Raw genomic sequence first — 55,194 nt, forward strand, 5'->3', positions numbered from 1 at the left:
CTTACCGTAGCGCGCGATGCCGGCTTCCTTGGGGAAATTGGCCGTCGCTTCCTCGACGCTCATCTTATGCAGCGGCGCCCAGTGCTCGAGATAGGATCGCCGTCGTCCCGTCATCACCGGACCTGGCAGTACGCTGTTGACCTGCACGCCGTCGGCGATGCCGCGGTCGGAGAAAGCCTTGGCGAGCGCCACGATCGCCGCGTTGATGGTTCCGACCGCCGCATAAGACGCCTTGGGAACCAGCGCCGAATTGCCCGACATCAGCACCACCGAGCCGCCGGCCGCCTTCAGCGCCGGCCATGCCGCGACGGTCAGCCGCCGGGCGCCATGCAGCTTCAGCGCCAGGCCGGCGTCCCATTGCTCATCGGTCATGTCGAAGAGGTCGACCTGCGGCACGGCGCCGGCGATGTTGAGCAGCGCGTCGATACGCCCGAAGGCGGCGAGCGTCCGGTCAACCACAGCCTGCGCGGCGTCCGGCCGGGCGAGGTCGGCATCGATGACCAGCACCTCGCCGCCGGCAGCTTTCGCGACTTCGGCTGTTTCCTCCAGCTTCGCCCGGTTGCGGGCGACCAGTACCAGCGCGGGAAAGTCCCGCGCCAGTCGGATGGCGGTCGCCTGGCCGATGCCCTGGCTGGCTCCGGTGACGACGGCGACGGATCTCGGCATGGCGAGTTTCTCCTTCCTGATCAGCCGAGGAAGTCGCGGATGGCGGCGGCGATGTCCCCGGCGTGGGTTTCGAGGGCGAAATGGCCGGTGTCGAGGAAGCGCACGACCGCGTCCGGTATGTCGCGTTTGAATGCCTCGGCACCCGGCGGCAGGAAGAAGGGGTCGTTCTTGCCCCACACCGCCAGGAGGGGCGGTCTGTGCGCGCGGAAATAGGCCTGGAAGGCCGGGTAGAGCGCGACGTTGCTCTTGTAGTCGCCGAAGAGGTCGAGCTGAACTTCCTCATTGCCGGGGCGGGCGAGATAGAAGCTGTCCAGCGAATGCCCGTCGGGCGCGACCATGTCCGCCGGGGCGCCATGCGTGTATTGCCAGGCAACCGCTTCCGGCTTGAGGAAGCCCCGCAACGCTTCGCGGTTGGCGGGCGAAGGATCCCGCCAATAGGTCTGGATAGGGTTCCAGCCGTCGCTCAGACCTTCCTCATAGGCGTTACCGTTCTGCGAAATGATCGCGGCGATGCGCTCGGGATGCTTTACCGCCAGCCGGAACCCGGTCGGTGCGCCATAGTCGAAGACATAGATGGCGTAGCGGTCGAAGCCGACAACTTCGGTGAAGCGGTCGATGATCGCGGCGATGCGGTCGAAGGTGTAGGTGAAGTCGCTGGCCTGCGGCATGTCGGAACGGCCGAAGCCCGGCAGATCGGGCGCGACGATATGGAAACGGTCGGCGAGCAGCGGAATGAGATCGCGGAACATATGGCCCGAGCTCGGAAAGCCATGCAGCAGAAGCAGTTTCGGCGCGTCGGGCTGGCCGGCTTCGCGATAGAAGATGTTGAAGCCGTCGACATTCGCTGTCCTGTAAGCGGTCATTTTTCTCTCCATAACTGAATTGATATATATTAGACGGTTACTCGAAGGCCGAACATCAGCCTCGGGCGGCCTCGACAATGATCTCGACGACGGCGTCGGGCGCGGTGACCATCGGTGTGTGGTCCAGCGGCTGCTGACGTGTTTGCGCCTTCATGCGTGCCGCCATGAAGCGCTGGGTTTCGGCGGCGATCATGCGGTCCGCCTCGGCGACCAGGAACCATGCCGGCCGATCGCGCCACAGCGGCCGCGCCACGGGAACCGTGATGCAGGCCGGCGAGATGGGCCGCTGGACCGCGCGCAGCACGGACAGATCCTGTGTCGAGGCGTTTTGCGCAAAGGCTGCCGCAAAGGCCTCATCGGGCAAATAGATCAATCCATGCGCGTCCGGCGTGAGTTTCGGAGCCTTTGCGTGCGGTTCGGCGCGGGTGAAAACGTCTGCCACCGTCTCGCCTTCGTCCGGCGCGAGCGCTGCGATATAGACCAGCGCCTTAACCTTCTCGCTTCGTGTGGCGCCGATCACGGCGCCGGCATAGGCGTGCCCAACCAGGATGATTGACCCCTCGATGCGCTCCAGCGCCCGGTCGAGCGCGGCAACGTCGTCCTGGAACGACGTCAGCGGCAGCGGCGCAGCCACGACATTGAAGCCTTGCGCGGCCAGCGCCGCGATGACCTTGGCCCAACTCGATCCGTCCGCCCAGGCGCCATGAACCAGCACGATATTCACTTGCTTCGCGGACATGTCGCTTCCTCTCGTCGGGTTAATAACCATATTGATTGATTTAGAACGGTTACGCCTGGAGGTATAACTTGTCAAGAAGGTCCGAACCGGTTATCACGGAGTCGTGTTCACGATTGGACGCCACGGCGGAAGCCGCTTGGCGTGGAAAGGAAGTTTCGATGGTTCGCTCACCCGCGCTTTTTGTCGGCGACGCGCCCGGCCTCGATTTTCTGAACTCGATCGCGACCCCGCTCGACACGCCAATCGATTGGATCGACGACGGCGAGGGCCTGCTGGACTGGCTGGGGCAGGCGCGGCTGGTGCCGGCGGAAGTGCTGGCGACGATTCGCGCCCAGGCGCTGCCCGGCGAACTCGACAAGGTCGCCGATCAAGCGCGGCAATTGCGCGAATGGTTCAGGGGCTTTGTGCACGGGCATAAGGGGCGGGCGCTGATGGGCGCCGATCTGGCGGAGCTCGACCCGCTCAACCGCCTGCTGGAACGCGACGAGAGCTTCAGCCGGATCGCGCCCGCCGGCGGCGGAGCGCTCGTACTTCAGACGGCTCGCAAGTGGCGCACGCCCGAGGCGCTCCTTCTGCCGATCGGAGAGGCGCTGGCCAGACTCGTCTGCACCGAGGATTTTTCACATGTAAAGGCTTGCGAGGGGCCGGCCTGTACGCTGCTTTTTGCTGACCATACCCGCGGGCACCGGCGCCGCTGGTGTAGCATGGCTGCCTGCGGCAACCGGGCAAAACAGGCAGCGCACCGGCACAGGCACAAGGATCACGACCATCACTAAATCGAGCGAGGCGCGGCGCGCCTCGCTCGATTGGCTGCTGGCGCGGCACGCACCCGGATCGCGCGCAAGCGCCCGGCGCATCAGCGCCATGTCGCCGGCTCCCGGCCTACAAAAGGTTCCTGAGTGGGTGCTCCGGCAGAGACTTGTCCGGTTGGAATCTTCCGCCGATCAGCTCGTTACTCGGCGGCAGCCGCCGCGGCCAGCCCACGCGCGATGTCGGCCTTGAGGTCCTCGACATCTTCCAGCCCGATCTGCAGGCGGATCAGCGAACCGGCATACGAACCCTTGGCAAGCGTGCGGTCGCCCAGGAAGACCGGAACGGCGAGACTCTCATAGCCGCCCCAGGAATAGCCAAGGCCGAAGATCTTGAGCGCGTCGAGGAAGGCGTGCTGGGCCTTCTGGCCGCCACCCTCGAGGACGATCGAGAAGACGCCGCTCGAGCCGCAGAAATCGCGCTTCCACAGCGCATGGTCGGGATGGCTTTCCAGAGCCGGGTGCAGCACCTGTGCGACGCCCGGCTGCTCTTCAAGCCAGCGCGCTATATCGAGCGCGGACTTGCGGTGATACTCGAGCCGCACCCCCATCGTGCGCAGGCCCCGCAGCACCTGATAGATGTCGTCGGGTCCCGAACAGCAACCCAGAGTGCAGAAGCCATCATAGAGCTGCTTCCAATATGTCTCGTTGGCCGAAACCAGGCCAAGCAGCACGTCGGAATGGCCGGCCGGATATTTCGTCGCCGCCTGGATCGAGATGTCGACGCCATGGTCGAGCGGCTTGAAATAGAGCGGCGTCGCCCAGGTGTTGTCCATCATCACGATGGCGCTGGCTTCATGCGCCGCCTTGGCGATCGCCGGTATGTCCTGGACCTCGTAGGTGTTCGATCCCGGCGATTCGGTGAACACCACCCTGGTGTTGGGCCTGATCAGCGAAGAAATGCCGGCGCCGATGCGCGGCTCGTAATACTCGACCTCCACCCCGAGTCGCTTCAGCATCGTGTCGGCGAAGTGGCGCGTCGGGTGGTAGACGCTGTCGACGATCAGCAGATGGTCGCCGGCGGCGAGGAAGGCGAGCAGCGGCACCGTCACCGCCGCCAGTCCCGAAGGCACCGCGATGGTGCCGGCCGAGCCTTCCAGCGCGTCGACGGCGAGCGTGAGCGCATCCATCGTCGGCGTGCCGCGCGTGCCGTAAGTGTATTTCTGGCTGCGTCCGGCCATCGAGGCAGCATCGGCGTAAAGCACCGTCGAGGCGTGCACGACCGGCGGGTTGACGAAGCCGAAATAGTCACGCGGGTTGTTGCCAGAATGGGCAAGCAGCGTGTTGGTGCCCATTTCGATGCCGTCTTTAGCCATGGTTCGTCGCCAGCAATTGATGTAAGGGGCCGAATGATTTCAGGGGACCAGCCATAAAGCGGCGACCGAGCCCGTGCAACCGCGTCAGGCCCGCCAAAAGCCGGTCTTCGGCTGGGCCAATCCTAGCCCGCCCGCGCCCAATAAAGCACCGCTATTGCCGAAGCGGATTCGGCCGCCGGCTCATAGATTCGCCCCGTTGCAACTTGACTGATTTGTTCGCATCGCCTGCCGATTTCATGGGCTCTTGTCCGCAATTCAGGCATTTGCGGCAATTGCTTTTCAAACCTTTGGGGTTTCGGTCATTTCCCTTGACCTCACGGGAATAATCGCCTTCGATGCGTTTCGTGAATGGGAGGCAGCGCATCGGCTACCGATGCGGGTCCGGGAGCGGGCCTTAAGTGGGAGCTGCATTCACAAACGAAAAAAGATCAAGGGTCGCCTGGCAGCAGGGGCGCCTGTAACAGAAAAGGGTATGTGGGTCATGAAACACATTGCAATCGGCATTCTTGGCGCCGCCTCGCTCGGGTTCATGGCGTCCGCCGCTTCGGCAGGCACGCTCGACACCGTGAAGCAGAAGGGCTTTCTTCAGTGCGGCGTCTCGACCGGTCTTGCCGGCTTTTCGGCCCCGGACGACAAGGGTGACTGGAAAGGCATCGACGCGGACTTCTGCCGCGCCGTTGCGGCCGCCGTTTTCGGTGACGCCTCCAAGGTCAAGTTCACGCCGCTCAGCGCCAAGGAGCGTTTCACCGCGCTGCAGTCGGGCGAGATCGACCTCCTGTCGCGCAACACCACCTGGACCAGCAACCGCGATAGCGCGCTCGGCCTCGATTTTGTCGGCGTCACCTACTATGACGGCCAGGGCTTCATGATCAACGCCAAGAAGCTGCCGGGCGTGAACTCCGCTCTGCAGCTTTCCGGGGCCGCCGTCTGCGTGCAGAGCGGCACCACGACCGAGCTGAACCTCGCTGACTACTTCAAGAAGAACAAGATGGAATACAATCCCGTCGTGTTCGAGAAGCTGGAAGAGGTCAACGCCGCTTACGATGCCGGCCGCTGCGATGCCTACACCACCGACCAGTCCGGCCTCTATGGCATCCGCCTGACGCTGTCCTCGCCGGCCGATCACGTCGTGCTGCCCGAGATCATCTCCAAGGAGCCGCTCGGCCCGGCCGTGCGCCAGGGCGACGATCAGTGGGCGCATATCGCGCGCTGGACCTATTTCGCGCTGCTCAACGCCGAGGAAGCCGGCATCACCCAGGCGAATGTCGAGGAGATGAAGACCTCGACCGATCCGAACATCCAGCGCCTTCTCGGCACCGAGCCGGACGGCAAGTACGGCGCCGATCTCGGCCTTTCCAACGACTGGGTCGTGAACATCGTCAAGGCTGTCGGCAACTACGGCGAAATGTTCGAGCGCAATGTCGGCTCCGGCAGCCCGCTCAAGATCGCGCGAGGGATCAACGCGCTGTGGACCAAGGGCGGCCTGCAATACGGCCCGCCGATCCGCTGATCGAAACGTGATCCGGGAGGCAGGTTGTCTGTCTCCCGGTTTCTCTTTCCAGGGGACGGTCCATGGCTTCGCAGGAAATCCTTCGCGAGGAGCCGAGCCGCGGCTCCTTTATCAATGACCCGAGAATACGCAGCCTGTTCTTTCAGACGCTGGTCGTGATCCTTCTGTTCAGCTCGATCTGGTGGATCGTTCACAACGTCATCGAAAACCTCCAGCGCCTGCACATTGCCTCGGGCTTCGGCTTCCTGAAGAGCAGGGCCGGCTTCGACATCTCCGACACGCCAATCGCCTACACGTCCGACTCGACCTATTTCCGCGCGCTGGTCGTCGGTTTGCTCAATACGATCATCATTGCCGTCGCCGGCATCGTGCTTGCCACTGTCGTCGGCTTCCTCATCGGCATAGGCCGCCTGTCGCAGAACTGGCTGATCCGCAAGATCTGCACGATCTATGTCGAGGTCTTCCGCAACATTCCGCCGCTGCTGGTCATCTTTTTCTGGTATTCCGGTGTGCTCGCCGTGCTGCCGCCGCCGCGCGAGAGCATCCATCTGCCCCTCGGCTCCTTCCTCAACCAGCGCGGTTTCTATCTGCCGCGCGCCGTCTGGGGAGATGGTTCCTGGCTGATCGGCGTCGCATTTCTGCTCGCCATCGCGATGGCCTGGTTCGTCGCCCACAGGGCGCGGCAGCGGCAGCGGGCAACCGGCCAGCAATTCCCGGTGTTCTGGACGTCGGTCGCTCTCATCATCGGCCTGCCGGTGCTTGCCTTCCTGCTCAGCGGCATGCCGCTCACCTTCGATTTTCCGAAGCAGTCGACCTTCAACCTGACCGGCGGCTTCTGGATCAAGCCTGAGTTTTTGTCGCTTCTGCTGGCGCTCTCCTTCTACACCGCGGCCTTCATCGCCGAGATCGTGCGCGCCGGCATCAGGGGCGTCAGCAAGGGCCAGACCGAGGCGGCAGCGGCACTCGGCCTGCGCTCCGGTCCGATCCTGCGGCTGGTGGTCATCCCGCAGGCGATGCGCATCGTCATCCCGCCGCTCACCAGCCAGTATCTCAACCTGACCAAGAACTCCTCGCTGGCCATTGCCATCGGCTATCCCGATCTGACAGCCACCGCCGGCACCGTGCTGAACCAGACCGGACAGGCAGTGGAGGGCGTGTTCATCATGATGATCGCCTATCTGGTGCTGAGTCTCGTGACGTCCTTTGTCATGAACATCGTCAACGCCAGAATGGCGCTGGTGGAGAGGTAAGGCCATGCAGGAACACGACATGTCCTGGGTGCGCACCGAGATGGCGCTCGCGCAGCCGGCGCCGCCTACCGAGCGAGGCGCCTATGCCTGGGTGCGCAAGAACCTGATCGGTTCGGTCGGCGACACCGTCCTCACGGTGCTGGGCATCGCCATTGTGCTTTGGGTCTTGCCGCAAATCATCAACTGGGCCTTCATCAACGCCGTTTGGACCGGCCCGGACCGCACGGTATGCACCACCGCCTCGCAAGGCGGCATCCAGCCCGACGGTTGGACCGGCGCCTGCTGGGCCTTCGTCAACGCCAAGTTCGGCCAGTTCATGTTCGGCACCTATCCGGTCGAGGAGCGCTGGCGGCCGATTCTGGTCGCCATCCTGTTTGTGGCGCTGCTGGTGCCGATGCTGATCCCGCGCGTGCCGCGCAAGGGGCTGAACGCCCTGCTGCTCTTCGTGGCGCTGCCGATCGTCGCCTTCTTCCTGCTGGTCGGCGGCGTGTTCGGCCTGCCGCATGTCGAGACCCCGCGCTGGGGCGGGCTCCTCGTCACGCTCAGCCTGTCTTTCGTCGGCATTGCCGTGTCGCTGCCGATGGGCATCGTGCTGGCGCTCGGCCGGCGTTCGAAGATGCCGATCATCAAATGGCTATGCGTCGTCTTCATCGAAACGGTGCGCGGCATTCCGCTGATCACGGTGCTGTTCTTCGCCAGCGTCATGCTGCCGCTGTTCCTGCCGGAAGGCGTCAGCTTCGACAAATATCTGCGGGCCCTGATCGGTGTTTCGCTGTTTGCCGCCGCCTATATGGCGGAAGTGGTGCGCGGCGGGCTGCAGGCGATCCCGAAGGGCCAGTATGAAGGCGCCGACTCGCTCGGCCTTGGCTACTGGCAGAAGATGGGCCTGATCGTGCTGCCGCAGGCGCTGAAGCTGGTCATCCCCGGCATCGTCAACACCTTCATCGGCATGCTCAAGGACACCAGCCTGGTCCTGATCATCTCGATGTTCGATCTGCTCGGTGTGGTGAAGCAGAACTTCGCCGACCCCAACTGGGCGACGCCGCAGACCCCGAAGTCCGGTCTGATCTTTGCCGCCTTCGTTTTCTGGCTGTTGTGCTTCGGCATGTCGCGCTATTCAATGTACACCGAACGCCGGCTCGACACCGGCTACAAACGCTGATGCCTGTCGCCCAAAACTGTGGCGCGGTTTGGAGTAACGACATGCATCAAGAAAAACGATAAGGGGAATTGGCCATGACCACCGAAAACGCCGTCAGCGCGGAAGACCTGAAGGTCGATGCCAAGAAGATGCACATCTCGACCACCGATGTCGCCATCGACATTGTCGGCATGCACAAATGGTATGGCGAGTTCCATGTGCTGAAGGACATCAACCTCAAGGTGATGCGTGGCGAGCGCATCGTCATCTGCGGTCCGTCCGGCTCCGGCAAGTCGACCATGATCCGCTGCATCAACCGGCTGGAGGAGCACCAGAAGGGCAAGATCATCGTCGACGGCAAGGAACTCACCAACGATCTGAAGAAGATCGACGAGGTGCGCCGCGAGGTCGGCATGGTGTTCCAGCATTTCAACCTGTTCCCGCATCTGACGATCCTGGAGAACTGCACGCTGGCGCCGATCTGGGTGCGCAAGATGCCGAAGAAGCAGGCCGAGGAAATCGCCATGCATTTCCTCAAGCGCGTCAAGATCCCGGAGCAGGCCAACAAATATCCGGGCCAGCTCTCCGGCGGTCAGCAGCAGCGCGTGGCGATCGCCCGTTCGCTGTGCATGAACCCGCGCATCATGCTGTTCGACGAGCCGACCTCGGCGCTCGATCCCGAGATGATCAAGGAAGTGCTGGAGACGATGGTTGGCCTGGCGGAAGAAGGCATGACGATGCTGTGCGTCACCCACGAGATGGGCTTTGCCCGCAAGGTCGCCAACCGCGTGATCTTCATGGATCAGGGCCAGATCGTCGAGCAGAACACGCCGGCCGAGTTCTTCGACCACCCCCGCCATGAGCGCACGAAGCTGTTCCTCAGCCAGATCCTGCACTAAAGCGCACGCCCACTCGGTCGGCATCCCAGGGCGAAGCAAGGAGCGAAGCGACGCGCGCAGAGCCTAGGATCCATGCTGTTACGCCAAGGCGTTGCAACGGCTCAGAATTCTACTCCGCCGCACCTGATGGCGGACGTCACGGCATGGATCCTCGGGTCAAGCCAGAGGATGACGAAATCCCGAGGCGGCCGACTTACTGCGCCCGATGAGAAGAGCGCTGCGATACCTTGCAATGCTGCTCGCAGCGGTGGTGCTTGCGGCCACACTCGGCACGCTGGTGCCGCGGCCGCTCTGGCCTGCCGCCGCGGCAGGCGAGGGCACGCGCCACATCCTGGTGCTCAAGAACCCTATCCACACCGATATCGCCGTGCCCCTTGACGATGGCGTGCGCCGGCGCTTCGCCTTCCTGGCCGGTGCCGGTCTGCCGATCGAGGCGCCGGAGGCGCGCTATATCGTCTTCGGCTGGGGCGGCCGCGCCTTCTATCTGGAGACCCCGACCTGGTCTGAGTTGAAGGCCATGCCGGTGCTGAAAGCGCTGACGCTTGACGCTTCGGTGATGCATGTCGATGTCGCCGGTGCGATCAAGGACCCGCATCCGGACGTTGCAGGCTTCGACGTGGATGAACAGCATTTTTCGGCGCTGCTCGACTACATAGCGGCGAGTTTTCAGCAGGGGTCGGATGGGCCGGTTGCCATCGAGAACGCCGGCTATTCAACCTATGACCGTTTCTACGAGGCCAATGGCCATTTCAACGCGCTGGTCGGCTGCAACACCTGGACGGCGGCGGGACTGAGGATTGCCGGCCTGCGGACGGGTTGGTGGAACCCGCTGCCGGTATCGCTTTGGTGGTCGATGTGGCTGTACAATTAGCAGTCGCTTCTTCCAGAATTTGCGAATCCCTTCGCGCCCTTCTTCCGCCAGCCTACCCAGCCCTCAGCCCTCCCACCGCCGCGCCACCTTCCGTTCCTCCCAGCCATAAAGCCAGTCCAGATCCGCCGCGAGCTTTTCCGCCGGCCGCGCCGCCAGCACCAGATTGCGGGCGACCGCGACCGGTCCCCAGGCGTGCCAGGTCAGCCGATTGAGCGTGCCGCGCTTGAGTACCCTTTCGACGCGCGGCCGCCTGAGATTTTCCCAGACGGCGAGGCTGTGGGCCGGATCGCCGGGAAAATCGGCAACCAGATTGGCGAGCATCGAGGCGTCCTCGATCCCCATGGCCGCGCCCTGCGCCGCGAACGGCGTCATGGCATGCGCGGCGTCGCCGATCAGCGCGATGCCTTGCGGGACCGCCCAGCGCTGTTGTTGCACAGTGTGCATTGGAAACGCCGTCCACGGCCCCGCCAGCGCGACGAGCCTTGCGAGCATCGCCGCGGTGCCGTGCATGGCATTGGACAGGATGGCCGGGTCGGCATGGCCCGACCAGCCTTCCGCGATACGTTCGCCTCTGGTGAAGGCGGCGAGGTTGACGGTGCGGCCCTTGCTCACCGGGTAGGCGACCAAATGGAAGCCGGGATGCAGGAAGGTTGTGACGCAGCCCGCCGCTCCGATCTCGGCAAAAGCCTGCCCGGCAGGGCTGTCGACAGCCACCGTGGCGCGCCAGGCCAGTCGGCCCGAGAAGCGGCTTTTCGCGAAAGCGGAGTCCCGGGCCGCAAGCTGTGCGCGAACCGTCGACCAGACGCCGTCGGCTCCGACCAGCAGACCGGCTGCAACCGACATGGTTTTGCCTTCGGTCTCGACCGTCGCGGTCACGCTTCGCGCGTCGGCGGCGATGCCTGTCACCCGTGCGCCGGTAACGAGCTCGATATCGGGCCGATCCGCCACTCCCTCCGTCAGGGCCGCCTGCAGGTCGGCGCGGTGCGCCACCAGATAGGGCGCGCCCCAGCGCTGCTCGGCCGCCTGTCCAAGCGGCACGCGCGCCAGCTCGCGCAGGCTTTTGGCATCCTTCAGCACCACCGCTTCGGGCCGGACCGCGTTGGGCAACAGGCGGTCCAGTGCGCCAAGCCGGCGCAGGATGCGGGTCGCGTTCGGAGACAGCTGGAGGCCGGAGCCGGCCGCCTGGAGCTGCTTGGCTTGCTCGAACAGTCTCACCGGCAAACCGCGCTCGGCGAAGGCAAGTGCCGCCATCAGCCCGGCTATACCTGCCCCGGCTATGACGATTTGCCGGGACCGTGTTTCAGTCATGGTCGGGGAAAGGGCTCAGGCAGCCTGATCGACATAGAGGCAGCCGGCCGGCTGCGTTTCCGTCGCCTTCAGCGACGGCGAATAGCGGTAAAGCGTCGAGCAGTAGGGGCAGACTTTTTCATTGTCGTCGCCCATGTCGAGGAACACATGCGGATGATCGAAGGGCGGGTTGGCGCCGGTGCACATGAATTCCTTGACGCCGATCTCGATGACCGGATGGCCCGCGTCGTTCTGGAAATGGGGAATGCTACCGCCTGCCATCGTCGTCTCCAATCGGGTTCGGCCAGTGGGTGTGACCCGCCTGCATCTGGAGCATAACATGCCAGTTTGCAAGATCGATGAAATCAAACTGTCGCAAAAGGCTGGCAGAGGATAAGTTGAGCCGGTTAAGCGCGTGAGGCCGGGCACGGAGCGATTCCGTGACGATCATGCGTCACAAAAAGATGTTAGGGCGTCGCCGGACGGCAATATGCGGCGCTCCCAGGGACGGTTGCAGGCAGAGCGGGAAACCATGAACGAACTGAAGCCGGTGCAGAGCGAGTTCATTACCGTCGAGGCGGCGAGCCCCGACGGCGGCAATCCCGACCGTTTCGTCAACCGCGAGTTTTCCTGGCTGCAATTCAACCGCCGCGTGCTGGAAGAGTCGCTCAACGAGCATCACCCGCTGCTCGAACGCGTCCGCTTCCTGTCGATCTCGGCCGCCAATCTCGACGAGTTCTTCATGGTCCGCGTTGCCGGCCTTGCCGGTCAGGTGCGAGAGGGTATCGCGCTGAAAAGCCCGGACGGCCGAACCCCCGAGCAGCAGCTCGAGCAATTGCTGCGCGAGGTCGAGCGCCTGCAGGAGGACCAGCAGAAGAGCCTCTCGGTGCTGATGACCCTGCTCAACAAGGAAGGCATCGAAAGCATCACCCGCGACGCGCTGACCAAGGATGAGAAGACCTGGCTGGAGGAGCATTTCCAGGAACAGGTCTTCCCGGTGCTGACGCCGCTGTCGATCGATCCGGCCCACCCGTTTCCCTTCATCCCCAATCTCGGCTTTTCCATCGCCCTGCAATTGCGCCATCGCAAGAACGGGGAGGAGATGAGCGCGCTCTTGCGCCTGCCGGTGGCGCTCAGGCGCTTCATCCGCCTGCCGGACCGCAAGCGCCATGTGCGCTTCATACCCCTGGAAGAAGCGGTCGGTATCTATATCGGCAAGCTTTTCCCCGGCTATGAGGTCAAGGGCTCGGGCACGTTCCGCATCATCCGCGACAGCGATATCGAGGTGGAGGAAGAATCGGAAGACCTCGTGCGCCTGTTCGAGACGGCGCTGAAGCGGCGCCGCCGCGGTTCGGTGATCCGCATCGAGTTCGACACGCTGATGCCGGCGGAGCTGCGCGATTTCGTCGCCGGCGAGCTCGGCGTCTCGTCGAGCCGCATCAGCGTGCTCACCGGTCCGCTGGCGCTCAACCAGATTTCCGAGATCGTCGCCATTCCACGCGACGACCTGAAGTTCACGCCCTACAATCCGCGTTTTCCCGAGCGTATCCGCGAGCATGGCGGCGACTGCCTGGCCGCCATCCGCGAGAAGGACATCATCGTCCACCACCCGTACGAATCCTTCGACGTGGTGGTGCAGTTCCTGCGCCAGGCCGCCGCCGACCCGGAAGTGGTGGCGATCAAGCAGACACTCTACCGCACCTCGAACGACAGCCCGATCGTGCGCGCGCTGATCGACGCCGCCGAGGCCGGCAAGTCGGTGACAGCGCTGGTCGAGCTCAAGGCGCGCTTCGACGAGGAGGCCAACATCCGCTGGGCGCGCGACCTCGAACGCGCCGGCGTCCAGGTCGTGTTCGGCTTCCTGGAGCTGAAGACCCACGCCAAGATGTCGCTCGTGGTGCGTCGCGAGGACGGCCGGCTGCGCAATTACGTCCATCTCGGCACCGGCAACTACCACCCGGTCACTGCCCGCATCTACACCGATCTGTCCTTCTTCACCACCGATCCGGCGATCGCGCGCGATGTCGCGCAGATCTTCAACTTCATCACCGGCTATGCCGAACCGGCCGAGGAGATGCGCCTTGCCGTGTCGCCCTTCACGCTGCGCAACCGCATCCTGAAGCATATCGCCGAGGAAGTCGTCCATGCCCGCGAAGGACGGCCGGCGCGCATCTGGATGAAGATGAACGCGCTGGTCGACCCGACCGTCATCGACGCGCTCTACGACGCCAGCCGGGCCGGGGTCGAGATCGACCTCGTCGTGCGCGGCATCTGCTGCCTGAGGCCGCAGGTGCCGGGTCTCTCGGAGAACATCAGGGTGAAATCGATCGTCGGCCGCTTCCTCGAGCACAGCCGCATTTACTGTTTCGGCAATGGCTACGGCCTGCCCTCGGACGAGGCGATCATCTACATCTCGTCCGCCGACATGATGCCGCGCAATCTCGACCGCCGCGTCGAGACCCTGGTGCCGATCACCAACCCAACTGTGCATGAACAGGTGCTTGGCCAGATCATGCTGGGCAACATCATGGACAACCAGCAAAGTTTCGACGTATTGGCTGACGGCACCTCCCGGCGCGTCGTGCTGGAGGAGGGCGAGGAGCCGTTCAACGCGCAGGAATATTTCATGACCAATCCGAGCCTCTCCGGACGGGGTGACGCGCTGAAATCGCATGCGCCCAAGCGCATCGCCCAGTTCAAACGCCGCAAGAAGAACAGCGCCGCGTGATTGCAGTTTCCCAGGGCCGGCTTCAGGACCGGCGACCGCTGTCGATCATCGACATAGGGTCGAACTCGATCCGCCTTGTCGTCTATGAAGGGCTGGCCCGCTCGCCCTCGCTGCTGTTCAACGAAAAGATGCTGGCCGGCCTTGGCCGCGGCATTGTTTCGACGGGCAAGCTCGACCCCGAAGCCGTGACGCGCTCGATGGAGGAGTTCCGCCGCTTCCGCGCGCTGTCGGATCAGGCGGGCGCCGAGCACATGTATGTGCTGGCCACCGCCGCCGCGCGCGAGGCGGGCAACGGTCCCGATTTCATCCACCGCGCCGAAGAGGTGCTGAAGACCGAGATCCGCGTGCTCACCGGCCGCGAGGAAGCCTATTATTCGGCGCTCGGCGTCATTTCCGGCTTCCATCCGGCCAATGGCATCGCCGGTGACCTTGGCGGCGGCAGCCTTGAGCTGATCGATATCAATCGCGAGTCGATCGGCGAAGGCATCACGCTGCCGCTCGGCGGCCTGCGCCTGCAGGATATGGCCAAGAACTCGCTCGTCCAGGCGCAGAAGATCGCGCGCCAGGAACTGGCGCGGGCAAAGCTGCTCAAGGGCGGGCAGGGCAGGGCCTTCTACGCCGTCGGCGGCACCTGGCGAAACCTCGCCAGGCTGCACATGGAGATGACCAATTACCCGCTCGGCATCATGCATCACTACGAGATTTCGGCCGACAGCGCGCAGACCTTCCTCAGGCAGGTGGCCAAGGGCGAGGTCGAGAAGGTGAGGGGCATCGAGGGCGTTTCCAAGAACCGCCGCTCGCTGCTGCCTTACGGCGCCGTCGTGCTGCAGGAGATCATGACGGCGATGCAACCCTCGAAGATCGTCGTCTCGGCGCAGGGCGTGCGCGAAGGCTTTCTCTATTCGCTGCTCGACGCCGAGGAGCAGAAGGCCGACCCGCTGATCTCGGCAGCCGAGGAATTGGCGCTGTTGCGCTCGCGCTCGGTGCACCATGCGCATGACCTGGTCGAATGGACAGGCAAGGCATTCAAGGCCTTCGACATCGACGAGACGGAAGACGAAACGCGCTACCGCCATGCCGCTTGCCTGCTCGCCGATATCGGCTGGCGCGCACATCCCGAATATCGCGGCAGGCAATCGCTCAACATCATCGCGCATGCCTCCTTCATCGGCGTCGACCATCCCGGCCGCGCCTATCTGGCCCTGGCCAACGCCTATCGCCATGACGGCATCTTCAATGACGGCGTCGCGCCCGAGATCAAGGCCCTGGCGCCGCCGCGCCTGCTCGAGCGCGCCCGCGTTCTGGCGGCCATGATGCGCGTGGTCTACCTGCTCACCGCGGCGATGCCGGGCGTGATGCCGCGGCTGAAATGGGAAAGCCGAGGCAACGGCGCGCTGGCGCTGGTGCTGCCAGCCTCGCTCTCCGATCTCTACGGCGAGCGCCCTGCCGGACGGCTGGCGCAACTGGCGCGCATCACCAACCGCCGCCTGGTGCTGGCGGTCGAGGGGGGGCCAAGTGTCTCGGTAAAATAGAGCGTTTCGGTCAAATAGGCCGCTCTCGACTCAGGTCACCTCAGCGCTGATCCCAAAGCCGCGCCCGTCGGCCGACCATGCGCCGGCGCCCGCCATGGCGAGCGCCAGGAAGCCGCCGGCAATGGCGATGTCCTTCATCAGCATCTGCCGGTGCAGGAAGCCCAGTGTCGCATCGTCACCGCCCTGGCCGTAATGGCCGATGAAGCCTGCGACGATACAGAAGGCGGCAAGCAGCAGCGCCACGATCCGAGTCTGGAAACCGACGAGGATCAAGAGCCCAGCAATCAATTCGAACAGGCCGGTACCCCAAGCCGCTAAGGTCGGCAGAGGCAGGCCGAGCCCGGCGAAATAATTGATCGTACCGCCGATATTGGTCAGCGCCTGGAACCCCGACGGTATGAACAGCGCTGCGAGAAGCAGCCGCGAGACCAGAAGCAACGCATTGCGAGACATTGGCCACCTCCCTTGCCGGCCCGGTCCGGCTGATGCCGGCTGCGGCGCAGTCTACGCCTGCAACGAAAAAGCGGCGCGAAAAATTCCGCGCCGCTTTTGAGTTTGGGCTTGGGAGGAAAGAAGGATCAGCCGCGCTTGGCGTCGATCGAATAAGCGCCGGCGCCCGAGGAGGCGAGCAGGATGAAGCCGCCGGTGATCGCGAGGTTCTTGAGGAACTGGATCATCTGCATCTGATCGGCCCAGCCGGTGTGCGCGACGAGCCCGGTGGCGATCGTGAAGATAGCGAGCGCCCAGGCGGCGATTCGGGTCTGGAAGCCGAGGAGGATGGCAAGGCCGCCGAGCAGTTCGATCAGACCGACGACAACGGCGGTCACGGTCGGCACCGGCAGGCCAAGCGCGCCGAAATAGGCGGCGGTGCCGGAAATGGCGGTAAGCTTGCCGAAGCCGGAAAGCAGGAAGATGACCGCAAGCAGGATGCGGCCGAGCAGGATCGTGGTGGAGCTGTTGGATGCGGTGCCGTTGCCGGCGACGGAAGAGTTGATGGACATGGCGGTTCTCCGAATGGGTTGAATGCCCAGTCAGATAGACGATGGATACTGTTCACCAAAAGCCGCCTATGTGGCGACACATTGTTCACAGGATATATGTTTTCGGGATTGGCGGTCGCGCGCGAAAATCGTGTCGCGGGATTGGGCTGGAAAAGCAAATTTTGTTACCGCAAAATGCTCGGCAAGTAGCCGAAACGCTAGTCACTTCGTCACCCACGGGCGAAGCAAGGAGCGAAGCGACGCGGCGCAGACCCGAGGATCCATGCCGCGACGTCAACACAGCCGCTGCGGTGCAGGTTTTGCTCCGCTGTGCTCCACGCCCGAAGTAACGGCATGGATTCCAGGGTCTCCGCGACGGAGCTTCGCTCCTGCTTCGCCCTGGATGACGACCTCGCGATAGTCGGGCCCTTTACCCCGGATGCGTCATGTCCTCCGGCCGCACCAGCCGATCATAGTCAGCTTCGCTGACCAGCCCGGTGGCCAAGGCCTCCTCGCGCAAGGTCGTGCCGTTCTTATGCGCCGTCTTGGCGATCTTGGCGGCGTTGTCGTAGCCGATGGTCGGCGCCAGCGCCGTCACCAGCATCAGCGAACGCTCCAGCGCGGCCTTGATGTTGTCTTCGCGCGCCTCGATGCCGACCACGCAATTGTCGGTGAAGGAGACGGAGGCGTCTGCCAGCAACTGCACCGACTGCAGGAAGTTATAGGCCATCAGCGGATTGTAGACATTGAGCTCGAAATGGCCCTGGCTGCCGGCGAAGGTGAGCGCCGCATTGTTGCCGAACACCTGCACGCAGACCTGCGTCAGCGCCTCGCACTGGGTCGGATTGACCTTGCCCGGCATGATCGAGGAGCCCGGCTCGTTTTCCGGCAGCGACAGCTCGCCAAGGCCCGAACGCGGGCCGGAGCCGAGCAGGCGGATGTCGTTGGCGATCTTGAACAGCGCCGCGGCGGCCGCGTTGATCGCCCCATGCGAGAACACCATGGAATCATGCGCCGCCAGCGCCTCGAACTTGTTCGGCGCGGTGACGAAGGCAATGCCGGTGATCGAAGCGATGCGGTCCGCGACTTTCTCTGCGAAGCCGACCGGCGCGTTGAGGCCTGTGCCGACGGCGGTGCCGCCCTGCGCCAGCTCCTGCAGGCCGGGCAGCGTCTGCTGGATGCGCTTGATCGACGAGACGACCTGCGCGGCATAGCCGGAGAATTCCTGGCCAAGCGTCAGCGGCGTGGCGTCCTGCGTGTGCGTGCGGCCGATCTTGATGATGTGGTTGAAGGCCCGCGCCTTGGCGTCGAGCGCCTTGTGCAGATGGTGCAGGGCGGGGATGAGATGATGCACGACCCGCTCGGCGCAGGCGATGTGCATTGCCGTAGGATAGGTGTCGTTGGACGACTGGCTCATGTTGACATGGTCATTGGGATGAACCGGCTTCTTCGAACCCATGACGCCGCCGAGCATCTCGATCGCCCGGTTGGAGATCACCTCGTTGGCGTTCATGTTGGACTGCGTGCCGGAGCCGGTCTGCCACACCACCAGCGGGAAATGCTCGTTGAGCTTGCCGTCGATGACTTCCTGCGCGGCCTCGACGATCGCCTTGCCGATTGCCGGATCGAGCCGCTTCATCTCCATGTTCACTTCGGCCGCGGCGCGCTTGACGATGCCGAGCGCGCGCACGATCGAAGCCGGCTGCTTTTCCCAACCGATCTTGAAATTGCCCAGAGAGCGCTGCGCCTGCGCGCCCCAATAGCGGTCGGCCGCCACCTCGATAGGACCGAACGTATCGGTTTCGGTTCTGGTCTTTTCAGCGCTCACGGCAAGTCTCCGGTCTGTCGATTTGGGCAAGGGCGTATCGCGTTGCACAAACGGCATCAAGCGGAGATTGCGGGCGAGGAAGATGCAAATCGGTTGAAGGGAAGGCTCACCCCAGCGGCGGCCCGACAATGTCGATACCGTTCTCCGCGCACAGCCTGGTCAGCATCTCGATCATCTGCGGCGTCGGCGCCGCCAACGGCGGCAGGTCCGGCCGTTCGGCGGGGCGGCTGGCCTTGCGCACCATCGTCTCGAAATCAGAGCCGCAGGTGACCGTGAGCGTATGCGCGCCTTCTGGAGACTCGACCCTGTAGGTGTGCGGCAGGCCTTTCGGCGCGAGCACCGTCTCGCCCGCGCCGGCGATCCGCTCGCGGCCGTCGACGACGAAACGTATCCGCCCTTCAAGAATATGAAACACCTCGTCCTCATTACGGTGCACGTGCAGCGGCGCGGAATCACCGTAGGGCTGGCGGTGTTCGATGACACAGATGCCATCCTCGCCGTCGGCCGACGAAACCTGGATGGCGACAAGCGTGTTGTTGAACCAGAGGAGTTCCTTGCCTGCGATGGTGGTGTTGATCATTGTCATCATTGCTCTCCTTTTCGACGGTGACCTAAGCAAGGACGAGCCGGCGAGGGAAATCGAATGATCGTATGGGGCGGATTGATGCGATGAATTTGAACGCGCTCGACCTCAATCTGGTGCGGGTGCTCGACGCACTTCTGCGCGAGAAGAGCGTGACGCGCGCCGGCGAGCAGATCGGCCTCAGCCAGCCGGCCGTGAGCGCCGCGCTCAACCGCTTGCGCCACGCGCTCAACGACCAGCTGTTTGTCCGTCGCGGCAACGACATGATGCCGACGCCGCGCGCCGAAAGCCTGGCCGAGCCGGTGCGCGCGGCGCTGCGTGAGATCGAGCGCGCCTTTCAGCCGGCGACCGATTTCGATCCCGCCAGGTTGGAGCGGACCTTCACCTTCATGGGAGCGGATTTCTTTTCCATGCTGCTGATGCCGCCCTTTGCCGCGCGCATCGCGGCGATCGCGCCCGGCGTGTCGTTCCGCTTTCTTGACAGCGCCATCGGTGACGTCTCGAAATTGCTTCAGGAGGATCAAATTGACGTGGCGCTCGAGCGTCCGCTGGAGGTCACGGAATGGGTCTCGAGCGTGGCGCTGTTCGGCTCGCCCTTCGCCATCATCGCGGCGAAGGACAATGAGGCGCTCAGGCAAGCGGGCATCGGCGAGGGCGAAGAGGTGCCGCTCGACCTCTTTTGCGCGCTGCCGCACGCATTGCGCTCGATCGACGGTTCGATGTCGGGCTTCACCGATGACGCGCTGGCCAGGATGGGAAGGGCACGCCGCGTCACGGTCGCCTTGCCGCACTTCCAGGCGGTGGCGCTGGCTGTGGCGGGCGGACCTTATCTGGCCGCTGTCCCAACGCAGTTCGCGGTCGCGGCGGCAAAATCCCTGCCGATCGGCATCTATCGGGCGCCGATCCCGATACCGTCGCCGGCGGTCAGGATGTACTGGCACGCCCGCCGCGATGACGAGCCGCCGCATCGCTGGATCCGCGGGCAAATCCTCGACGAGGTGGCAAAGCTCGGGTTCAGGGACTGGGACGGCCCATTGAGCGGTCAACCTCACCCCGCCATATAGCCCGACATCCACCCGGCGGCCTGTCGCTCGGTATGAACTTTATCCCGCCGAGGCCAGCCCGACGGGCGCGGGCTGGCGTAGCGCCAGCCGCCCCGCGACGAAGTCCTTGACCTGGCGCACTGCCTGCTCGCGCGTGACGCTGCCCGGCTGCAGGCCAAGCCTGAGCCACAGCCCGTCGATCAAGGCGGTGACGCCAAGCACGATCTCGTCGGCCAGTTCGGGCGACGTCAGGCCGCGCAGGCCGGACAACAGGTTCGAGCGCATGCGCGCATGGATCACCTTCTGGATGCGCGCCAGCTTCTCGTCGCGCGGCACCTCGGCGCAGAGCGACAGCCAGGCATGGCAGAGAGGCGGCAGAAACAGGTGCTCCTCGAAATTGCCCTCGATCACCGCGTCCAGCCGTTCCATCGGCGTCCGCGCCCGCTGAAGCCGGGCGACCACGGCCCGACAGAGCACGGCGTTCGCCTCGCGCATGGCATGCTCGAACAACTCCTGCTTGTTGCGGAAATAATGCAGCACGATGCCCTTCGAAGCCCCGGCCTGGGCCGCGACCTTTTCCAGCGTCGCGCCGGCGATGCCTTCGCGTTCCAGAACGGCGAACGCCGCCTGCCGCAACTCCTTGCGGCGTATGTCGCTGAGACGCGTCAGTTTCACTGGACCGATCCATGCATGGCGAATCCATGTTGACATCTTCGCCCGTTCAGATCAATGATTGACCAATAGGACAATAAAATGACCAGTAGGTCAAACAATCGAAAATGAGGAGAACCGGAATGTTGCGCGTGCTTGCGAATGGAGTCTGTCTCGCGGCCCTAATGATGGCTTCCCAGGCGGCCCGGGCCGCAGAGGCCGAGAGCTGCAAAACGGTCCGCATGGCCGAGCCCGGCTGGAACGATCTGGCCTTCACCACGGGCGTGGCCAAGGTCCTGCTCCAGGCCCTCGGCTACGAGCCGCAGAGCGAGGTGCTCGGCATCAACGTCATCTACGAAGGCATGAAGAACAAGGATCTCGACCTGTTCCTCGGCTACTGGGATCCGGCCATGGTCACCTATTACGAGCCCTACAAGAAGGACGGCTCGATCGAGAATGTGCGGGTCAATCTGGTCGGTGCCAAATACACTTTCGCCGTGCCGACCTATGTCTGGGACGCCGGCGTCAAGGACCTGTCCGACCTGCACAAATTCGCCGACAAGTTCGGCAAGAAGATGTACGGCATCGAGCCGGGCTCCAACCAGCTGATGATGGACGCCATCGCCGATCCGCAATTCGGCCTCAACGGCTGGCAGGTGGTGGAATCGAGCGAAGCCGGCATGCTCTCGGAGGTCGGCTACGAGATCAAGGAGAAGCAGTTCATCGTCTTCCAGGGCTGGGCGCCGCATCCGATGAATACGATGTACGACTTCAAGTACCTGACCGGCGGCGATAAGTTCTTCGGTCCGAATTTCGGCGCCGCCACCGTCACGACGCAGGTGCGCAAGGGTTTCCTGCAGGAATGTCCGAACGTGGCGCAATTCCTGAAGAACCTCGCCTTCGACATCGACATGGAAAATGTCGGCATGGGCTATCTCATCAATGACGGTATGAAGCCGGAGGAGGGCGCACTGAAGTCGATCACCTTGCACAAGGATCGCCTCGACGCCTGGCTCGCCGGCGTCACCACTTTCGACGGCAAGCCCGGCCTCGCCGCGGTCAAGGAAAAGCTCGGACTGTGAGGCAGGCGCTGTCGGAGCCAGAGGAGCAAGGGATCGAGCAGGCCGAATGGTCTGGGCGCAAGCGGATCGTCGATGTCGGCGGCCTTGACCTCGCCTATGTCGAGGTCGCCGGTTCGGAGCCGCCACTTGTCCTGGTGCATGGCTTCACCGACACCAGCCGCAGTTTTTCGCTGCTTGCGCCGCATCTTTCCGGGCGCCGGCTGATCATACCGGATCTGCGCGGCCACGGCGCCTCGAATGCGGGCGAGGGGTGCAGTGTCGTCGATTTCGCCGAGGACATTGCCGGCCTGATCCGGCGCCTGCGGCTCGACCGGCCGGTCGTCGTCGGGCACTCGCTGGGCGGCATGGTGTCGATCGTGCTGGCCGCGCAATATCCGGAATTGATCGGTGGGCTGGTGATCCTGGCCAGCACACTGAAGCCCGAGTTCGGATCGCATCACCAACTGATCGACGGCGTGGCGGCGTTGCGCGACCCGATCTCGCCGTCGGATCCGTTCTATGACTGGTGGCATGCCTGCCAGCCGGACGTGCCGCGGGCTTTTCTCGCCGGTCTTGCGAAAGACGCCTCCGCGATTCCGGCGGCGCGCTGGCGCGCCATTCTCGAAGAAGTCCGTCGCACCGATCTGACCGCGGCGGCGCGGGCCCTGCGTGTCCCGACGCTGATCATCGCCGGCGGACGTGATCCGCTCTTCGGCGAAGCGCACCAGCAGGCGCTGGCCCAGGCAATCATCGGATCGCGTCTGGTCTGGGCGCGGGATTGCGGCCACAATCCGCACTGGGAAGACCCGGCATTCGTGGCTGCAATCATCGGCCAAGCCTTCGGGAACGACCACATCCGGTAGTCGGGTCCAAGTCATTCGCCGACTGTCCATGTTATTCAGCATATCGGTTTGATCCAGCGCAAGGTCGGGTGCGGCCGGCGGTGCAACCATGCAGGCACCGTTCGGCTAGGTCCATGGCAGGGAGCGGTCGGTTGCCGGTGTCGGTTCCACCGGTGTCTGCCGGAGGAGTTTTGCTGTGAAAAAGCTTGTCAGGAATGCGTTGGTAGGGCTTGCCGCGACTGTTGCGACGGCTGGTGCCGCTCAAGCCGCCGCCACGGTTCAGGTTTCGCTGTGGGACAAAGGGGCGAACGTGCCCATGACCACAGGTTTCGCCTACGGAATGTCGGGCGCGGATATGTCGAAGGCAACCATGGGGATAACGGCCAAGCCCGCGACGGTGAAGGCCGGCAACGTCACGTTCAAGGTGAAGAACAGTTCCAAGGATACCATCCACGAAATGATCGTGATGTATCTGGCAAATCCCAAGGACCCGCTTCCCTATATTTCCGACGAGAACAGGGTTGACGAAGACAAGTCAGGTGACAAGGGAGAGGTTTCCGAACTCGACCCTGGCGCTTCGGGCACGCTTACCGTGAACCTGAAACCCGGCAAATACGTGCTCATCTGCAACGTCCCCGGTCATTTCGCGACAGGCATGTGGACGGAGTTCACCGTTCAGCCATAGCAGCGGTCGGCGTCGCGACGCGGCTGATGCCCGGCCGGCTGGCAGTTTGCAGTCGGCCGAAAGCGCCTCACTGCGCCAGCGGCTTGATCCTCTCGAACCCCACCTCGCTCTGCGCGCTTGTCCCCTCATCATACCGCCGCGCCAGCACCGCCTGCAGGTCCGGCGAATAGAGCGCGGTGAAGGTGTCGATGACGTTGCCATTGTCGCCGCTGATCGTTTCGCCGACCACGAGCACATTGTATTTGCAGTCGCCGAGCCTGTAGGTGTCCTTGCCTTTGACGGTGAGCGCCAGCGTCTCTGTGCCCTGCGGCGCCTTTTTCGGAGACAGCCGCACGAATTCGGTTTTGCTCTTCGCGCCCGCCTTCAGCGGGAACAGCTTCTTCAAGTCGCCGAGCGGGATCATCGACAGCCGCCCGGTGTCGCTGTCGCGGAACACCTCAATCAGCCCGGCATAAAGATACTGTGTCTGCGGCGAATCCGATTGATACTTGTTGGCGACCGCGACCATGCCGCCGGGCGCCGGCCGGAACTCGCTGCTTATGCCGGCCTTTTCGAGCATGAAGCCGGTTTTGGCGGACTTTGCGTCGACGCAGTCCGAGCCCCGCGCGGCGCCGGCGAAGGTGAGCATGGCGAACACCATGCCGGTTGTAAAGATCTTCATGCCTTCCTCCCCTGGGTGCATGTACCGAAGCAATGACAGACCGCCGCCGCGCTGTCGACCCAGGAGCTTTTCATGCCTTGGCGTGAAAAGTCTCCAGGCGCGGGCCGGGCATTGAACTGGACGAGGCGGGGCGAGAATGTTTAATCGGATGACGATGAAACGTCCCTCGCCAGCAACCATCTCACGCCGTCTCCTCATCACCCGGACGGGAGTCCTCGCCGCCGCCTGCGCTCTTCCTCGCGTGGCCTTCGGCCAGACCGGAAAGCGCATCCAGCCGATCGACGCCACGTTCCTCTTCATCGCCGATATCCATGCCTGCCGCATGGCGAGCGGCCTCAGCCCGAACTGCCTGCAGGAGGGCAAGACCGATGCAGCCCTTCTGCGCAATGTCGCGGCCCTGAACGCGATTGCCGACAAGAAGTGGCCGGCCGAGATCAACGGCGTTGCGACCGGCCTGCATTCGGCCGGTATCCGCATCGGCACGCCGCTTGGACTCGCCACCGGCGGCGACATCACCGACGATGGCGGCGGCCAGGTCACCGAGCCCAGCGAGGGCACGCAGCTTCTGCAGTTCTCCCAGCGCTACCAGGAAGGCGTTGGGCCGGACCGCGTCCACATCCCGGTTTATGTCGGGCTCGGCAATCACGATCTCGACCAGAACGGTTCGCCGCCGCATGTCGATTGGTATCGCCGCGAATTGCGAGATTATGTCGAGGTCAACCATCGCCCGGGTGTGTTCTTCAAGCCGCCGGTGCCGGCAACCGAATACGACGTCGATACCGATTGCTATTCCTGGGACTGGGGCGGCCTGCATCTCGTCCAGACGCACCGCTTCGCCGGGGACACCGGCCACGGTGTGCCGAGCAGCCTGCCCTGGCTGAAGCAGGACCTTGCCACCTACGCCGGCGATGGCCGACCTGTGCTCATCTTCCAGCACTATGGTTGGGACACCTTCTCGACCGAGCGCTGGGATCCGGTGAAACGCACCTATGACGACGATGGCGCCGGCCGTCCGCACTGGTGGGGCGAAGCCGACCGCCAGGCGTTGCTGGCCGCGATCAAGGGCTACAATGTGATTGCCGTGTTCCATGGCCATCAGCATGAAGTGCCGATGATCTACCAGCGCGACGGCCTCGATCTCGTCAAGCCGAAGGCGGCCTATATGGGCGGCTTCGCTCTGGCGCGTGTCACGGCCGATAACATGGATGTGGTGCTGGGCGAGGCGGCCGGCGACCATGGCGAGATCGTTTTCACCAACGCCTTGGCCAGGCAATTCCAGACATGAAATGGCCGCCTCGCGGCGGTCTTGGTGGTCCTGTCATCAAGGTGCTTTCGCGGCGAGGTTGCATCGGGCAAGGCAATCCGGTTAGGGTTCGCCGCGGCTGCGGGAGAGGGCAGCCCTGGGGAGCCGGGTTTGCGTCTTCGTGTGGCCTTTGTCGCAGTTTTGATGGCCGTTGCCGGCTGCGTCGCCGACGATGTCGGGCCGATCAACACGCTGACCAAGGAAGCCGGCCACTCGTCGCCCACCTACATTCCCGATCCTGCCGATGATGGGTCGACTGTCGTTGGACTGGCGTTCTCCGGTGGCGGCGCCAGGGCCGCGGCCTTTTCCTATGGCGTGCTGCGAGCGCTGGACGATGTCGTCATCGACGAGCGGCCGAAACGTCGCACATTGGTCGACGACATCCGAATGATTTCCGGCGCCTCAGGCGGCGCCATTGCCGCCGCCTATTTCGGTTACAAGGGCAGGGGCGGTTACCAGGATTTTCGCGAGCGCTTCCTGATCCAGAACGCGGAAGCCGACCTCAGGGAAGCGGTCTCGCCGGTCAATCTCGTGCGCGCCTATTATGGCGGCGTCAACGATCGCAGCGGCTTCGCCAAATGGCTGAACGACCATCTCTTCGACGGCGCGACCTTCAAGGCGCTCCACAGGCCAAACGGCCCGATCGTCTGGATCAACGCTTCCGACATCTACAACCGCACGCCCTTCCTTTTCACCTACGACACCTTTGCGGCGCTGTGCAGTGATCTCGACAAGGTGAGACTGGCCGATGGGGTTGCGGCGTCGGCCGCCTTTCCGGTCGTCTTCGCGCCAATCGTGGTCGCGGCGACCAGCCCCGATTGCGGCTACCACCGGCCCGGGTGGCTGAGCCACGCGCTCGCCGACCGCAACGCCTCGCTGCGGCTCAAGGCCTATGCCGGGGCGCTCGACGCCTACCAGAACGCCGGCCCGCACGACTATGTGAAGCTGCTCGACGGCGGCCTGACCGACAATATCGGCGTCACCGGCTTCACGCTCGAACGCTCGGCCGCGGGCACTCCTTACGGACCGCTGTCGCCGTCCGAAGCCGTGCGCCTGAACACGCTGATCTTCATCGTCGTCGATGCCGGCAGCGGCTCAAACAAGGCCTGGGTAAAGGAGCTGCACGGACCGAAGGCGAGCGAACTGTTTGACCTTACCACAAGCACCACGCTCGCCGCTTCGGTGCGCGATGAATTCGATGCGTTGAGGCTCGCCGTCTCGCAATGGAAAGGCGAGCTGGTACGCTTTCGCTGCGGCCTTCCAGGCTCCACCGTTTCCGCCTATCGCGGTTCGGCGGGCGGCTGGAACTGCCGCGATGTCCACCTCGTCGTCCAGCACCTCTCTTTCGCCGATGCCGATCCTGCGACGGAGGCGAAGCTGAACGACATTCCGACCAGGCTTCACCTGCCGGTGGATCAGGTCGACCTCCTGATCGGAGCTGGCCGCAAGGCGCTCGAGGCCAATCCCGACATAAGCGCGGCGGTCGCCGCGATCCAGGCTCGCGCCGGCATCAGGCCGCCGGCGATCACGATGGCCGCAGCGAATTGATCATCAGGAGACAGTCTTGGCGGAATTCACCCTCTATATCGGCAACAAATGCTTTTCCTCATGGTCGCTGCGGCCCTGGGTGGCCATGCGGCACTTGGAGATTCCCTTCGAGGAGGGCTTCGTGCGCCTGCGCACGCCGGAGACCGCGGCCAACCTTGCCAAGGTGTCGCCGACCGGGCTTGTGCCGGTGTTGAATCATAATGGCAGGATCGTCTGGGAAACGCTTGCCATCCTTGAATATCTTGCTGACCTCTACCCTGAGAAGAAACTGTGGCCGCAGGATATCGGCGCCCGCGCTCTTGCGCGCTCGGTGGCGACCGAGATGCATTCAGGCTTCCGCGAGGTTCGCTACGGCTGGCCGATGAACCTGCGCCGGCCGAAATCGCACAAGCCGCTCGATGCCGAGGGCGAGGCGCAGCGGGCGAGGATCGAGGCGATCTGGCGCCAGTGCCGCGAACTGTATGGTCAAGGCGGCCCGTTCCTGTTCGGCCATTTCACCGCGGCCGACGCCATGTATGCGCCGGTGGTCACGCGCTTCGACACCTATGGCGGCGAGCTGGCGACCGTCACCCGCGCCTATGTCGACGCGGTGCTTGCAACGCCAGCGATGCTCCACTGGTATGCCGAAGCCGCCAAGGAGCCCTGGCCCGAGCCAGGGCCGGACGAATAGAGCTATTCCGCAAGAAGGTGTAACGTTTCGTGGGATTTGTGCAGCGGATCCGCCCGGTGGGCGGCCGGCGGCAATAGCTTTCGGAGAAGGAGCGATGGCCAGCAGTGAAGCACCGCGTGAAGCCATGGCGTCGAAGATCTTTCATTGCCGTTTGATCCCGCCGAGGCCGGATTTCGCCTTCACCATGACGGAAGAGGAAAGGGCGTTGATGGGCCAGCATGCCGACTATCTGCGCGAGAAGCTGCGCGAAGGCAGCATGATCATGGCAGGCCCGGTCGCCGATCCGGCCGGCCCTTGGGGGCTGCTTATCCTGCGTGCCGGCAGCGAAGCGGAGGCGAGGGCGGTGACCGACGGCGATCCGGTCGCGCGTTCGGGCCGCGGCTTCCGCTATGAAATCCTGCCGATGTTGAGCGTGATCATGTAGGCGGCACACAAAAAGAACGCCTCTCGCGCGTTTTATGGCGCGGGAGGCGTCCTTGTGCCGTTAGCCTTCTTTCGACTGCTGACGGCATTGCAACAACGCCCGGCTCCGGCGGCGGTTCCCTAACTCGGCAAAATAATTGACGTCTGTTCGCAGACGTCACGACCGGATCGGTATCGTCGGCAATCGCAGGTCTTTTCCGTTCCGCTTGCCCGATTGTGTGCTAGGACCGGTCGACCGCGACGTGAGTCACCGACGCTTTTCAGGGATCGACATGGCCATCAAATTTTCCGCCAAGGAGCAGCCGCCGGCTCCGGCCGCCGCCACGAAACCGGCCAAGCCGGCCGCCGCGCCGCAAGCCGACAAACCGCTCGACGTCGATCTCCTCGGGCAGCCGCCCCAGAAGCCGCCGCGCAAGACCAGGAAGAAGTAGAGGAATGCCGCACGAGGCCGACCGCAGTCGCTTGCCTTGGCCGTCCGCTACGGCGGTCGATCCTGGCTGGCCGGCAGGCGATGGCGCGGCCGTGTTCGACTGCCAGAGCTGCGGCGCCTGCTGCGCCTATTCGGCCGACTGGCCGCGCTTCTCGACCGAGGAGGACGCGCAACTCGACCGCATTCCGGAGAAATTTGTGTCGGCTGACCTGTCCGGCATGCGCTGCGAGGGTGCGCGCTGCTCGGCGCTCACCGGCGAGGTCGGCAAGCACACTGCCTGCGGCATCTACGACATTCGCCCCGATGTCTGCCGCGCCTGCATGCCCGGCGGCGACGACTGCCTGATGGCAAGGGCGGCGCATGGCCTGCCGGTAAGCTAGTTCCTCGCCCCCGCAAAGGGGGAGAGGTGGCCGCGTAGCGGCCGGAGAGGGGGCTGCGACGCTGGCGAGTTCCCTCTGATTGCTTTCAAGGGCGGCGCCATTTCCCCCCTCCGTCTCGGCTTTGCCGAGCCACCGCTCCACCATTCATGGGGGCGAGGAAAGCGCCCCGCTTGCCTCACCCGACGCCTCCCGGTACCTTTCCCCGCCAGGCAGGGCCCGGAGGAAACGCATGAGCATCGAATTCTTGTTGACGTCGCTGATTATCGTGGCCTCGCCCGGCACCGGCGTCCTCTACACGCTGAGCGCCGGCCTCTCGCGCGGCGCGCGTGCCTCGGTCATCGCCGCCTTCGCCTGCACGCTGGGCATCATCCCGCATATGGCGGCCGCCATTACCGGCCTCGCCGCGGTGCTGCACACCAGCGCCGTTGCCTTCGAGACGCTGAAATATCTCGGCGTCGCCTACCTTCTCTACATGGCCTGGAACACGCTGAAGGAGAAGGGTGGGTTGAGCATCGACGAGGACGCCGCGCCGCGATCGACTGCCAGGACCATCACCACCGGCATCCTGATCAACGTGCTGAACCCGAAACTGTCGATCTTCTTCTTCGCCTTCCTGCCGCAATTCGTCAGCGCCACCGAGCCGCATGCTTTCGCCAGGATGCTGGAGCTCTCAGGCGTCTTCATGCTGATGACCTTCGTCATCTTCGCCATCTATGGCGTCTTCGCGGCCTCGGTGCGCAGCCATATCGTGTCGCGACCGAAGGTGCTGACCTGGATGCGCCGCACCTTCGCCAGCGCCTTCGTCATGCTCGGCGCCAAGCTGGCGTTGGCCGATCGCTAACTAGCCAATGCGCTCCCGGTTTCGGAAGCCTCATCGCTTCCGGAGCCGGACGCGGCCCGGACCCCCAGCCGCCAGGCCGAGGGTGGGACACCGAGCATCTTCTTGAAGGCGCGGCTGAACGCGGCTTCTGATTCATAGCCGATGTCCGCTGCGATGCTGGCGACGTTGCTGCTGCCGGCGCTGAGCAGTTCCGAGGCGATCTGCATGCGCCATTTGGCAAGATAGTGCATCGGCGGCATCCCGACGATCTTGGTGAAGCGCTCCGCCAGCACTGTGCGCGACAGCGCGGACTCCTTGGCCAGCGCCTCCACCGTCCAGTTGTGGGCCGGCCGGTCGTGGATCAGCGCCAGCGCCTTGCTCAGATGCGGATCGCGCAGGCCCGCCAGCCAGCCGGTCTGCTGCGGCGGCAGCGATTCCACATAGCGGCGCAGCACATCGACGAACATCAATTCGCTGAGCTTGGTCAGTACCGTTTCGCTGCCGGCCCGCTTCTCGGCCACTTCCGAGACCGCCAGCCTGATGAACTGGCCGAGCCAGCCGCCATCGCCTTTGACGTCGCCGGCCTTGATGACGGGCGGCAACGTCTCGAGCAGCGGATTAAAGGGCAGGGCATCGCAGGCGAGATAGCCGCAGACCAGCCGCGCCGACAGCGATCCCTCCTTGACGTAGTTGATGGGGAAAGGCTGTTGGCTGGCCGCGGCAATTTCCAGCACATCCGCAGTCGGTGGCTCGGCCCGCAGGTCCGGCGTGCTCGACATGATATGCGGGTCACTGTGCGTGAAGACCACGACCTCGCCGGCTTCCACCGGGATAGCCTCCTGGCCGACGATGCGGGCAAAGCAGCGGCCTTCCGTCAGCACATGGTAGGAAATCAGGTGGTCCGCGCCCGGCAATATCCTCGGCAATATCGAGGACGGCGCCGGCGAGCGGATGGCCCACGGATCCTGGGCCTCGATGTCGAAAAACGTCGCACCGGTGAGGCGCACCGTTTTCAAAAGGTCAGACAGAGCGTCCCCGGCCATTCCACCCATGTCCCGCTAAGCCAGTTGCGCGACATCCCATTCAAGTTCCGGACGCGCTGTCAACTAACGCGGACGGCCCGTCATTCCGTCCCAGGCCGGAAGCTTTAAACCCCAACGGGCGCCGAGAGCTGTCTTCTGTTGCACGCTCCGCGCAATCGAACGCAACGAAAGAAAGGACGAAAGTCATGACAGTACATAAGGGCGGGTGTTTTTGCGGCGCCGTGGAAATCGAAGTCCACGGAACCGCCGAGGCGATGGGTTACTGCCATTGCAGTTCCTGCCGTTCGTGGTCGGCGTCTCCCGTGAATGCCTTCACGCTGTGGAAGCCCGGCAACGTCAAGGTCACCAAGGGCGCGGAGTTTCTCTCTGGCTTCAAGAAGTCCGAGATGAGCGACCGCCAGTTCTGTACCAAATGCGGCGGTCATCTGATGACGGACCATCCGCCGCTCGGGCTGGTCGACGTCTATGCCGCCACCATACCGACGGTGGAGTTCACGCCGGGGGTCCACGTCAATTACGCCGAGACGGTTCTGCCGATGAAGGACGGATTGCCGAAGCTGAAGGATTTTCCCGCTGAGCTCGGCGGCTCCGGCATCGCGGTCCCGGAATAGGTCCGGACGATGACCGACGATTTCAAGCAACCGCAATTCACGACAGGAGAACAGCAATGGATATCGCGACGTTTCGCGCCACGCAGGAGCCGATCAAGGATCTTTATCGCAAGGACGCGCGGGCCGCGCTTCTCACCCTGAAGGCCAAGGGAAGCGCTGATGACACCAGGGTGACCTGCAAGGTCGAGACCGGACGCGGACTTGCGCTGGCCGGCATCCATCCCAAGGCCGGCGGCAGTGGCCAGGAACTCTGCTCCGGCGACATGTTGCTGGAGGCGCTGATCGCCTGCGCCGGCGTCTCGATGCGGGCGGCTGCAGCCGTGCTCGAGATCCCGATCAAGTCTGCGGAAATCTCCGCCGAGGGCGATGTCGACCTGCGCGGCACGCTTGGCGTCACGGAAGGCGTGCCGGTTGGCTTCAAGGAGATCCGCCTGCGCTTCGACATCGAGTCGGATGTCGAGCAGAGCCGGCTGACCCAACTCATGGAGCTCACCGATCGCTACTGCGTGATTTTCCAGACCATCCAGCGCAGCCCGAAGACCTTCGTGAAACTCAATAGGGTGGTCTCGTAGGTCGCGAATGCCCGGAGTCCTAACTTGGCGGGGCGGAATTCCGGGCTGGGCCTGAGTGCGGCCTTTCCGCTCCGGGCCTATCCTTTGACGTAGCCCATCGCCTCGACGATTTTGCCATCCGCGACGCGCGTCGGGCCGGCTTTTCGGTTTCAAACAAAAAGGACGGCATCGCTGCCGCCCTTTCCGTATGCACTCGCTGGATAGCCTGGATTAGAAGTCCATGCCGCCCATGCCACCCATGCCGCCGCCGGGCATGCCGCCCGGCATACCGCCGGCAGCTTCCTTCTTCGGAGCTTCGGCGATCATGGCTTCGGTGGTGACGAGCAGGCCGGCGACCGAGGCAGCGTCCTGGAGAGCCGTGCGCACGACCTTGACCGGGTCGACGATGCCCATGGCGATCATGTCGCCATACTCGCCGGTCTGGGCGTTGAAACCGAAGGTCGCGCCCTTGTTCTCGAGGATCTTGCCAGCAACGATCGAGGCTTCAGCACCGGCGTTCGACGCGATCTGGCGGGCCGGGGACTGCAGCGCGCGACGCACGATGTTGATGCCGGCAGCCTGGTCGGAGTTGACGCCGGTAGCCTTGACGGCAGCCGAAGCGCGCAGCAGGGCCACGCCACCGCCGGCGACGATGCCTTCTTCCACGGCCGCGCGGGTCGCGTTCAGAGCGTCGTCAACGCGGTCCTTCTTTTCCTTGACTTCCACTTCGGTCGCACCGCCGACGCGGATCACCGCAACGCCGCCGGCGAGCTTCGCCAGACGTTCCTGCAGCTTCTCCTTGTCGTAGTCCGAGGTGGTCTCCTCGATCTGCTGCTTGATCTGGGCGACGCGGCCCTGGATCTCGGCCTTCTTGCCGGCGCCGTCGACGATGGTGGTGTTCTCCTTGGAGATCGACACCTTCTTGGCGCGGCCGAGCATGTTGAGGCCAACGTTTTCGAGCTTGATGCCGAGGTCTTCCGAGATGACCTGGCCACCGGTGAGGATGGCGATGTCTTCCAGCATGGCCTTGCGGCGGTCACCGAAGCCCGGAGCCTTGACGGCGGCGATCTTCAGGCCACCGCGCAGCTTGTTGACGACCAGCGTGGCCAGGGCCTCGCCTTCGACGTCTTCCGAGATGATGAGCAGCGGCTTCGAGGTCTGAACGACAGCTTCCAGGACCGGCAGCATGGCCTGCAGGTTGGAGAGCTTCTTCTCGTGCAGCAGGATGTAGGCGTCTTCCAGATCGGCGACCATCTTGTCGGCGTTGGTGACGAAGTAGGGCGAGAGATAGCCGCGGTCGAACTGCATGCCTTCGACGACTTCCAGCTCGGTCTCGGCGGTCTTGGCTTCCTCGACAGTGATGACGCCTTCGTTGCCGACCTTCTGCATCGCTTCCGCGATCATCTTGCCGACCGACTCATCGCCATTGGCCGAGATCGTGCCGACCTGGGCGACTTCCTCGGAGGTCTTGATCTTCTTGGCGGCCTTGCCGAGAGCGGCGACGACTTCACCGACGGCGAGGTCGATACCGCGCTTGAGGTCCATCGGGTTCATGCCGGCGGCAACGGCCTTGTTGCCTTCCTGCACGATCGCCTGGGCGAGAACGGTCGCGGTGGTCGTGCCGTCGCCGGCGATGTCGTTGGTCTTCGAAGCGACTTCGCGGACCATCTGGGCGCCCATGTTCTCGAACTTGTCCTCGAGCTCGATCTCCTTGGCGACGGTGACGCCGTCCTTGGTGATGCGCGGGGCGCCGAACGACTTGTCGATGACGACGTTGCGGCCCTTGGGGCCCAGCGTGACCTTCACCGCGTCGGCGAGGATGTTGACACCGCGCAGCATGCGCTCACGGGCGTCGCGGGAGAATTTTACGTCTTTTGCAGCCATGGTTAGCTCCTGACAGGGGCTCGGGAAGAGCCCGAAAACTCAGTTGATGGAGAGGCCGAAATTCAGCCGATGATGCCCATAATGTCGGATTCCTTCATGATCAGAAGGTCTTCGCCATTGAGCTTGACTTCAGTGCCCGACCACTTGCCGAACAGGATGCGGTCGCCGGCCTTGACGTCCAGCGGCACGAGCTTGCCGCTTTCGTCGCGGGCGCCGGAGCCGACGGCGATGATCTCGCCTTCCTGCGGCTTCTCCTTCGCCGTATCCGGGATGATGATCCCGCCGGCGGTCTTGGATTCGGATTCGACCCGGCGAACGACCACGCGGTCATGAAGCGGGCGGAACTTGGACTTTGCCATGTTGTCTTCCTCGAATGAGAACGGTGAGAACTGTTCCTCCATCCGGCGAGGCCGCCGGATATGAGTTAGCACTCACCTAGGGCGAGTGCTAACGTGGCGCTGAGATAGGCCGGTGGGTTTCGAGAGTCAAGGCGCGCGCAAGGGGCAGGCAGCGCGAAATTTTCTCGGGCGAAGCCCTGGTCGGAAATGCGACGGCTGCCGCGAGCTGCGGACCAGCAATTTCGCCTGCTAGGTCCGCCGCTTCGGCAACCGCATCACCAGCAGCGGGCAGCGCTCGGCGAGCCCGTATGTGCCGGTCGAGGCCAGCCGGACATCATCGAAGAAGGTCTTGGCTTCCTCGATGAGCGCTGCGACAGGGGCAAAACTGTAGATGGCCGGCGAGTTCCGGTAGACGTCGATGGTTCCGATAACCGGCAACTCCCACCCGGTACGCGCTGAAAGCTCCTCGCGGTCGGGAAAAATCCTGTCGAATTGTTCCAGGATGCTTCTGACCGGTATCGTGTAATCAGGCGCGCCGCCTGTCGCAGTCATGGCCACACGCCATTTGAGCTCGTGGAACGTCGAGACCCCGCCGGCCATCGCCAGGGCGCGGACGGCCTGCGGTTCGTCGCGGGTTTCGGGAGAGGCGTAAAGCCTGACGGCGGCGCGCCCGTCTGCGCTCAGCACACGTGCGATCGACGCAAACAGCCTGCGCCTGAGATCGGCGGCGCCGATGACCGAAAGGCATCCGTCGCCGATCAGGGCCTCGACGCTTGCCTCGCCGAACGGCAGATCGAACCAGTCGCCTCTCACCGCCTCGCGCGTGTCGGTATCGCCCGGCCAGATGCCGGCAATCATATCGGCGGACTCGTCCACCGACGTCATTGCGGCGCCAAGCCCGGCGAGCTCCGGCGTCACGCCGAGCATCACGACATGCGATCGGCCAAGCTCGAGCTCGCGGTCATAGGCCTGGACGACTTCGGGTGGCGGCCTCAGCGGCGGGCCGAGCAACTGCCAGTGCCTGCGAATTGCATTCCAATGTTCAGTCATGCAAAACCCCCCGGTTCCACGCGACCTGTCGATTACGCGACAGTCACGTGGAAACCAAGGGGGCCCATGGCGCGTATCGCAGTTATCACACATGAGTTCGACCGCTTTCAGAGCCGGCGCGGTCTGCTGCTGCGCCGCGACAGCCCGTACATGCTCTTCGACCTGCTGGAAGAGCTGAGGCGCCGCGGCCATTCGGTGCAGATATTGAAAGGCACATCCGCGAATCCGGCCGCCGATGTCGCGGTGCTGCATCTCGATGTGACCGTGACGCCATCCGACTATGTCGACTATGCCCGCCGTTTTCCCTTCTGCCTCAACCTCGGTGCCGCTGACATTTCGAAACGTCGCGTCAGCGGCGCCGCGATCGGCCGGGACGATCCCTGGCAGGGGCAGGTCATCGTCAAGAGCAGCCTCAATCATTGGGGAACGCCGGAGGAGCAGCTGAATCGGCGCGCGCGGCGCGCCGGCAGGCCGGAGCCGTTTTCCGGCGTCGAGCCTTTCGACAAATACCAGGTCCATGCCTCGCTCGCCGACGTTCCGGTGGCGGCGTTCGAGCGCCAGGATCTGGTTGTCGAAAAGTTCATTCCCGAGCCGGAGCCCGACGGCTTCGGCGCCCGGTTCTGGCTGTTTTGCGGCGAGCGCGAGCGCTGCACCCGCCACGTCTCGCCGCAGAGCCTCGTCAAGGGCGACGACACCATCCGCCGCGAGGCGGTTCCGGTACCGGACGAGCTTCGCGCGCTCAGGCGCAAGCTGGGCTTCGATTACGGAAAATTCGATTTCGTCATGCATGAGGGCAGGGCAGTGCTGCTCGATGCCAACAAGACGCCCGGCCGCGCCCGGAACCTGTCGAGCTTCATCGCCGCCGGCAATGCCAATCTCGCCGACGGCTTCGAAGGGCTGATCCGTCAGGTCACATGACGATCACCTAGATGTTCATGCCGCCCGATACTTCGATCCGCTGGGCGTTGACCCAGCGATGGTCCTCGGAGAGCAGCGAGGCGATCATCGGCCCGATATCGTCTGCGACACCGGCGCGGCCGAGCGCGGTCATCCCGGCCACGACCCGGTTGATCTCGGCGTCGTCGCGCACATGGCCGCCATTGAAGTCGGTGGCGATCGCGCCGGGCGCGACGGTGTTGGCGGTGATGCGGCGGCCGGCAAGCTCCTTGGCGAGGTAGCGCGTGAACACCTCGACGCCGCCTTTCATCATCGCATAGGCGGACGAGCCCGGCACCGAGAAACGCGCCAGCCCGCTCGACACGTTGATGATGCGGCCTCCGTCGTTGATCAGCGGCAGCAGCGCCTGGGTGAGGAAGAACACGCCCTTGAGATGGATGTTCATCAGCGTGTCGAATTCCTCTTCCGTCGTCTCGGCGATCGGCTTGCGCAGGCCGGTGCCGGCATTGTTGACGAGATAGTCGAAACGGTCGCGCTGCCAGGTCTCGTGAAGCGTCTTCTTCAGCGCTGCGACGAAAGCCGGGAAGCTGGCGACGGTGCCGGTGTCGAGCTCAAGTGCCGCGGCCCGGCCGCCGGCCGCCTCGATTTCGGCAATGGCAGTTTTGGCCTCATCGGCGCGCGAGCGATAGGTGAGGACGACGTCGACACCTTTGCGGGCAAGGTGAAGCGCAGTGTTGCGGCCGAGGCCGCGGCTGCCGCCGGTGATGAGGGCAATGGGACGGGTGGACATAGCGAAAGCTCCTTCTCTTCGAATGGAGATGCATATACTCGCCTAAGCAGGCGATATAATTGGGCATGGATTGCCAACACTATTCAGTCTGTGCGAACAATCAGCCATGGATCGTTTTGACAGCATGCGGCTCTTCACCCGGGTGGTGGAGCGGCGCAGCTTCACCGCGGCTGCCGCCGATCTCGGCCTGCCGCGCTCCAGCGCCACCGCCGCGATCAAGCAGCTGGAGAAGCGGCTTGGTGTGCAATTGCTCCGCCGCACCACACGCCATGTCACCACGACGCCCGACGGCGAGGCCTATTACCAGCGCTGTATCGGCATCCTCGCCGACATCGAGGACGCCGAGGGCGGCTTCGACGCCCGCGAGATGCGTGGACGCCTCAGCGTCGACGTCAATGGCCACATGGCGCGCACGTTTCTCTTGCCGGAACTGCCGGCACTGCTTGCCAGATACCCGGGCCTGTCGGTGCATATCGGCGAGGGGGACCGCCTCGTCGATCTGGTGCGTGAAGGCATCGACTGCGTGATCCGGGCGGGCGTGCTTCCCGACAGCGACATGATCGTGCGGCGTCTCGGCATCGCGCGCGAGATCACCGTCGCGAGTCCCGCCTATCTCGAACGCCACGGTGTGCCGCGGACGTTGGATGATCTTGCCGGCCATATGATGATCGGTTTCGTGTCGTCGCGCACGATGCAGGTGATGCCGCTGGAATTCACCGTCGACGGCAAGGTTCGAGAAGTTGTCCTGCCCTCGCGAGTCACCGTCGCCAATTCAGACACAAGTGCCGCGCTGGTCCGGCTTGGCTTCGGGCTGTTCCAGGCGCCAAAACTCCGTTACGTCGACGACATCGAGGCCGGCCGGCTGGTCGAGGTGCTTCCCGACAATCCCCCGACACCGACGCCGATCTCGGTGCTCTATCCGCCGAGCCGCCAGCTTTCGCCAAGAGTGAGGGTGTTCGTCGACTGGCTGGTGGAGATCCTGGGGCCGAAGCTGGATCCCTGATCACGCTCAGAGAAACAGCCGCAACTGCGTGTGGATGATCGAGCGATAGTCGTCGATCGTGCGCCGGCCTTCCGCCTCGTCCTGCGTCAGCGCCAGCCGCACGACGCCGCCGGCAAGCTGGAAGATCAGGAACACGACCCGCCCGAACGCCTCGCGCTGCCCGGCTTGAAGCATCGGCGCGACATGGTCGCAGAATATCCTTGCCTGGTGCCTCGTCTCGGCAATGTCGAGATGCTGCAGCGCCTTGTCGGCCTGGATGGCGTTCTGCAGGTCCTGGATCGCCGGGTCCGCCGCGACGCGTGCATAATAGTCGTCGAGCATGCGGTCGGCCGCCGCCGTCACGTCGCCAGGCCCGTTTATCCCGGCGATGATCGCGCCGAAGCGCGCGCGGCTTTCCTCGGAAAACCGCTCATAGAGCATCGCCAGGATCGCCGACTTCGACGGAAAATAATGATAGACGGTGGCGATCGGTCCGCCGGCCAGCGCGCCGACCTCCTTCATCGTCACCGCATCGATGCCCTTTTCGCCGATCAGCCGCATGGTCGTGGCGAGGATCGCGTCGATACGCTCGCGGCTGCGCTCCTGCTTCGGCCGGCGCCTGGGTTCCGTCGCTATTCGCTTCGCCTGCGTCATGGCCCGCATCTTTCCCGGAAAAGTGCGAATTCGCGGTTGACAAGAAACATGATCAAGTATCAGTTTCGTTAAATGCTGACAACTTGTCAGCTTTTCGATCGTGCTGCAAGGGAGGCATCTCGTGACTGCATCGCAAGCCGCGCAAGCGGAAGATGGCGATTGGCTTGTCGGCAATCCGACGGGATCGCAGCTCGCCTCGGCGCTGTGGATCGGCTCGGTCGGCCTGCTCATCCTCGGCCTGCAGCCGGTGCTGCTCGGCGCGCTCTACACGGAGGGCCACGTCACCGGCGACGAGTTGGCGCTGGTCGCGACCGCCGAGATGATCGCGATCGGCATTGGGTCGGCGATCGTGGCCATGCTGCTGCCTGCCAGGAACATGCGGTCGAAGAGCGCGGCGCTGCTCGTCCTGCTCGCGCTCGCCAATTTCTGGACCGCTTATGCCGGCAGCCCCAATGCGCTGATCGGCGCGCGCATGCTGGCCGGGCTGGCGGAGGGCGGGCTGGTCGCCGTCGCCACCGAATTGATCGCCCGCTCGCGCCGGGCCGAGCGCATCGGCGGCTATTTCGTCACGCTGCAGACTTTGGCGCAATGCGCGCTGGCGCTGATCCTCGCGCTCTATGCCGTGCCCGCCGTCGGCTCGGCCGGCGGCTTCATCGCGCTCGGCATCGTCTGCCTCTTATCGCTGGTCGTCGCCTGGATGGTGCCGGACAACTATGCCGATCTGCCCAAGGAAGAGCAGTTTGCCAACGTCGCGACGTTGCCCGCGATCACAGCGCTCCTGTCGATCTTCTGCTATTTCATGTTCTTCGGTGCTGTCTGGGCTTTTCTGGAACCCATCGGCGCGCAGTTCAGCATCGACGGCCGCACCGTCGGCCTGATGGTGTCGGCGAGCCTTGCCGCGCAGGTGATTGGCGCCATGACCGCGACGGTGTTCGAGGCGCGCATCGACTACCGTTTTGCCATCACGATCATCGGCATCGTCGCGGCCATCAGCTCGGTCCTGCTTGCCTCCGGCCCGGGTCTTTCGGTGTTCTGGGCGGTGGCGCTGGTGATGGGCTTCATCCTGCTCTTCATCGTGCCCTATCAGATCCGCATGGCAATCACCGCCGATGAGACGCGGACGGCAGTGCTCCTGGTGCCGGCCGCGCAGCTCTTCGGTCTCGCCATCGGCCCCATCGCCGCCTCGCTTTTGATCGATGCCGGGAATTTCCGCCCGGTGCCCGAATTCGCCGCAGCGACTGCTGTGGCCAGCGTGCTTTTGCTCGGCGTCTTCGTGCTGGTCGCGCGCCGGCGCGGTAAGGCTTGAGCGGGAGGATTAGGATGGCAAACGCCTGGAGCAACTGGTCGGGTTTCGTCACTGCATCCCCGAAGCAGATCGCGACCCCGGCCGATGCGGGCGAACTGGCCGAGCTGGTGCGCTTGGCGCACGGACCGCTGCGCGTCGCCGGCGCCGGCCATTCCTTCACCCCGCTGGTGCAGTCCGACGGCACCATCGTTTCGCTGGAGAAGATCGAGGGGCTGGTCTCGCACGACGCCGCGAACAACCGGGCGCGGGTAAGGGCGGGAACCAGGCTCGGCGCCCTGATGCACATCCTGCAGGACATCGGCCAGGGCCTGCCCAATATGGGCGATATCGACAAGCAGGCGATCGGCGGCGCGCTGGGCACGGCAACGCATGGCTCCGGCCCGACGCTCGGCGCCTACCACACGCAGCTGGAGGCGGTGCAACTCGTCGATGGGCGAGGCAAGCTGCGCCAATACAGCCGGTCCGACGACCAGGATATGATCCATGCCACCGGCGTCGCGCTTGGCGCTTTCGGCATTCTCACCGAAGTGACGATGAACAACATCGCGGCCTACCGCCTGCGCCGCCGCAAATGGGTGCTGCCGATCGGCGACATGCTGCGCGATTTCGAGACGATGATGGCGGCGCATCGCTCGGCCGAATTCTACTACATCCCGTTTTCCGGCTACGCCCAGTTCATCGCCAGCGATCTCAGCGACGCAGCACCAATGCCGCGGCCGACCGAGAACGACGAGGAGGGGCTGGCGACTTTGCGCAAGCTGCGCACCGTGCTGCGCTGGCTGCCGTCGCTGCGGCGCGCGCTGATCAAGGGCGCGGTGAAGAAGGTCCCGTCGGAGGACTATGTGCAGGACTGGCTCAACGTCTACGCCAGCGACCGTCAAACCAAATTCAACGAGATGGAGTACCACCTGCCTTACGAGGAAGGTCCGAAGGCGTTGGCCGAGATCATCGCGCTGACCGAAAAACACTTTCCGGAAGTCTATTTCCCGATGGAGGTGCGTTCGGTGGCGCCCGACGAATTCTGGCTTTCGCCCTTCCACAAGAGGCTGACCTGCTCGATCGCCATCCACCACGATGCGGCCAACGACCCGCTGCCTTTCATGCGCGCCGCCGAGCCGATCTTCCGCAAATATGGCGGCAGGCCGCATTGGGGCAAGATGCACAGCCTGAAGGCGGCGGATTTCAAGAAAGTCTATCCGCGCTGGAACGACGCGCTTTCCGTGCGCCGCGACATCGATCCCGACAACCGTTTCGTGTCGCCCTATATGGCCGGCCTGTTCGGCATCGAATGATGAGCGCCTATTTCGCTGCCCTGTCCGATGCGTTGAAGGCAGCCGAGATCTTCCGGCCCTGCCTGGTGCTCGACCGCGACCGGCTGGACGGCAACATTGCGCTGGTGAAGGAGCGGCTGGCGCCCGGCCTTGCCATTCGGCTGGTCGACAAGTCGCTGCCTTGCATGCCGCTCCTTTCGCACATCGCCGGGGCGCTTGGCACCAACCGCTTCATGACTTTCCATCCGCCAGTGACGCAGGCCGTGCTCGACGCTTTTCCCGAGGGCGATCTGCTCTACGGCAAGCCAATGCCGGTTGGCGCCGCCAGGGCAGCGCTGACCCAAGGCAGCGCCGGCTGGTGGTCGCGTGTCTGCTGGCTGATCGACACGCCTGAGCGGCTGACCGAATATGGTGCACTCGCTTTCGCGCTCGACACCGAGTTGCGCATCGCTTTCGAGGTCGACGTCGGCCTGCATCGCGGCGGTTTTTCGAGCCCCGCCGAGATCAAGGCGCTGACGGTGCCGGAGCGCCTGCATTGCGAAGGCATCATGGCCTATGAAGCGCATGCGCCGGAGATACCGGGCCTCTTCGGCGGTGCGGCCAGGGCGCTGAAGCAGGCTTCGGCCAAGGCGGCGGAGTTCGCCGCCGCCCTCGATCCGGACCGGCGCCGCATCCTGAATATCGGCGGCTCGAAGACGGCGCTGCTTCATGGCGGTGGCGTCGCCAACGAAGTGTCGATCGGCTCGGCCTTCGTCCTGCCCAGCGACTTCGACACGCCCGGCCTGGGCGGTTTTCAGCCGGCGGCCTTCATCGCCACGCCGATCCTCAAGGCGCTGGATCCGATGCTGCCCGGTCCCCCGGCGGTTTCCAGGGCGTTGCAGGCGCTTGGCCTCTTCCCGCGCAAGGGCTGCTATCTCTATGGCGGCAAGTGGATGGCCGAACCGGTGTTCCCCGAAGGCATGAAGCAGAACGGCCTGATCGGACTATCATCCAACCAGCAATTCATGGGCTTGCCGGCAAGCGCGGATGTGAAGCCCGGCGACTACGCCTTCCTGCGGCCGACGCAGAGCGAGGCCGTGCTGCAGCATTTCGGTGCGATCGCGGTATTTGCCGGCGGGCGGATCGTCGAGTTCTGGCCGGTGCTGCCAATGGGGTAGGACGTCTAGGCGCCAGCGACTGGCGCCGGCGGGAGGTCGTCATCCCAGGTCGGAGCGACGCGAAGCGGAGCGCAGACCCTAGAATCCATTCCGTTACCTTTCCGCTATGCAACGAATTGGATCCTTGGCACCTGATGCAGGCCCAGAATTTCGTTCTGCGGCGCAGCGCGCTTGACCACCGTCACGGAATGGATTCCAGGGTCTGCGCGCGTCGCTTCGCTCCTTGCTCCGCCCTGGAATGACGAAGTCGTGTAACGTCTCGATCGTCGGATTTATTGACTCAGTCAACTAAATGATTGATCTTGTCCAGGACAGGAGGAATCCCGATGACCATCCACGACCACCCTGGCAAGGAGCGCATCGATACCGTGCGCGCCTTCAACCGCTTCTACACCCGCCAGATCGGCCTGCTCGACGAGAGCCTTCTGAAGAGCCCGTTCTCGCTGACCGAGGCGCGGGTGCTTTATGAGCTTGCCCATCGCGAGGGGCTCGTCGCCAGCGATCTGGTGCGCGACCTTGGTCTCGACCCGGGCTATGTGAGCCGCCTCTTGAAGAAATTCGAGGAGCGCGGTCTGGTCGAGCGCGAGGCCAGCGAGGCGGACGCGCGCCGGTCTTCGATCGCGCTGACGACGGCGGGCCGCGAGGCTTTTGCGCCGCTCAACCAGGATTCGCACGACCAGGTGCGCGCGCTGCTCGATCGTCTGGCGCCCGCTGACCAGGAGCGGCTGGTCAAGGCCATGCGCACCGTGCAGGACCTGCTTGGTGAGAGGCCCGAACCCAAGGTGCCCCACATCCTGCGGCCGCTGCAGGTCGGCGACATCGGCTGGATCACGCGCCGCCAGGGCATGCTCTACGCTGAGGAGTATGGCTGGGACGAAACCTACGAGGCGCTGGTCGCCGAGATCCTCGCCGAGTTCGTCAAGAAATTCGATCCAAGGTGGGAACGCGCCTGGATTGCCGAGCGCGAAGGCGAGGTGGTCGGTTCGGTCTTCGTCGTACGCAAATCGCCCAAGGTGGCGAAGCTCAGGCTGCTCTATGTCGAGCCCTCGGCGCGCGGCCTCGGCATCGGCCGGCGACTGGTCGACGAATGCATCGCCTTCGCCCGCGCCAAGGGTTACAGGACCCTGACGCTGTGGACGAACGACATACTGGGCTCCGCCCGCCGCATCTACCAGGCGGCGGGCTTCAAGCTGGTCGACGAAGAGCGCCACCATTCCTTTGGCAAGGATCTGGTCGGGCAAACGTGGGATCTGGATTTGTAGTGAGGATCACCCCTTCACCGGCACCCAGATCTCCAGCCCGCCATTGCCGGTATGCGCGTCGAATTCGGGTCCATAGCGCTCGAATTCCGGTGCGTCGGCGATCTCGTGGCCGGAGGCAGGCAGCCATTTGTTCCAGATCGTGTTGACGGTGCGTCGGATGGTCGAGATGTGCTCGCGATGCGCGAACACCGCATATTTCTGCGCCGGCACCCGCACGCGGCAAAAGCCCTTCGGCAGGTCGGAGAAATCCGTCACCTCGACGCCGGCGATGTAATCGAAATTGCCGGCGTCGTCGCCATTGATGCACACGCCGTAGAACACGCCGGGCACCTCGCCGGGAATGTTGCCGATATAGGGCGCGAAACGCTGCCACTGCATCGGGATGCCGGCGCTGGTCTCGCAGCTGTAGCGCTCGCCGAGCCCGGCGACGAGAAATGGGCAGCTGGTCTCGAAGCGCGGCGGCTCGAGCGTGGTGAGAAGCGAACTGTCCATGAGGATAGGCTCCACAAGATCGAGGTTTCGGGTCGAGCCTTGCGCGCGCACCAGCTCCGGCGTGGTGCCGAACGCATCGCGAAAAGCCCGCGTGAACGCCTCATGCGAACCGTAGCCGGCGTCGAGCGCGACCGAGAGAATGTCGGGCGCGCCTCCGGCTAGCTGGCGCGCCGCTTCGCTCAGGCGGCGCGCCCGCATGTAGCCCATGACCGACCGCCCCGTGGCGGCGGCGAAAGCGCGCGTCACATGGAAGCGCGACACGCCGCTGCTTTGCGCTATTTCGTCGAGGCTGATGGCGTCCGGCAGATGGCTTTCGACAAACCACAGCGCTTTCTCGGTCGGGTTCATGGTTCCTCGCATTTGGCGGGCCGATCCTATCGGCCGCGCCGGCATTGAGTTTGATCGAAATTGCGCACTGGGCAATAATGCGCTTCGAGCATGCAGCGTCGAAGTGGAATCGACGCTGCGGGTACGCGGGAAGGGGTGTCCCGATGACGACGGCGACCGATCAGATATTTCGGTTCGGCGGGTTCACGCTCGATCTTACCATGGGCACGTTGCGCGGCGTCAGCGAGCCGCTCTTCCTGCGCCCGAAGGCTTTCGCGCTGCTTTCGCATCTTGCCCGCAACATGGGCCGCGTCGTGCCGAAATCGGAACTGATGGATGTCGTGTGGCCGGGCGTCTACGTCACCGAGGATTCGCTGACCCAGTCGGTGCGCGAAATCCGCAAGGTGCTGGGCGACGACATGGTGCGCACCGTCTCCAAGCGAGGCTACATGCTGGCCGCGGAAGCCGAGGCAGCGCCGGAGATCAGCACCCAGCCGATCGTCGCGGTGGTGCGCTTCCGCAATGAAAGCGGCGATCCGGCCGACGAGGCGATGGTCGATGGCTTCGCCGAGGACCTGATCAACGGTGTCGCGCGCTTCGGCACGGTCACGGTGCTGGCACGCAACTCCAGCTTCTCCTTCGCCTCGTTTGGCCGCGCCGAGTGGCCGCAGATCCGCGCCCGCATCGGTGCGGACTATCTGGTCGAAGGATCGCTGCGCCGGCAAGGCGAGCATGTCGTGGTCGCCGTCAGCCTCGTCGACATCGCCACCGGCAGCCAGCTCTGGGGCGACCGATTCCAATCGCATGGCGAAGGGCTGTTTGCGATCGAGCGCGAGATCGTCGAGCAGATCGTCAGCCGGCTGGTCACCCGTGTCGCCAATGCCGGGCTGGAGCAGGCGTCACGCAAGCCCGTCACCAGCCTTGCCGCCTACGAGCTGCTGTTGCGCGGCTTCGCGATGCTGCGTGATCCCGCCCAGACCGACCAGCGAAGCGCCGAAGCCCTGTTCGAGGCCGCGATCGCCAAGGATCCGAACTATGGCCTTGCCTATACCTATCTCGGGCTGGTGCGGGCCTTGGACGGCGAGTTCGGGCGCGCCAGCGATGCCGTTCTGGAAAATGCGCGCGACCTTGCCGACAAGGGCCTGGCGCTGTCTCCCGACCAACCGACGGGACACCGCGTGCAGTCGCTGATCCGCCTCTATATGCGCGACCACGAAGCGGCCGAGCATCACATGCGCATCGCGCTGCAATTAAACCCTTACGATGCCGACAGCATCGAGCAGATGGGCATGCTGCTCACCATGCGCGGCCGGCCCCTTGAAGCATTGACCTGGCTGGCGCGCGGTATCCGCATCGATCCCTTGCACCCGCACTGGTACCAGTTCGACCGCGCGCTGGCGCTTTATATGATGGGGGAATACCGGCAGGCGGCCGACGCGCTGGAGCTGGCGACGCGTCCGGCCCCGTGGATCCGCACGCGGCTGGCGGCCTGCTATGCCCAGATGGGCGAGATGGAAAAGGCGCGGCGGCAGATCGCGCTCATCGGCGAGGGCGATCCGTTCTCGCCGCTCGATTATGCCTTGCGCGGCGTGCCGTTCGAGAACCAGGCCGATGCCGAGCATCTCGCCGAAGGCGTCAGACTTGCCCTCGGCGAGATTCCGCCCGAGGCGGATCAATCGGCCACGACCACGATGTAGCGGCCCTGATAGAGCCGGTAGTAGGTGCCGCCGCAGCGCCACACGTCGAAGCCGTTGACCTTGGTGCGCACGCAGCCGGCGGGCAGCGTGGCGACCCAGGCCGTGGTGTGCCGCAGCACGCGCCACGTGGCGGTACGCCGGGCAACGCCTGCAGCGCTGCGCGGCGTCCAGGGCGCGCCGATGCGGGCCTCGGCGGTGCCGACCAGCGACAGCGCTGGCACGACGCTGCCGACGATCTCGAAGGTGGTGAGCGCGAGGGCGAGCAGGGCGGCTGCCGAGCGGTATTTCTTGAAGGATTTCATGGGCATGTTGGTTTCTCCAGAAGTTGGTTGAAGTCTTGGGGGAGGATGCAGCGGCAAGCCGGGCCGAACCCGCCTGTGCCGCCAGGTGAGCCACGAGCGCCGTGCCCGCGGTTGTGGTGTCGCCGCCGATTAGCCTGTCGGCGACGACGAGATCTGCTCAGGCGGCCAGCGGCTGCGGTTCAGCGGCCGCGACCGGCTCGGCTATTGCGGTGGCTGGTTCCGGCGCCTTGATGCGGAACCAGGCGACGTAGAGCGTCGGCAGGAAGACCAGCGTCAGCACGGTCGCCACCATCAGCCCGCCCATCACGGCATAGGCCATCGGTCCCCAGAACACGGTCGGCGCGATCGGGATCATGCCGAGGATGGCGGCCGCCGCCGTCAGCAGGATCGGCCGCAGCCGGTGCGTGGTGGCGCTGATCACCGCCGCCCAGGGTTCTTCGCCGGCGGCGATATGCTGGTCGATCTGCGCGATCAGGATGACCGAGTTGCGGATCACCATGCCGATCAGCGACATCACGCCGAGGATCGCCACGAAGCCCATCGGAGCGCCGGAGATGAGCAGCGCGCCGGCGACGCCGATGATGGCCAGCGGCGCGGTGAGCAGCACCAGCACCAGGCGCTGGAGGCTCATCAGCTGGATCATCAGTACGGTGGCCATGATGAACAGCATCAGCGGGAAGACCACGAAGATGCTGGCCTTGGCCTTGGCGCTGTCCTCGATCACGCCGCCCTGTTCGACGCTGTAGCGCGCCGGCAGCCCGGCCTTGAAGGTGGCGATGGCGCTCCCCAGCCGTTTCGACACGGCGGTGGCGTTCTCGCCGGGGGCCACGTCGGCCTGCACTGTCACGGTCGGCAGGCGGCCGCGCCGCCAGATCAGCGGCGGCTCGGTCTGGTAGCTGAGCTTCGCCACCTGTTCGAGCGGCACGCGGCGTCCGCCTGAAGCGCTGATCGTCAGGCCGCGCAGCGTGTCGATGCTGGCGCGTTCGGAGTCCACGGCACGGGCGACGACGTCGATCAGGTAGGTGTCGTCGCGCATCTGGGTGATCTTCGAGCCGGACAGGATCGCGTTGATCGTCTCGGACAGCTGCTGCGAGGAGATGCCCAGCGCGCGCGCCCGGTCCTGGTCGACATCGACCATGATCACCTTGGCAGGCTCGTTCCAGTCATAGTTGATGTTGCGCACCGCGGCGTCGCTGCCCAGCACCTGCGCGAACTGCTGTGCGAGGCCGCGCGTCTTGTCCGGGTCCGGACCCGAGACGCGGAACTTCAGCGGCCAGCCGACCGGCGGGCCGAGCTCCAGCGGCGTGACGCGGGTCATGACGTCGTCGAAGCCGGTCGACAGCTCCTTCTCCAGCCGGTCGATGACCGCCTGGCGCACGGCGTGGCCCTTGGTCACCACCACCGCCTGGGCGAAGAAGTCGTTGGCAAGCTGGGCGTCGAGCGGCAGGTAGAAGCGCACCGCGCCCTGACCGACATAGAAGCTCCAGTGGTCGATGTTAGGATCGGCGGCGAGCAGCTTCTCGACACGCTCGACCACCTCATCCGTCGACTTGATCGACGCGGTGCGCGGCAAGGTGAGATCGAGCATGACCTCCGGCCGGTCGGACTTCGGGAAGAACTCCTGGCCGACGAAGCCCATGGCGACGACGGAGAGCGCGAACAGCCCGGCGGTCGCCGACAGCACCAGCCACTTCGCCCGCATGGCGGCTTCAAGCAGCGTCTGGAAGCCACGGGCGATGCGCGACGGCTGATGGCTGCCGCCATGGCCCTTGATGCGGTCGGGCAGCAGGAGGACGCCGGTGAGCGGCGTGAACAACACCGCCACCACCCAGGAGACGACAAGCGCGATGGCCACGACCGCGAACAGCGAGAAGCAGTATTCGCCGGCGCCGCTCTTGGCGAAGCCCACCGGCACGAAACCGGCGATCGTCACCACTGTGCCGGTCAGCATCGGGAAGGCGGTCGAGGTGTAGGCATAGGTGGCGGCCGAGATCTTGTCGTAGCCTTCCTCCATGCGGGCGATCATCATCTCGACCGCGATCATCGCGTCGTCGACCAAAAGGCCGAGCGCGATGATCAGCGCGCCGAGCGAGATGCGCTGCAGCGATATGCCGAAATACTCCATGGTGACGAAGGTGATCGCCAGCACCAGCGGGATGGCGACGGCCACGACGACGCCCGGACGCCAGCCGAGCGCCAGCAGCGAGACGGCGAGCACGATGGAGATCGCCTCGCCGAGGCTCTTGGTGAATTCGCCGACGGACTCGTCCACCACATGCGACTGGTCGGCGACCATGCCGAGCTCGGCGCCGAGCGGGAGCTCGGCCTCCATCTCGCGCATCTTCTCCTTGATGTTCTCGCCAAGCGCCAGCGCGTCGCCGCCTGAAGTCATCGAGATGGCGATGCCGACGGCGGGCTTGCCGTTGAAGCGGAACATCGGCTGCGGCGGGTCGGAATAGGCGCGCTTGACCTCGGCGACGTCGCTGAGGCGGAAGTAATGGCCGTTGGCGTAGAAGTTGATCGCCTTCAGGCTCTCTGCAGAGGTGAAGGAGCCGGAAACGCGGATGGCGATGCGCTCGGGGCCGGCATCGACCGTGCCGCTCGGCGTCAACGCGTTCTGCGCCTGCAGCGCCTGCGTCAGCGTGCCGACGTCGAGGCCGAGCGCCGCCACCTTCTGCGTTGAGAATTCGAGATAGATCTTCTCGTCCTGCTGGCCGATCAGGTCGACCTTGGCGACGTCCTTCACGGTAAGCAGCCCGGCGCGCAGGGTGGTCGCCATATCCTTCAGCTCGCGATGGCTGAGGCTGTCGGAAGTGAGCGCGTAGATCAGCGAATAGGTGTCGCCGAACTCGTCGTTGAAGAACGGACCCTGCACGCCGGACGGCAGCGTCGGCTTGATGTCGTTGAGCTTCTTGCGCACCTGGTACCAGAGCGGCTGCACCTGGTCGCCGGCAACCGTGTCCTTGAGGTTGACGAAGACGACGGATTCGCCGGGCTTGGTGTAGCTCTTGACGTAGTCGAGGTCGGGCAGCTCCTCGAGCTTCTTCTCGATGCGGTCGGTGATCTGCTCGACCGTCTCGCTGGTGCTGGCGCCTGGCCACATCGTCTTCACTACCATGGTCTTGATGGTGAAGGGCGGGTCCTCCTCGCGGCCGAGGCCGCGATAGGCATAGAGGCCGGCGAGAGCGGCCGCGATCATCAGGTAGACGATGAAGCTGCGGTGGCGCAGCGCCCATTCGGAAAGATTGAAGCTGGTCATGACAAAATCCCTCTCGGCGCGCGCGAAGGCGCGTTCCGCCGGCTCCTGCCGGCTGGCCAAAACAGGTAATGGATGGGTTCCGGTCAGCGCCCGCCATGGGCGGGCACTGTCGCTGGTCAGGCCAGGCTGTGCATGGTGCCCGGCACGCGGTAGGGCGCGCGCTCCGCCGTTCTCGGCTTGATGGCGAGACCGGCGAGATAGCGCTGGAAGACGGCCGCTTCCTGGACCGGCGAGGCGAGCGCGACATGGCCGTCGGGCCTCACCAGATAGGAGGCGTCACGCTGCAGGCCGGCTTTCTCAGTCGCGTCCGACCAGGCGAAGGCGTGAACCGGGATGCCGGTCGATGCCAGCATCGCCCGGAAATCGCAGGTGACCTCGCCATAGACGTGGACCTGCCAGTCGAGCGAGTGCAGCGGCTCGAAATTGTCGCCGTTGGGGCCGAGGACATAGGGCAGGCGGTCGCCGCCGCTGACCTTGCCCGCCGTACCCGCACTGATCGGCCCGGCGCGGTATTGGATCGCCGCCTGCGAGATCACGCCGAAGAAGAATTGCGAGCCGGAAGAGGTGTGGAGCAGCGCGTTTAAAATCTTCGGCATCAGATAGCGACGGAACAGCCCTATGAACCGCGAGCGGCTGGTGATGAAGCGGAAAGCGGTGTCGGTGCTCTCGATCAGCTTGCGGGCGAAGGCGATGCGTTCCGGCTCGTAGCTGTCGAGCAGGCGCGGATCGGCCCGGCCCTGGACCACGGCGGCGAGCTTCCAGGCGAGGTTCACAGCATCGCCCATGCCGGTGTTCATGCCCTGGCCGCCGGCCGGGCTGTGGATGTGGCCGGCATCGCCGCAGAGGAACACGCGCCCGACGCGGAAGCGCTCGGCCACGCGGTGGTGGACGCGGTAGGTCGAGAACCAGTTCACCTCGTCGACCGTGACACCGGTGTCGCGCTCGACATCGGCGCGGATCGCCTCGAAACTGATCGTCTCGTCGGTCTCATGCGCCTTCGGCACGATGCCGATCAACCGGACTGAACCGGACTGCCGCACCGGCATCACGATGGCGAAGCCATAGGCGCTGACCGTCGTGTCCATGCCGTTGCGGGTGATTTCGCCGCGCCCTTTTACGTCGGCGACGTAGAAGGACTGCTTGTATGCGCCGCCGGGAAAGCCGACCTTTAGCCCATGGCGCACGGCGCTGTGGGCACCGTCGCAACCGACAAGATAGGCGGCGCCGACGGTTTCGGTCCGGCCTTCCTTGCTCAAGGTCGCGACGACCGCGTCACCTCTGTCCTGGAAGGCGACGAGCTCGGTGCTCCGCTCGACCGTGACGCCGGCGCGCTCCAGATGCGCGATGAGCACGCGCTCGTGGATGTCCTGCGGCAGCGCGAAGGCGAAGGAGTAGGGGCTGACGCCGCGGCCGAAATCCGACAGCGGCAGCCTCGCGGCGACGCCGGCCGGCGTGTGCACGGTGAGCCGTTCGATCTTCACGCCCTCGGCAAGCACGTCGTCGACGATGCCGATCTGGCGGTGAAACTCCAGCGTGCGCGCCTGGACGGCCAGCGCCCGCGATGTCTCGCCGGGAGCGGCGGCCTTGTCGAAGATGCGCACCGGCACGCCGAGCCTGGTCAGCCATAGCGCGAGCGTCAGACCGGTCGGGCCGGCGCCGGCGATCAGGACTCTTGTCTTGGACATGCTCATTTTCCTTCTCCCTCAACGATACGAACTTTTTCGTGTTCCCGCAGCCGGTTTACGCCGGCGGTGACGACCCGGTCGCCCTTGGCGAGCCCGTCGCTGACGACAACGCGGTCGGTTTCGTAGCGGGCTATGGCGACAGGCTTCAGCTCCACCGCCGAACTGGCGCCGACCACCCAGACGGCCGGCTGGCCGTTTTTGTCGAACAGCGCGCTGCCGGGCAGGGTCACGACCGGCGCGCCCGCGATCTCGACGCGGCCGGCGACACTTGCGCCGAAGTGCATCTCGTCCGGCGCGTTCTCGAGCGAGACCTTCACCTGGAAGGTGCGGGTGGCGGCGTCGGCCATCGGCGCGATCTCGCGCACCGTGCCGGTCGTCGAGATCGCCGGATTGCTGAGCAGCGAGACGGTGACGGCGGGGATCTGCTTGCCGCGCTGGTCGCTGGCAAAGGCTGCTTCCGCGATCGAGAACACCGCGTCGCGGCTTTTCGGATCGGCGACGCGCACCACCATCTGCCCGACATTGACGGACTGGCCGGCTTCGGCGCCGGTGGCCGTGACGATGCCGTCGAACTCCGCATGCAACTCGGTATAGCCGAGCTGGTCCTTGGCCATCGCGAAGGCGATGTTCGCCGATTTCAGCTTGGCTTCGGCCGAGCGCAGATTCTTCAGCGTCGCGTCATGGTTGGCGCGTGTCGTAAAACCCTTGGCGAGCAGGGCGCTGATGCGTGTTTCGGCGGCGCGGGCTTCGACAACAACGGCCTCGGCCGCCGCCACGTCCGCCTCGGCGCTGGCCAGCCGGTTGCGGTAATCCTGGTCGTCGACGCGGGCGAGAACCTCGCCCTTCTTCACTGTCGCGCCTACCTCGGCGATGCGCCGGATGAGCTTGCCGGAAACGCGAAATCCGAGATCGCTCTCCAGCCTTGGCTTGATCTCGCCGATGGCGACGCGGTTATCCATGGCGGGTGCCGGCGAGACCGAAACTGCCTTGACCAGCTTGGTTTCGGGCGTGCCCGGTGCGGCGTTCGATGCCTCGCTTCTGGCGCCATGCCAGACCAGGGCGGCGCCACAGGCGAGGGCGGCGATCGAGCCGGCGATCAGGCGGTGCCTCAGCGGCTTGTTACGAAAGGGTGCGGCAATCATGTTGTCTCCATGCCCAAATTTGCGGCCGCGCTTGGGAGGACGCGGCAGGCTGAAATCGTGCTGGCTGCGAGGCAAATTGGTGTTTTGGCTGTCTTGCGCCGGCCAGAACGTTTTGCGATTTCGGCGGCGCGAAATCCCGAACGGTTTCTGAAAATTTTCCGATGTTTGGGTGAGGCAGCCTTTTTGGGGTCGCTGCCGTCACATGCTGAAACGGGTGCTCACACCGTCCAGAAATAGCGCACGATGTGAAAGAAGATCGGCGCGGCGAAGACCAGGCTGTCGGTGCGGTCGAGCATGCCGCCATGGCCTTCGATCAGATGACCCCAATCCTTGACGCCCTGGTCGCGCTTGATCGCCGAGGCGACGAGGCCGCCGAGAAACCCCATCGTGCAGGCGATGAAGGCGACGGCCGAGGCCTGCAGCGGCGAGAACGGCGTGATGAAGGAGAGCAGCGCGCCGAGCAGGCTCGACGCGACGAGTCCGCCGATCAGCCCTTCCCAGGTCTTCGACGGCGACACATTCGGCGAGAAGCGATGCTTTCCGAACAGCTTGCCGAAGATGTACTGCAGCACGTCGCTGCCCTGCACGACGATGATCAGGAAGGCGATGAGCAGCAGGTTTCGGTCTTCGAAACCAGGCACGTTAAGCGTCAGCAAGGCAGGCACGTGGCTGACGCAATAGACCGAGATCATGATCGCCCATTGCTGCGCCGAGACACGCTCCAGAAAACGTTCGGTATCGCCGTGCAGCGCCGTGATCGCCGGCATCAGCAGGAAGCAGTAGACCGGGATGAAGATCACGAAGAGGCCGTACCAGGCTGTCCACACCAGCCAGTACTGGAAGGGGATGACGATGCCGAACATGCCGAGCAGCACCCAATGGTCGCTGCGGCGGCTGTGCGTCAGCGTCACGAATTCGCGCAACGCCGCGAACGAGATAAGCGCGAACAGGATGGTCATGCCGTAGCGGCCGAAGAAGAAGGCGACCGTCATCAGCGCCACCATCACCCACCAGGCATTGATGCGCTGCCTGAGGTTGACCAGCGTCGAACTGAGCGGCTTCGGCGCGCGCGCCGACAGGATGGCGGCGGTGACGCTGGCGGTGCTCAGCACAACGAAGAGGCCGATGATGAGAATGCTGATTTCGTGGCGCATCAATCGTCTCGGTCGGGGCGCGGATTGAGCGCCAGGAGCTCGGCGCGGGCGCGCTGGAGGAAGGCGCGCCGCTCTTCGCCCGGCGCCACCGCGACCGGGGCGCCGAACACGACGCGGCAAAGCAGCGGCACCGGCAGGAACTGGCCCTTGGGCAACACGCGCGACATGTTCTCGATCCAGCAGGGGATCAGCTCGACGTCGGGCCGCGCCATCGACAGATTGTAGAGGCCGGAACGAAAAGGCAGCAGTTCGTCGCTGGTGTTGCGGGTGCCTTCCGGAAAGATGATCAGCGAATGACCCTGGTCGAGCACGGAGAGCATGATCGAGATCGGGTGCTCCGCTTCGCTCGTCCATTGCCGGCTGATCAGCACGGAAGACAGCATGTCCTGCGCGATAAAGCGGCGAAGCCGCGACTTGCCCCAATATTCGGCCGCGGCGATCGCATGCGTCTTGGCGCGCTCCGTCTCGCTGAGGCAGGCCGACAGCAAGATGAAATCGCCATGGCTGGTGTGGTTGGCGAAATAGATGCGCTGCCGGTCCGATGGCTCGCTGCCGCTCCAGATCGGCCGCACGCCGGTAACCGCCCAGGCCATCGCCGAAAGGCCGACCGAGGTCACTGTCTGCAACAGCGTGTAAGTGCGCAGCGAAAGCTTGCTCATCTGGGCATCCAGAATCCGGCGGTGAGGAACGCGACGACGAACACCGCGAAGGCGACGCGCTGCCGGGTAAGCAGGCGGCGGGTGCCAGCGATGCGGTCGTCAAGCGGACGCGGCGTTGGCGGAGCGGGCTTCAGCCGCATGCGGCTCAGCATGTCGTCGACCGCGGCGCCTCCGGAAATCTCGTCGCCATGCGTCGCCATCAGCCGGAACAGCAGCGCATCGAAGAGGAGAAGCGCCGAGAGCCCGAGCACAACGACCGCGCTCGCCGCCGCGACCAGCAGCGCCAGCACCGCAAGCGGCGCATGGAGCGCGCCGCGCGCCGAGGCGACCAGTGGCGCGATGCTGTCGCCGGCGATCACGATGGCGCCCGGCCACGCCGCCTGCGTGATCAGCGTGGCGGCAAAGGCGGCGGTCTTGCGCTGATAGGCGTCGTCGCTCATACCGGCTCGTCCAATCCGAGCTGAAGATGCACTGGACGGCCGGAGGCGGCGAGCTGCTTGCGCGCCTGCGCCGGCGTGTGCGAACGGCCGCTGGCGACCAGCCAGCGGGCGACGACCGTGGCGCTGCGCTGGAAGCCGAGCGCGCAACAGACCAGCACCTTGCCTTGCCGGCGGGCCGGCTCGATTGCCGCCACCGCCTCGTCGAGCGTGTCCACGGGTGGCGATAGGAGATCGAGCATGGGAAAGCTGATCCAGCGGCCCGGCGCGTCGCGCGGCCGCTCCAACTCGGCGGCAAGATCAATCACCGTGCCGAAGGCGTGTGCTTCGGCAGCGTCGGGAAAGCGCCCGAGAAATACGCCGTCGGTGACGGCAACCACCGGCGGCAGCTTGCGCGTCCAGGCGCAGATATTGACCCTGGCGCCCAGCCGGTATGGCCAGAGCAGGACGCGGCTTGCCAGCGACACGCGGCCGTCCGCTGTCTTCTGGAACACTTTTGGCCCGGCCCCGGCATAGCCGAAAGCGACGATGGCCAGTGCCAGCGAAGGCCACAAAAGCACAAGCGCGGCAGCCGAGAAGAAGGCGCAGACGGATGCGCCAGCGAGCGCCAGGGCAGCGCCCAGCGCGTAGTAGAGCGAAAGGCGCCGCGCCTTGCCATCAGCGGTCAGGCGGAAGCCGGAGAAGGGCAGCTCGCCCTTGGCGGGAAAGAGCCACAGCGCGAAGAG

General features: G+C 64.7%; 55 protein-coding genes (2 of these 55 only partly in view). 28 read left to right on the forward strand and 27 right to left on the reverse strand.

Features of this window, described 5'->3' with window-relative positions; all coding sequences use genetic code 11:
- The 3 genes in view from EN862_RS16790 to EN862_RS16800 are tightly spaced (at most 55 nt apart) and all read right to left on the reverse strand, a layout consistent with a single transcriptional unit that may run on beyond the window.
- Positions 1–666, reverse strand: the 5' portion of a protein-coding gene (locus EN862_RS16790; RefSeq protein WP_127865384.1) for an SDR family oxidoreductase. It extends 105 nt beyond the left edge of the window; only the first 666 of its 771 coding nucleotides appear in the window; the start codon lies at positions 664–666; its stop codon lies off the left edge, out of view.
- Between the two features lie 20 nt (positions 667–686).
- Positions 687–1,529: an alpha/beta hydrolase gene (locus EN862_RS16795; protein WP_127865385.1), complete on the reverse strand. Its 843-nt coding sequence runs from the start codon at positions 1,527–1,529 to the stop codon at positions 687–689.
- Between the two features lie 55 nt (positions 1,530–1,584).
- On the reverse strand, positions 1,585–2,268 hold the full coding sequence (locus EN862_RS16800) for an alpha/beta hydrolase (protein WP_127865386.1): 684 nt from the start codon (positions 2,266–2,268) through the stop codon (positions 1,585–1,587).
- 158 nt (positions 2,269–2,426) lie between these two features.
- Here EN862_RS16800 and EN862_RS16805 point away from each other — a divergent pair, with 158 nt between their 5' ends.
- Complete coding sequence (locus EN862_RS16805; RefSeq protein ID WP_127865496.1) at positions 2,427–3,044, forward strand: ABATE domain-containing protein; 618 nt, start codon at positions 2,427–2,429, stop codon at positions 3,042–3,044.
- Positions 3,045–3,220: 176 nt separating this feature from the next.
- On the opposite strand, the gene EN862_RS16810 is transcribed toward EN862_RS16805, so the two are convergent.
- On the reverse strand, positions 3,221–4,393 hold the full coding sequence (locus EN862_RS16810; RefSeq protein WP_127865387.1) for a cystathionine beta-lyase: 1,173 nt from the start codon (positions 4,391–4,393) through the stop codon (positions 3,221–3,223).
- 481 nt (positions 4,394–4,874) lie between these two features.
- Here EN862_RS16810 and EN862_RS16815 point away from each other — a divergent pair, with 481 nt between their 5' ends.
- From EN862_RS16815 to EN862_RS16835, 5 genes are all read left to right on the forward strand, one after another.
- Entirely contained in the window at positions 4,875–5,903 is a 1,029-nt protein-coding gene (locus EN862_RS16815; protein WP_127865388.1) for an amino acid ABC transporter substrate-binding protein, read from the forward strand.
- A 62-nt stretch (positions 5,904–5,965) separates the two neighbouring features.
- Complete coding sequence (locus tag EN862_RS16820) at positions 5,966–7,153, forward strand: amino acid ABC transporter permease (RefSeq protein WP_127865389.1); 1,188 nt, start codon at positions 5,966–5,968, stop codon at positions 7,151–7,153.
- A gap of 4 nt (positions 7,154–7,157) precedes the next feature.
- On the forward strand, positions 7,158–8,315 hold the full coding sequence (locus tag EN862_RS16825; RefSeq protein WP_127865390.1) for an amino acid ABC transporter permease: 1,158 nt from the start codon (positions 7,158–7,160) through the stop codon (positions 8,313–8,315).
- Between the two features lie 74 nt (positions 8,316–8,389).
- Positions 8,390–9,193: an amino acid ABC transporter ATP-binding protein gene (locus EN862_RS16830; protein WP_095819976.1), complete on the forward strand. Its 804-nt coding sequence runs from the start codon at positions 8,390–8,392 to the stop codon at positions 9,191–9,193.
- Positions 9,194–9,398: 205 nt separating this feature from the next.
- A complete protein-coding gene (locus tag EN862_RS16835; RefSeq protein WP_127865391.1) occupies positions 9,399–10,064 on the forward strand; it encodes a TIGR02117 family protein in 666 nt (221 codons plus the stop codon).
- A gap of 63 nt (positions 10,065–10,127) precedes the next feature.
- On the opposite strand, the gene EN862_RS16840 is transcribed toward EN862_RS16835, so the two are convergent.
- Positions 10,128–11,372: an FAD-dependent monooxygenase gene (locus EN862_RS16840; protein WP_127865392.1), complete on the reverse strand. Its 1,245-nt coding sequence runs from the start codon at positions 11,370–11,372 to the stop codon at positions 10,128–10,130.
- A gap of 15 nt (positions 11,373–11,387) precedes the next feature.
- Complete coding sequence (locus tag EN862_RS16845; RefSeq protein ID WP_027169907.1) at positions 11,388–11,633, reverse strand: zinc-finger domain-containing protein; 246 nt, start codon at positions 11,631–11,633, stop codon at positions 11,388–11,390.
- Between the two features lie 250 nt (positions 11,634–11,883).
- On the opposite strand from EN862_RS16845, the gene EN862_RS16850 reads away from it, so the two are divergent.
- Both EN862_RS16850 and ppx read left to right on the forward strand, forming a co-directional pair.
- Complete coding sequence (locus EN862_RS16850; RefSeq protein ID WP_127865393.1) at positions 11,884–14,079, forward strand: RNA degradosome polyphosphate kinase; 2,196 nt, start codon at positions 11,884–11,886, stop codon at positions 14,077–14,079.
- The gene (ppx, locus tag EN862_RS16855) at positions 14,076–15,611 is read left to right on the forward strand and encodes an exopolyphosphatase (RefSeq protein ID WP_127865394.1); all 1,536 of its coding nucleotides are present in this window, start codon (positions 14,076–14,078) and stop codon (positions 15,609–15,611) included. The genes EN862_RS16850 and ppx overlap by 4 nt, the downstream gene beginning before the upstream one ends.
- Positions 15,612–15,641: 30 nt before the next feature.
- On the opposite strand, the gene EN862_RS16860 is transcribed toward ppx, so the two are convergent.
- The 4 genes from EN862_RS16860 to EN862_RS16880 form a co-directional block, all read right to left on the reverse strand.
- Positions 15,642–16,064: a DoxX family protein gene (locus tag EN862_RS16860; protein ID WP_127865395.1), complete on the reverse strand. Its 423-nt coding sequence runs from the start codon at positions 16,062–16,064 to the stop codon at positions 15,642–15,644.
- Between the two features lie 125 nt (positions 16,065–16,189).
- On the reverse strand, positions 16,190–16,612 hold the full coding sequence (locus EN862_RS16865; RefSeq protein ID WP_127865396.1) for a DoxX family protein: 423 nt from the start codon (positions 16,610–16,612) through the stop codon (positions 16,190–16,192).
- Positions 16,613–17,021: 409 nt separating this feature from the next.
- A complete protein-coding gene (gene fumC / locus EN862_RS16875) occupies positions 17,022–18,419 on the reverse strand; it encodes a class II fumarate hydratase (RefSeq protein WP_127865398.1) in 1,398 nt (465 codons plus the stop codon).
- A 106-nt stretch (positions 18,420–18,525) separates the two neighbouring features.
- Positions 18,526–18,999 (reverse strand): cupin domain-containing protein, encoded by a 474-nt coding sequence (locus EN862_RS16880; protein ID WP_348632078.1) that lies wholly within the window; start codon positions 18,997–18,999, stop codon positions 18,526–18,528.
- Between the two features lie 89 nt (positions 19,000–19,088).
- Between EN862_RS16880 and EN862_RS16885 the strand changes: the two genes are divergently transcribed.
- Positions 19,089–20,066, forward strand: coding sequence for a LysR family transcriptional regulator (locus EN862_RS16885; RefSeq protein WP_127865399.1), 978 nt, complete (start codon positions 19,089–19,091; stop codon positions 20,064–20,066).
- Positions 20,067–20,105: 39 nt separating this feature from the next.
- Here EN862_RS16885 and betI read toward each other — a convergent pair whose 3' ends face one another.
- Positions 20,106–20,756 (reverse strand): transcriptional regulator BetI, encoded by a 651-nt coding sequence (betI, locus tag EN862_RS16890; protein ID WP_127865400.1) that lies wholly within the window; start codon positions 20,754–20,756, stop codon positions 20,106–20,108.
- Between the two features lie 83 nt (positions 20,757–20,839).
- Between betI and choX the strand changes: the two genes are divergently transcribed.
- From choX to EN862_RS16905, 3 genes are all read left to right on the forward strand, one after another.
- Positions 20,840–21,778 (forward strand): choline ABC transporter substrate-binding protein, encoded by a 939-nt coding sequence (gene choX / locus EN862_RS16895; RefSeq protein WP_127865401.1) that lies wholly within the window; start codon positions 20,840–20,842, stop codon positions 21,776–21,778.
- Positions 21,775–22,620: an alpha/beta hydrolase gene (locus tag EN862_RS16900; protein WP_189401227.1), complete on the forward strand. Its 846-nt coding sequence runs from the start codon at positions 21,775–21,777 to the stop codon at positions 22,618–22,620. The genes choX and EN862_RS16900 overlap by 4 nt, the downstream gene beginning before the upstream one ends.
- Positions 22,621–22,795: 175 nt before the next feature.
- Positions 22,796–23,284 (forward strand): sulfocyanin-like copper-binding protein, encoded by a 489-nt coding sequence (locus EN862_RS16905; protein ID WP_245519610.1) that lies wholly within the window; start codon positions 22,796–22,798, stop codon positions 23,282–23,284.
- A 67-nt stretch (positions 23,285–23,351) separates the two neighbouring features.
- Here the strand turns inward: EN862_RS16905 and EN862_RS16910 are convergent, their stop codons facing one another.
- Positions 23,352–23,945: a hypothetical protein gene (locus EN862_RS16910; RefSeq protein ID WP_127865402.1), complete on the reverse strand. Its 594-nt coding sequence runs from the start codon at positions 23,943–23,945 to the stop codon at positions 23,352–23,354.
- A gap of 154 nt (positions 23,946–24,099) precedes the next feature.
- Here EN862_RS16910 and EN862_RS16915 point away from each other — a divergent pair, with 154 nt between their 5' ends.
- The 7 genes from EN862_RS16915 (at position 24,100) to EN862_RS16940 (ending at position 29,540) form a co-directional block, all read left to right on the forward strand.
- Positions 24,100–25,230 (forward strand): metallophosphoesterase, encoded by a 1,131-nt coding sequence (locus EN862_RS16915; protein WP_189401359.1) that lies wholly within the window; start codon positions 24,100–24,102, stop codon positions 25,228–25,230.
- A 162-nt stretch (positions 25,231–25,392) separates the two neighbouring features.
- Positions 25,393–26,796 (forward strand): patatin-like phospholipase family protein, encoded by a 1,404-nt coding sequence (locus EN862_RS16920; protein WP_127865500.1) that lies wholly within the window; start codon positions 25,393–25,395, stop codon positions 26,794–26,796.
- Positions 26,797–26,812: 16 nt separating this feature from the next.
- On the forward strand, positions 26,813–27,466 hold the full coding sequence (locus EN862_RS16925; RefSeq protein ID WP_127865404.1) for a glutathione S-transferase family protein: 654 nt from the start codon (positions 26,813–26,815) through the stop codon (positions 27,464–27,466).
- 94 nt (positions 27,467–27,560) lie between these two features.
- The gene (locus EN862_RS36855) at positions 27,561–27,890 is read left to right on the forward strand and encodes a YciI family protein (protein ID WP_245519611.1); all 330 of its coding nucleotides are present in this window, start codon (positions 27,561–27,563) and stop codon (positions 27,888–27,890) included.
- Between the two features lie 271 nt (positions 27,891–28,161).
- The gene (locus EN862_RS36220) at positions 28,162–28,320 is read left to right on the forward strand and encodes a hypothetical protein (protein ID WP_167498607.1); all 159 of its coding nucleotides are present in this window, start codon (positions 28,162–28,164) and stop codon (positions 28,318–28,320) included.
- A gap of 4 nt (positions 28,321–28,324) precedes the next feature.
- Positions 28,325–28,699 carry a YkgJ family cysteine cluster protein gene (locus EN862_RS16935; protein ID WP_127865405.1) on the forward strand — a complete coding sequence of 125 codons (375 nt, stop codon included), beginning with the start codon at positions 28,325–28,327 and terminating at the stop codon, positions 28,697–28,699.
- A gap of 229 nt (positions 28,700–28,928) precedes the next feature.
- Complete coding sequence (locus EN862_RS16940) at positions 28,929–29,540, forward strand: LysE family translocator (RefSeq protein WP_127865406.1); 612 nt, start codon at positions 28,929–28,931, stop codon at positions 29,538–29,540.
- Here EN862_RS16940 and EN862_RS16945 read toward each other — a convergent pair.
- Complete coding sequence (locus tag EN862_RS16945; protein ID WP_189401230.1) at positions 29,537–30,562, reverse strand: AraC family transcriptional regulator; 1,026 nt, start codon at positions 30,560–30,562, stop codon at positions 29,537–29,539. The two genes, EN862_RS16940 and EN862_RS16945, sit on opposite strands and share 4 nt — an antisense overlap.
- 185 nt (positions 30,563–30,747) lie before the next feature.
- Here EN862_RS16945 and EN862_RS16950 point away from each other — a divergent pair, with 185 nt between their 5' ends.
- Both EN862_RS16950 and EN862_RS16955 read left to right on the forward strand, forming a co-directional pair.
- Positions 30,748–31,173, forward strand: coding sequence for a GFA family protein (locus tag EN862_RS16950; RefSeq protein WP_127865408.1), 426 nt, complete (start codon positions 30,748–30,750; stop codon positions 31,171–31,173).
- A 56-nt stretch (positions 31,174–31,229) separates the two neighbouring features.
- Positions 31,230–31,745, forward strand: coding sequence for an OsmC family protein (locus tag EN862_RS16955; RefSeq protein ID WP_127865409.1), 516 nt, complete (start codon positions 31,230–31,232; stop codon positions 31,743–31,745).
- A 210-nt stretch (positions 31,746–31,955) separates the two neighbouring features.
- On the opposite strand, the gene groL is transcribed toward EN862_RS16955, so the two are convergent.
- The 3 genes from groL to EN862_RS16970 form a co-directional block, all read right to left on the reverse strand.
- On the reverse strand, positions 31,956–33,608 hold the full coding sequence (gene groL, locus EN862_RS16960) for a chaperonin GroEL (protein ID WP_127865410.1): 1,653 nt from the start codon (positions 33,606–33,608) through the stop codon (positions 31,956–31,958).
- 62 nt (positions 33,609–33,670) lie between these two features.
- On the reverse strand, positions 33,671–33,967 hold the full coding sequence (groES, locus tag EN862_RS16965; RefSeq protein WP_010915433.1) for a co-chaperone GroES: 297 nt from the start codon (positions 33,965–33,967) through the stop codon (positions 33,671–33,673).
- A gap of 228 nt (positions 33,968–34,195) precedes the next feature.
- Complete coding sequence (locus EN862_RS16970) at positions 34,196–34,996, reverse strand: methyltransferase domain-containing protein (RefSeq protein WP_127865411.1); 801 nt, start codon at positions 34,994–34,996, stop codon at positions 34,196–34,198.
- Positions 34,997–35,062: 66 nt separating this feature from the next.
- On the opposite strand from EN862_RS16970, the gene EN862_RS16975 reads away from it, so the two are divergent.
- Positions 35,063–35,914, forward strand: a complete 852-nt coding sequence (locus tag EN862_RS16975; RefSeq protein WP_127865412.1) for a hypothetical protein — start codon at positions 35,063–35,065, stop codon at positions 35,912–35,914.
- Positions 35,915–35,921: 7 nt separating this feature from the next.
- Here the strand turns inward: EN862_RS16975 and EN862_RS16980 are convergent, their stop codons facing one another.
- Positions 35,922–36,683: an SDR family oxidoreductase gene (locus EN862_RS16980; protein WP_127865413.1), complete on the reverse strand. Its 762-nt coding sequence runs from the start codon at positions 36,681–36,683 to the stop codon at positions 35,922–35,924.
- A gap of 106 nt (positions 36,684–36,789) precedes the next feature.
- Here EN862_RS16980 and EN862_RS16985 point away from each other — a divergent pair, with 106 nt between their 5' ends.
- On the forward strand, positions 36,790–37,686 hold the full coding sequence (locus EN862_RS16985; protein WP_127865414.1) for a LysR family transcriptional regulator: 897 nt from the start codon (positions 36,790–36,792) through the stop codon (positions 37,684–37,686).
- A 6-nt stretch (positions 37,687–37,692) separates the two neighbouring features.
- Here the strand turns inward: EN862_RS16985 and EN862_RS16990 are convergent, their stop codons facing one another.
- On the reverse strand, positions 37,693–38,319 hold the full coding sequence (locus tag EN862_RS16990) for a TetR/AcrR family transcriptional regulator (protein WP_189401233.1): 627 nt from the start codon (positions 38,317–38,319) through the stop codon (positions 37,693–37,695).
- Between the two features lie 121 nt (positions 38,320–38,440).
- Between EN862_RS16990 and EN862_RS16995 the strand changes: the two genes are divergently transcribed.
- The 4 genes from EN862_RS16995 (at position 38,441) to EN862_RS17010 (ending at position 43,315) form a co-directional block, all read left to right on the forward strand.
- Positions 38,441–39,625, forward strand: a complete 1,185-nt coding sequence (locus tag EN862_RS16995) for an MFS transporter (protein WP_127865415.1) — start codon at positions 38,441–38,443, stop codon at positions 39,623–39,625.
- 14 nt (positions 39,626–39,639) lie between these two features.
- Positions 39,640–40,917, forward strand: coding sequence for a D-arabinono-1,4-lactone oxidase (locus EN862_RS17000; RefSeq protein WP_127865416.1), 1,278 nt, complete (start codon positions 39,640–39,642; stop codon positions 40,915–40,917).
- On the forward strand, positions 40,917–42,053 hold the full coding sequence (locus EN862_RS17005) for an alanine racemase (protein WP_189401238.1): 1,137 nt from the start codon (positions 40,917–40,919) through the stop codon (positions 42,051–42,053). The genes EN862_RS17000 and EN862_RS17005 overlap by 1 nt, the downstream gene beginning before the upstream one ends.
- 326 nt (positions 42,054–42,379) lie before the next feature.
- Positions 42,380–43,315, forward strand: a complete 936-nt coding sequence (locus EN862_RS17010) for a helix-turn-helix domain-containing GNAT family N-acetyltransferase (protein ID WP_127865418.1) — start codon at positions 42,380–42,382, stop codon at positions 43,313–43,315.
- Positions 43,316–43,321: 6 nt separating this feature from the next.
- Here the strand turns inward: EN862_RS17010 and EN862_RS17015 are convergent, their stop codons facing one another.
- Entirely contained in the window at positions 43,322–44,155 is an 834-nt protein-coding gene (locus EN862_RS17015; protein WP_127865419.1) for an AraC family transcriptional regulator, read from the reverse strand.
- A 143-nt stretch (positions 44,156–44,298) separates the two neighbouring features.
- On the opposite strand from EN862_RS17015, the gene EN862_RS17020 reads away from it, so the two are divergent.
- Positions 44,299–45,831, forward strand: a complete 1,533-nt coding sequence (locus EN862_RS17020) for a winged helix-turn-helix domain-containing protein (protein ID WP_127865420.1) — start codon at positions 44,299–44,301, stop codon at positions 45,829–45,831.
- On the opposite strand, the gene EN862_RS17025 is transcribed toward EN862_RS17020, so the two are convergent.
- From EN862_RS17025 to EN862_RS17060, 8 genes are all read right to left on the reverse strand, one after another.
- Positions 45,807–46,139 carry a hypothetical protein gene (locus EN862_RS17025; protein WP_127865421.1) on the reverse strand — a complete coding sequence of 111 codons (333 nt, stop codon included), beginning with the start codon at positions 46,137–46,139 and terminating at the stop codon, positions 45,807–45,809. The two genes, EN862_RS17020 and EN862_RS17025, sit on opposite strands and share 25 nt — an antisense overlap.
- Positions 46,140–46,290: 151 nt before the next feature.
- Positions 46,291–49,392 carry an efflux RND transporter permease subunit gene (locus tag EN862_RS17030; RefSeq protein WP_127865422.1) on the reverse strand — a complete coding sequence of 1,034 codons (3,102 nt, stop codon included), beginning with the start codon at positions 49,390–49,392 and terminating at the stop codon, positions 46,291–46,293.
- A 116-nt stretch (positions 49,393–49,508) separates the two neighbouring features.
- Positions 49,509–51,077 (reverse strand): FAD-dependent monooxygenase, encoded by a 1,569-nt coding sequence (locus EN862_RS17035; RefSeq protein ID WP_189401241.1) that lies wholly within the window; start codon positions 51,075–51,077, stop codon positions 49,509–49,511.
- 2 nt (positions 51,078–51,079) lie between these two features.
- Entirely contained in the window at positions 51,080–52,219 is a 1,140-nt protein-coding gene (locus tag EN862_RS17040; RefSeq protein WP_127865424.1) for an efflux RND transporter periplasmic adaptor subunit, read from the reverse strand.
- 218 nt (positions 52,220–52,437) lie between these two features.
- Positions 52,438–53,373, reverse strand: a complete 936-nt coding sequence (locus EN862_RS17045) for a phosphatidate cytidylyltransferase (RefSeq protein WP_127865425.1) — start codon at positions 53,371–53,373, stop codon at positions 52,438–52,440.
- Positions 53,373–54,032 carry a lysophospholipid acyltransferase family protein gene (locus EN862_RS17050; RefSeq protein WP_127865426.1) on the reverse strand — a complete coding sequence of 220 codons (660 nt, stop codon included), beginning with the start codon at positions 54,030–54,032 and terminating at the stop codon, positions 53,373–53,375. The genes EN862_RS17045 and EN862_RS17050 overlap by 1 nt, the downstream gene beginning before the upstream one ends.
- A complete protein-coding gene (locus tag EN862_RS17055) occupies positions 54,029–54,472 on the reverse strand; it encodes a hypothetical protein (protein WP_127865427.1) in 444 nt (147 codons plus the stop codon). The genes EN862_RS17050 and EN862_RS17055 overlap by 4 nt, the downstream gene beginning before the upstream one ends.
- A protein-coding gene (locus tag EN862_RS17060; RefSeq protein ID WP_127865428.1) for a phosphatase PAP2/dual specificity phosphatase family protein crosses the window boundary here: on the reverse strand, positions 54,469–55,194 show its 3' portion. Its footprint extends 612 nt past the window's final position; the window shows 726 of its 1,338 coding nt (coding positions 613–1,338); the start codon falls outside the window, past its right edge; it ends in the stop codon at positions 54,469–54,471. The genes EN862_RS17055 and EN862_RS17060 overlap by 4 nt, the downstream gene beginning before the upstream one ends.

This window comes from Mesorhizobium sp. M2E.F.Ca.ET.219.01.1.1 (assembly GCF_004016445.2).
Taxonomy (GTDB): Bacteria; Pseudomonadota; Alphaproteobacteria; order Rhizobiales; family Rhizobiaceae; genus Mesorhizobium.

What these genes read in the sequence shown, in the direction of transcription:
- groL (WP_127865410.1), bottom strand. Translation starts at nt 33,608, where the DNA reads ATGGCTGCAAAAGACGTAAAATTCTCCCGCGACGCCCGTGAGCGCATG.
- EN862_RS16820 (WP_127865389.1), top strand. Translation starts at nt 5,966, where the DNA reads ATGGCTTCGCAGGAAATCCTTCGCGAGGAGCCGAGCCGCGGCTCCTTT.
- EN862_RS16885 (WP_127865399.1), top strand. Translation starts at nt 19,089, where the DNA reads ATGAATTTGAACGCGCTCGACCTCAATCTGGTGCGGGTGCTCGACGCA.
- EN862_RS17035 (WP_189401241.1), bottom strand. Translation starts at nt 51,077, where the DNA reads ATGTCCAAGACAAGAGTCCTGATCGCCGGCGCCGGCCCGACCGGTCTG.
- EN862_RS16945 (WP_189401230.1), bottom strand. Translation starts at nt 30,562, where the DNA reads ATGGCCGGGGACGCTCTGTCTGACCTTTTGAAAACGGTGCGCCTCACC.
- EN862_RS16805 (WP_127865496.1), top strand. Translation starts at nt 2,427, where the DNA reads ATGGTTCGCTCACCCGCGCTTTTTGTCGGCGACGCGCCCGGCCTCGAT.
- EN862_RS16910 (WP_127865402.1), bottom strand. Translation starts at nt 23,945, where the DNA reads ATGAAGATCTTTACAACCGGCATGGTGTTCGCCATGCTCACCTTCGCC.
- EN862_RS17050 (WP_127865426.1), bottom strand. Translation starts at nt 54,032, where the DNA reads ATGAGCAAGCTTTCGCTGCGCACTTACACGCTGTTGCAGACAGTGACC.
- EN862_RS16815 (WP_127865388.1), top strand. Translation starts at nt 4,875, where the DNA reads ATGAAACACATTGCAATCGGCATTCTTGGCGCCGCCTCGCTCGGGTTC.
- EN862_RS36855 (WP_245519611.1), top strand. Translation starts at nt 27,561, where the DNA reads ATGGCCAGCAGTGAAGCACCGCGTGAAGCCATGGCGTCGAAGATCTTT.
- betI (WP_127865400.1), bottom strand. Translation starts at nt 20,756, where the DNA reads ATGTCAACATGGATTCGCCATGCATGGATCGGTCCAGTGAAACTGACG.
- EN862_RS16990 (WP_189401233.1), bottom strand. Translation starts at nt 38,319, where the DNA reads ATGACGCAGGCGAAGCGAATAGCGACGGAACCCAGGCGCCGGCCGAAG.
- EN862_RS17025 (WP_127865421.1), bottom strand. Translation starts at nt 46,139, where the DNA reads ATGCCCATGAAATCCTTCAAGAAATACCGCTCGGCAGCCGCCCTGCTC.
- EN862_RS16830 (WP_095819976.1), top strand. Translation starts at nt 8,390, where the DNA reads ATGACCACCGAAAACGCCGTCAGCGCGGAAGACCTGAAGGTCGATGCC.
- EN862_RS17020 (WP_127865420.1), top strand. Translation starts at nt 44,299, where the DNA reads ATGACGACGGCGACCGATCAGATATTTCGGTTCGGCGGGTTCACGCTC.
- EN862_RS16800 (WP_127865386.1), bottom strand. Translation starts at nt 2,268, where the DNA reads ATGTCCGCGAAGCAAGTGAATATCGTGCTGGTTCATGGCGCCTGGGCG.
- EN862_RS16880 (WP_348632078.1), bottom strand. Translation starts at nt 18,999, where the DNA reads ATGATCAACACCACCATCGCAGGCAAGGAACTCCTCTGGTTCAACAAC.
- EN862_RS16950 (WP_127865408.1), top strand. Translation starts at nt 30,748, where the DNA reads ATGACAGTACATAAGGGCGGGTGTTTTTGCGGCGCCGTGGAAATCGAA.
- groES (WP_010915433.1), bottom strand. Translation starts at nt 33,967, where the DNA reads ATGGCAAAGTCCAAGTTCCGCCCGCTTCATGACCGCGTGGTCGTTCGC.
- EN862_RS16825 (WP_127865390.1), top strand. Translation starts at nt 7,158, where the DNA reads ATGCAGGAACACGACATGTCCTGGGTGCGCACCGAGATGGCGCTCGCG.
- choX (WP_127865401.1), top strand. Translation starts at nt 20,840, where the DNA reads ATGTTGCGCGTGCTTGCGAATGGAGTCTGTCTCGCGGCCCTAATGATG.
- EN862_RS16985 (WP_127865414.1), top strand. Translation starts at nt 36,790, where the DNA reads ATGGATCGTTTTGACAGCATGCGGCTCTTCACCCGGGTGGTGGAGCGG.
- EN862_RS17040 (WP_127865424.1), bottom strand. Translation starts at nt 52,219, where the DNA reads ATGATTGCCGCACCCTTTCGTAACAAGCCGCTGAGGCACCGCCTGATC.
- EN862_RS17010 (WP_127865418.1), top strand. Translation starts at nt 42,380, where the DNA reads ATGACCATCCACGACCACCCTGGCAAGGAGCGCATCGATACCGTGCGC.
- EN862_RS17000 (WP_127865416.1), top strand. Translation starts at nt 39,640, where the DNA reads ATGGCAAACGCCTGGAGCAACTGGTCGGGTTTCGTCACTGCATCCCCG.
- EN862_RS16920 (WP_127865500.1), top strand. Translation starts at nt 25,393, where the DNA reads ATGGCCGTTGCCGGCTGCGTCGCCGACGATGTCGGGCCGATCAACACG.
- EN862_RS16845 (WP_027169907.1), bottom strand. Translation starts at nt 11,633, where the DNA reads ATGGCAGGCGGTAGCATTCCCCATTTCCAGAACGACGCGGGCCATCCG.
- EN862_RS16850 (WP_127865393.1), top strand. Translation starts at nt 11,884, where the DNA reads ATGAACGAACTGAAGCCGGTGCAGAGCGAGTTCATTACCGTCGAGGCG.
- EN862_RS36220 (WP_167498607.1), top strand. Translation starts at nt 28,162, where the DNA reads ATGGCCATCAAATTTTCCGCCAAGGAGCAGCCGCCGGCTCCGGCCGCC.
- EN862_RS16835 (WP_127865391.1), top strand. Translation starts at nt 9,399, where the DNA reads ATGAGAAGAGCGCTGCGATACCTTGCAATGCTGCTCGCAGCGGTGGTG.
- EN862_RS16795 (WP_127865385.1), bottom strand. Translation starts at nt 1,529, where the DNA reads ATGACCGCTTACAGGACAGCGAATGTCGACGGCTTCAACATCTTCTAT.
- EN862_RS17055 (WP_127865427.1), bottom strand. Translation starts at nt 54,472, where the DNA reads ATGAGCGACGACGCCTATCAGCGCAAGACCGCCGCCTTTGCCGCCACG.
- EN862_RS17005 (WP_189401238.1), top strand. Translation starts at nt 40,917, where the DNA reads ATGAGCGCCTATTTCGCTGCCCTGTCCGATGCGTTGAAGGCAGCCGAG.
- EN862_RS17030 (WP_127865422.1), bottom strand. Translation starts at nt 49,392, where the DNA reads ATGACCAGCTTCAATCTTTCCGAATGGGCGCTGCGCCACCGCAGCTTC.
- EN862_RS16980 (WP_127865413.1), bottom strand. Translation starts at nt 36,683, where the DNA reads ATGTCCACCCGTCCCATTGCCCTCATCACCGGCGGCAGCCGCGGCCTC.
- EN862_RS16810 (WP_127865387.1), bottom strand. Translation starts at nt 4,393, where the DNA reads ATGGCTAAAGACGGCATCGAAATGGGCACCAACACGCTGCTTGCCCAT.
- EN862_RS16840 (WP_127865392.1), bottom strand. Translation starts at nt 11,372, where the DNA reads ATGACTGAAACACGGTCCCGGCAAATCGTCATAGCCGGGGCAGGTATA.
- EN862_RS16915 (WP_189401359.1), top strand. Translation starts at nt 24,100, where the DNA reads ATGAAACGTCCCTCGCCAGCAACCATCTCACGCCGTCTCCTCATCACC.
- EN862_RS17045 (WP_127865425.1), bottom strand. Translation starts at nt 53,373, where the DNA reads ATGCGCCACGAAATCAGCATTCTCATCATCGGCCTCTTCGTTGTGCTG.
- EN862_RS16935 (WP_127865405.1), top strand. Translation starts at nt 28,325, where the DNA reads ATGCCGCACGAGGCCGACCGCAGTCGCTTGCCTTGGCCGTCCGCTACG.
- EN862_RS16865 (WP_127865396.1), bottom strand. Translation starts at nt 16,612, where the DNA reads ATGTCCATCAACTCTTCCGTCGCCGGCAACGGCACCGCATCCAACAGC.
- EN862_RS16970 (WP_127865411.1), bottom strand. Translation starts at nt 34,996, where the DNA reads ATGACTGAACATTGGAATGCAATTCGCAGGCACTGGCAGTTGCTCGGC.
- EN862_RS16940 (WP_127865406.1), top strand. Translation starts at nt 28,929, where the DNA reads ATGAGCATCGAATTCTTGTTGACGTCGCTGATTATCGTGGCCTCGCCC.
- EN862_RS16975 (WP_127865412.1), top strand. Translation starts at nt 35,063, where the DNA reads ATGGCGCGTATCGCAGTTATCACACATGAGTTCGACCGCTTTCAGAGC.
- EN862_RS16955 (WP_127865409.1), top strand. Translation starts at nt 31,230, where the DNA reads ATGGATATCGCGACGTTTCGCGCCACGCAGGAGCCGATCAAGGATCTT.
- EN862_RS16860 (WP_127865395.1), bottom strand. Translation starts at nt 16,064, where the DNA reads ATGTCTCGCAATGCGTTGCTTCTGGTCTCGCGGCTGCTTCTCGCAGCG.
- EN862_RS17015 (WP_127865419.1), bottom strand. Translation starts at nt 44,155, where the DNA reads ATGAACCCGACCGAGAAAGCGCTGTGGTTTGTCGAAAGCCATCTGCCG.